Genomic DNA, 48,298 nt, shown 5'->3' with positions numbered 1-48,298 from the left:
GGCCGAGGCTTCAAGCGCAACGAGAACGTGATCTATGCGGACAAAGCCATCCCGAACATCATCGTGACGGCGTTCAACGCCGAGCTGGGTCAGGGCAAGTGAGCAACGAGCCCGACTTTCGCAAGCGCGCGGACCTTCTGGATACCCAAGAGCCCGAGAAGTGGTTCGAGCTGTGGGTGGGGCTCGCCAAGGAAGCCGAAGCTGCTGGCTGCACCTTCGTGCGGTTCACGGTGGTGAACGACGACTTTCCCGAGGGTGACACCCCGCACGGCGCCTACCTCGAAGGCTGGCTGACGCAGCCGGGCGAGCAGCCGAAGTTCGCTTGGCCGGCGGACGCCTGATGTTGAGTGAGGCAGCACAGCGGGACGGCGCGATGCTGGGCCAGGTGGTCTACGAGCGGCGTGAGGGTGACTTCTACCCCACGCCGCCCGAGAACGTGGACTGCCTCGCTCACTTCGTCGACCTGTCCGGCCGCGTGATCTGGGAGCCTGCCTGTGGCGAGGGCCATATCAGCAAGCGGCTTCTCCAGCTCACCGGCACGGACGCGGTCACCGGCGCCCAGGTCTACAGCACCGACCTTCACCATCGTGGCTATGGCCGTGGCGGCATCGACTTCCTCCGCGCGACGGTCACTCCGCGACGGGTGAATACCATCATCACCAACCCGCCCTTCGACGATCTAGCGGAGGCTTTTATCCGCCGGGCGCTGGCGCTGATGGAGCCGGTGGATGGCTTAGTCGCGATGTTCCTGCGGAATGAATACGACTGCGCCTCCACGAAGCGAGACGATCTGTTCGAGGGTCACCCCGCCTACGCGACCAAGATCGTGGTGACAAAGCGTCCCCGCTGGATCGAGGGCTCCAAGGGCTCGCCCCGGCACAACTACAGCTGGTTCGTCTGGGACTTCGCCGACCGCGGCGCACCGGCGACCATCCGATACATTCATCCTCGCGACGCGGCCCCGATCTGCCCCGCGACCATCAACTAGGAACGACATGAACGAAAATCCAGCCGCCAGCGCTGCGGCAAGCTGCGCCTCTGCGCTGGCTACCAGCGCCCAGAGCGCCAGCGCCAGCGCAGTCCACTCCTCGCGGGGAGGCTCCTCGATGCGGACCTCCGCATCAGCGCCTGCTCAAAACTGCCTCCAGACACGCACCGCCGGCCTGAACGATGTCGAAGCGGGCTTCTATGCCGAGGTCGAGCAGATGCGCGAGGACTTCGCCGACCTGTTCCGCCGCCTCGAATACAAGCGCGCACCTGACGAGCGCGCCCCGTTCATCATCGACGGTCGGTGGGCGGCGATCGCCAAGACGCAGCTCCAGCAGGGCATGATGGCCCTGGACCGCGCAATCCTCCGCACGAAGGAGTTCTGAGATGTTCGACAACTTCGAGCGTGCCTTCAAGGCGCTGATGATCGTCTCCGTCGCGGGCGCCATCACGATGATCGGCTTGGTCGTCTACGTCGGCGTCGCGATCGCCCGCTACCTGGGGAGCCACTGATATGAGCGAGCTGATTCTGCCCGCTTGCGGTCTGACCACGGCGTCGAGCGCATACAAGCCGATGCGCTACCCCCAGGCCTACAATTTCTGGAAGCGCCAGCAACAGCTGCACTGGTTGCAGTCCGAGGTTCGGATGGACCCTGACGTGCGCGATTGGAAGTCGCTCGATCCCCGCATGCGCGGCGTCTGTGGCGGCATCTTCAAGAACTTCACCCAGGCCGACATTGACGTCCAGCACAACTACCACGCGGTCTACCAGAAGATCTTCGCGCCCACCGAGGTCAACATGATGCTGACCGCCTTCTCCAATATGGAGACGGTTCACATCGACGCCTATTCGAGCCTGCTCGAAACGCTCGGCCTCCCCGACGACGAATACATGTCGTTCCTCGAATATGAGGAGATGAAGGCCAAGCACGACTTCCTGCACAGCTTCAACCCGACCAACCCCGAGGAAGTCGCGATGAGCCTGGCCGGCGTGTCGAGCTGCGGCGAGGGCCTGATGCTGTTCGCGTCGTTCGCCATGCTGCTGAACCTGCCGCGCAACAACCTGATGAAGGGCATGGGCCAGATCGTCTCCTGGTCGGTGCGCGACGAGAGCCTGCATTGCGAGGGCATCGCCTGGCTCTACCACCAGTGGATGCGTGAGAACGCAGCGCACATCGACCGCGAGAAGCACAACCGTGGCGTGAACACGATGGTGCAGGAGGCGGTCGGCATGGAGGACGCCTTCATCGACCTCGTCCACAAGGACGGCGACATGCCCGGCGCGACCCGCGAGGAGTTCAAGGCCTACGTGCGCTACATCGCCGACATCCGCATGGGCCAGCTCGGCCTGCCCGGCATCTACGGCATCCGGCGCAACCCGATCCCGTGGGTTGATGGACTCCAGGCTGGCGTGGAGCACGCCAACTTCTTCGAGCAGCAGGCGACCGAATACAGCCGCGCCGCGACGAAGGGCGATTGGGGAGACGCTTTCTAGCGCATTCTGTGATTTTGTGTCGGTTGAGCAACACCTTGCGTGTGTCACCCGACACAAAACCGCTTGCGCGCAAGATCGCGAGTCGGTAACAAACTGCATGCGCACCGACACACACAGCGAGTCGCGCTAAACCGCTCAAAAGAGGTTAAGTTCCCACATGCCCATCCCGATGGAGAAGATCATCTTCGAGCCCACGGTCTCGAAGTTCGCCGGCACCGTTTTCGACTTTTCCGGCCTGGAAGACGCAGTTATCCAGCTCGACCTGGAAGACGCAGCCTCCGATCCCAAGACGCCGATCGGCGGCATCCTCGCCCGCACCTTCGAGTCCGGTGACACACACTTCGGCGGCAACGGTGACGACATCGCGGAGTTCGCGGGGCGCCAGTGCTATAACAGCTTCACCAAGGGGCGCGACCCCATCGCGTATCACCTGAACATCAAGGAGAGCCAGCACGGCTCGATCTACGAGCACGTCAACGTGTGCTTCCTTGTCTCCGGCGTGTCGCGCTCGCTGACCCACGAGCTGATCCGCCATCGGGTCGGCACCGCCTACAGTCAGGAGAGCCAGCGCTACGTCGACGCGAAGGACATTCGCTTCGTGCTGCCGCCGCTGCTCGCCAACCACGTCGCCGGCATGTCGGCCGAGGAGCTCGAAGCCGACGCCGAGCTGACCATCTTTCGCCGCTCGTGCCATCAGTCGTGGCGCGAATACCAGAACCTCCAGAGCCAGTTCGTCGAACGGCTCAAGGCGATGGCAGCTGCCGGCGCCAGCGAGGACGCGATCGTGTCGGTCAAGAAGCGCGCCAATGAGGCCGCGCGCTCGCTGCTCCCCAACGCCGCCGAGACCCGCCTGGTCTTCACGACCAATCTGCGCTCACTGCGCCACCTGCTGACTCTGCGCGGTGCCGAGCCGGCCGACCTAGAGATCCGTCGCTTGATGCCAGGCCTTCTCGCGAAATCGCGCAGCCATGCCCCGCAGTTCTTTTCGGACTTCGTCTCGTCGCTCGGCAATGACGGCCTGGCGATCCTCGAAGCAGAGTTCGGGCGCTTCTAATGTCCAAGACTGCACACATCGTCGCCATCTGCGGCAGCTCGATCGGAGAGCTCGGGTTCGGCATCACCAACCGCCTTGCTACTATCACGCGCGTCCTGGAGGAGGGCGTGGTTTGGATCGGCCCGCGACCGCTACTGGAGGAGAACCTCGGCTTCGTCCAACCCATCCCCTACATCGTCATTCGCGATGGCGATAAGGTGCTCGCCTATGAGCGCGGCAAGGGCGGCGGCGACGCTCGCCTCCACGCCAAGGTCTCGATCGGCTTCGGCGGGCACGTCGATCTGGCTGACGCTGTCACCGACGAAGCTGGCGTCATCGACCTTCGCCGCACAATGGTGAAGGCATGCGTCCGCGAGCTGGAGGAGGAGCTGGGCATCGACCTGTCGGCGCTCATGCCCGAGCAACGTGACGCGCTGTGCAGCTGGACGCACGTCATCAGCTCCGACGCGTCGCCCGTGGACGAGGTGCATATCGGGCTGGTCGCCACGATCGACATCAGCGACCTTCCGGGGATCGACCCCGCCAAGTTCGAGGACGTGATCGAGAACGCTCGGTGGCGCTACGCTTCCGATCTCGTTGCCGATCAGAAGGACGGCATCGTCACGCTGGAGTCGTGGACCTCGCTTGTCCTCTCGCTTCCTTTTCAGGTCAGCGCATAGTCACTGACACACACTCAAAGGAGAACGTCATGCGTATCGGTTTCTGCGGCGCACACCGCACCGGCAAGACCACCCTCGCCCGCGCGATTGCCCGCATCTACCACCTCCCGCTGCTTTCGAGCAGCGCGAGTGCGGTAGCCGCTCGGCACTCGTTCGACATGGCGCACCACAACCGCCTCGACACCGGCATCCCCATGCAGGTCGAGCAGCTGGACACCATGATCGAGGGTTTCGAGGAACGCACGGAGGGCTTCGTGTCCGACCGCACGCCCCTCGACGCCGCGGCCTATCTGCTGGCCGACGCTACCGCGAGCGCCGGCACCCCGCTGTCGCGCGAGACCACCGTCACCTACGTCGAGAAGGCAATGGCGCTCACCGCCAAGCACTTCGACATCGTCATCCTCGTCCCGCCAGCGATCACTTTCGAGCCGATGGATGGCAAGCCGCCCATGAACGAGGCCTACCAGGAGCATCACCACATGCTCGTGCGCGGCATGCTGTTCGATGACGAGGTCTCGATCCGCAGCGGCCAGATCCAGCGCACCAATACGTCGCGGCTCGATCGCATCAGTGCGGTGCTGGAGTTCTGTGACCCTATCGCTCGCGAGAAGGGCATGGCTGTGCCCTGCGACGCAGAACAGTCGGTGGCGGCATGATGGGCGACGTTCTGCTCCGCGTGCGACCCAGCTTGTTGCTGCTTTCGCTCGCGGTCGGTCACGGCTGCGGCTGGCTGGCGAAATGGGTGCTCACATGAGCGGCCAGATCCACAAGATGACGATCAGCCGCGAGGCGCTGCTCAAGGCGGTCGCCCAGATCGTCACGGACCAGTCGGTCGGCATGGCGAACATGGACTGCGTCGCGATGAACGCGGTGCTGGTCGGCCAGCGTGCCGGCGGTGTGACCGAGACCTTCCCGCTCGACACTATTGAGGTGGAGCTGGTCAAGTCCGCGCCGGCGGCTCCCGCTCGCAAGGTTGGCAAGCTGTCGCTGGCTGCCGTGGACGGGGTGCTTGTCGCATGAGCTGGATGGAAGCCCGGCGCGCGCGCAAGCTCGCTCGCGTCCACCGCACGCTCGCGGCAATCCGGGCGGCGTGGAACCTTCTGGTGAAGGTCAACCTCGCCCGCCGCCCCATGCGGACGCCCTCGTGACCCGCCAGCTCATCAACTTCACCGACATCGAGTCCACGGGTCTGAACGAGCCGGATCAGCGGCTGATCGAGGTCTGCTGCCGCCTCTATGACAGCGACACCGAGCAGCTGGTGAAGGGCTACGTCTGGCGCAGCAACCCGCTGCGGAAGATCGAGGCGTCTGCCCAGAAGGTTCACGGCATCCGCCTGGACGATCTGGCGAACGAACCGACCTGGGACGTCATCGCTCCGCAGATCCGTGGCACGATCGAGCACCCGGAAGTCATCGCCCTGGTCGCCCACAACGGTGACCACTTCGACTTCCCGTTCCTCGACCGCGAGCTCCGGCGCGTCGGTCAGCCGACCCGCTTCCCCGCCACGTTCGACACCATGACGAAGGCCCGCTGGGCGACGGCCAACGGCAAGAACCCTCGCCTCGGTGAGCTCGCCAAGTGTCTGGACATCGAATACGACCCGAGCAAAGCGCACCAAGCTGAATACGACACGGACATCATGGCGCGCGCCTTCTTTGAAGGTCGCAGGCTTGGGTGGTTTTCGCTGTGATCGCGGCGACCGACGTCTCGATCGGTATGGCTGCCGGCTGGTTCACGATCACCGCGGGGCCGTTCAGCAAGAACGGCCTCCGGTGGGCCGCCCAATGCACCTGCGGGACAGAGGTGGAGCTGACGATCACGACCATCAACGCCAAGATCGAGAAGAACGGCTCGTGCCAGGCGTGTCGTTACCAGCGCGGCAGCAAGCACGGGCATGGCAGCACATACAATCCAACATGGTCGGTTTGGCAGGCGATGAAGCAGCGCTGCGCAAATCCTCGCAACAAGATGTTCGACCGTTACGGCGGTCGAGGGATCGCGGTCTGCGAGCGGTGGCGCAACAGCTTCGAGGCGTTCCTATCGGACATGGGCGAACGTCCATCCCGCAGCCACTCGATCGAGCGCGAGAACAACGACGGCAACTATGAGCCTGGCAACTGCCGATGGGCTACCCGTCAGGAGCAGAACCTCAATACGTCCCGAACCGTCAAGCTGACCTACGGCGGCGAAACCTTCATCGGCTTCGCAGCTCTCGCCAAGCGCCTCGGCGTCAAACCCGCAACGCTTGCTGGTCGAGATCAGCGCGGGACGCTTGGTAATTACGACATCACCCGCCTCAACTGAAAGGAAGACCCATGAAGATCCGCATCCCCGCGGGCGCTGCCGCATTGCACGCCTGCTCCACGCTGACCGGCCAGACCGTTCTGACCCGTGAAGGCGCCCTTCTCTGCTTCACCTCCGACGAGGGGCTCGACCTGGAGGGTACGCTCGTTGCGCTCAAGGCGGCGGACGACAGCATCGGAGAGGCTATTCTCGCCACCGACAACGAGGCCCTTATCGCGGGTATGACGGACCTGCGGCGGCTCACGCTCGGTATGGAGCGCGACGTGCGCTACTACTTCGAGCTTCGCGCTGCCATCTCTGGCACGAAGCCCACGGTGACCGACACCGGAAGCCAGCCGACTTCGACCGGAGACGCAGCTATCTCGACCTCACAGACGCAATCGAGCGTCGACAACGAGGAGATCGAGCATGAGCCGCCGCAACCGTCAGAGCCGCAGCAACAGCCCCGCCGCAAGCGCGGGTAAGTCCGAAATGACCGTCGTCGACGGCAACGCGGTCGGGGTCGCCCCGTCCGGTTCCGTCGACACCACCAGCGATGACGCGGTCGATGCCGCCCTCGCTGCGATCGACGCCGAGATCAGCGAGAAGGCCGACGTGGTCGCCCTCGCGGAGGTCGAGGAAGTCGAGATCGAGCAGTCCGACCCCCTGGTCGCCACCGACGTCGACACCGATGCGGACGAGATTGAGGCGATCCTCGCGGAAGCCGCCGATGCCGAGGTCGCGGGCTCGGATATGCCCGACGACGCCACCGCTATGCTCGCGGAGGAAGCGCCGCTCGCCGACGCTGACACCCCGCCGGCCGAGACGGTCGAGGACGTGGTCGAGAACCTGGAGGCGGTGTCCGAGGACGACGTGAAGGAGGTGATCGAGAAGGACGCCGACGCTCTGCTCGCCGCCCTCGACGCCGACGACAACACCGACCCGCAGGCGGTCGCCAGCGCGGCCAGCGCCACCACCAAGACGCCGCGCAAGAAGAAGGACGCCGCCCCGGCCGCGCCCGCCACCCCGAAGCGCGACTTCCACTCGGTCGCGTCGATCGACCCCGCCACCTTCAAGACCAACCTCGACGGCTGCAACGCCAAGAAGGTGCAGGAGAAGGCGCAGAACCTGATCCAGGCGATCGAGACGGGCAAGCGCCTGTCCCGCTACACCTCGGTCGCGGTGCGCCGTCTGGTCGACGACGGCAAGGTCACCGGCAAGAGCCTGGTCGAGGCCCTCCAGGGCGAGGGCCTGTCGCTCGGCACCGCACGCGCCCAGGCCCAGCAGATGACGGCGCTGTTCCGCATCGCCGGTATCGCCCAGCCGGACGCGACCGCGCCGAAGGAACTGGTGATCGCCGACAAGGCTCTCGCCGCCGAGCTGGTCAAGCTGGCCGCCTGATCCGGGTTGTGTGTCAGTTGCCACTTGCATCTTACGACGTGCATGGTAACTGACACACACGCGACGACAACCACACGAGGACGACATGAGCGACACCCCGATGAAGAAGGTCCGGTTGAAGGAGGGCTACGGCCTCCCGTTCTTCGCTGACGGCACGATCCGCAACACGATCGAGACGGTCGACGGCGAGCCCGTCATTCACATCGCGGTGACCGCGGTGGGCAAGACGCAGGAGGAGCAGAACAAGCACTTCCACGCCGAGCGGCTGCGCTTCGCGCGCCTCTGTGACCTCATCAACCGCGGCATCGACGCCGAAGCGGAAGGCTGATCCGATGCGCACGCTTTCAAAAGATGGCCGGGTCGCGATTGTACGCGACGTTCTGGCCCACGCTTTCGCTGACCGTGTCGATGCCTTCCTCACGCTGGAGAAGGCGCTGGTCAAGGATCTGGTCGAGCGCGTCTACCCGCAGCACATCCGCGACAAGATGATGGAGCTCCGCGGGTTCGCCAAGACGCTCGACGAGGCGGTGTTCTCCGTCCGCACGCGCCTGATGGTCAACGTGGCGGGCATGAAGATCCCGGTGGGCTACATGAAGCCGCAGCGCGACCGCTTGGGCACCGAGATCTACGTCGAAGATGTGATCGGATGGTGTCTTGCAAAGACCAGCCACGAGAAGCGCAGCATCGACGTCCTCTCGCTCTCGAACTACGCCCACGACGATCGCGTCTTCGTCGCGATCGAGGCCGGCGATGAGCTGGGCGACCGCGTCTCGGCCTATTATTCCGAGCGGGAAGCGATCTACGAGGAGGTGAACAGCCAGCGCGGCTCGATCATGGGAGTCCTCGCCCACATCAAGAACGAGAAGCAGCTGATGGAACGCTGGCCCGAGATCATGCCGATCGCGGAGAAGCACCTCACCAAGCCGATCGTGCGCCAGCTGCCGGCGATCCCCACGCCGGACCTCAACGCGATGTTGAAGCTTCCGCCGATGCAGGAGGCAGCGTGATCGCCATGCGCACCTCTCGCCTCCCCGCCTTCGTGCATCCCCACCCGATCGCAGGCTTCTTCTCTGCCGCCAGCAAGCAGGACATGCAGCGCCTGGCGACCACCCTCCGCTTGCTCACCGACTACCAGAAGGCGGTGATCGCGACGTGCATGGTCAACGCGCGCGTCATGTTCCCGCCGCTCATCTATCGCATCCCGGCATGGATCTGGGTGAAGCGCGGTCGCGATGAGCTGATGTTCTGGGCGCAGGTGTTCCACCATCCGAAGTTCGGCACCAAATTGGCGCGCGGCATCGTTGACGACGCGGCCCGCTGGGCGGTGTCCGGTCAGGACCGCGAGCAGAGCAACAGCGCCGGCGGTTTCAGCCAGCGCGAGGTCAACTTCATCGTCAACAGCATCGCTGTGATCCGCGGCGAGATGACCGCGAAGGAGGCGGTATGACGGATGTCGCCTTCTACTGGCTGGGTGTCGGCGTCGCAACGACGGTGGCGGTGCTCGCGGTCGCAGCGTTGCTGCTGTTCCTCTACGTGAAGCTGCTCCACGAGCGCTTCAACCTAATCTTCTTCCGCAAGTGCGAGCGCCGGCTTTCGATCGCATCCTGGTATAACGCCAAGCTGATGAACGACGAGCACTTCCATGCCGACGACTTCGTGATCGGTGAGCGCCCGTTCTATCTCTCCTACGAGTTCTCTTCCGGCCGCCGCGCGTTCGTGATGCTCGGCACGGTCGGTTCGAGCCGCCGCATGGCGATCCAGGGCAAGCACCCAGAGGACGAACAGTCGTGACCCTACCCGCGCACATCAAGGCGCTGGTCGATCGCGGCGCGCTGTTCGTCATCAACGACAGCGGCGGCAAGGACAGCCAGGCGATGAAGGTGATGCTCAAGCGGCTGATCCCTCACGCCCAGATGCTGATCGTCCATGCGGTGCTGCCCGAGGTCGAGTGGGACGGCTCGATCGAACACATCCAGCGCTACAGCGCGGGCATCCCGATCATCGAAGCCCACGCCTGCAAGACGTTCTGGCAGATGGTCGACCACCGCGGCATGTTTCCCTCGCCCGCGAACCGTCAATGCACGTCGGACCTCAAGACCGGCCCGATCACGCGCGAGATCCGTCGCTACCTAGCCGCCCACCCCGAGTTCGGTGGCCTGGTGGTCAACTGCATGGGCATGCGCGCGGCCGAGAGTCCCAAGCGGAGCAAGCTGGTCGACATCAAGCGCAACGAGCGCAATTCCGTGGCCGGTCGCGAGTGGTATGATTGGCTGCCGATCCATCACTTCTCGACCGAGCACGTCTTCCAGCTGATCGCCGCCGCCGGTGAGAGGCCCTTCTGGACCTACGACGCCGGCATGAGCCGCAAGAGCTGCATCATCTGCATCATGTCGTCCAAGGATGACCTGACGCGCGCCGCCGAGCTCCAGCCGCAGGTTTATGCCCGCTACTGCCACAAGGAGGTCGAGCTGGGCTTCACCGTCAGCATGTCGGGCAAGCGCCTCCCCGAGATCACCGGGATCGAGCCGCTCCCGCTGGCAGCATGATCTGCCCCGTTTGCAAAGGCTCGGGCAACATCGTCACGTTCGCCCGTGGGCTCGAATACTGGCCGTGCGTCTGCGGTGGCGCGGGCGTTCTCATTCAACACCAGCCCGCAGTCATTCAGACCAGCGGGCGCAAGCGTAACAAGGGCGGTCGATTTTAAGCGTCACAGAGACGCGCGACCGCTCTAGCTAGGTCGCACTAGCTAAGACGCGAGAATCGCGCTCACAGCGCACCACAGCGCGAAATTGAGCGCACCGCGCACCATCACTGAAAAGCACCGCGCAAACCGATCGCTGAAAATACCCACTTGCGCGAATCTTTGTGAGTGCTAACTGACACACACAAGCGGTGAAGCGGTTCACCATTAGGAGGTTCACATGGGCATCGCTGAACAGGGCCTGGAGACAGTCAAGGACGTGGTCGCTGCGCGCGGTGCGCCTTACGCTACCTCGCTGTCTGACGACACACACATCTTCCACTTCGATCGCAGCGGCTTCTACGAAGACAGCCCGATCCTGTTCGTCAATCGGAACGGGCACCACTTCCGCCTGATCCAGCAGCCCGCCGGCGATTGGCTGTTCGCGAGCACCTGGAACGGCATCTTCGACACTCAGGGTTGGCAGACCAAGGCCCAGCTGCGCCGAGCAGAAGCGGCCAAGCTGATCCAGCTGTGCGGCATCGGCCCGCAGGGCACGCGCGGCCCGCAGTTCGAGAGCCTGTGCCTCCTGCCCCGCGACACGACCAGCGGCCGGCGCAAGGCATCCTGGCGCCACAAGCTGATAGACGTGGCGTTCGATCGCGGCACCGACACCTTCCACCTGATCGTGCCCAGCGCGAACGGTCAGACGGAACTGCGGCAGACCTTCAACGGCAAGCTGTGGGAGAGCCGCGAGGCCGTGAAGTTCTGCGCCGAGCAGTTCGCCTACGAGAAGCCAACGATCGCGGCGAAGGCGACCAAGGGTCCGCTGAGCGTCGAGCAGGCGGCGGTCCTCGAAGACAACCCGCTGTGGGGCATGTTCTGATGGGTATCTGTCAGATCGGCGGCACTTTCTGTGAGGCATGCTCGCTACCTCCCTGGGAGTTGACGCAGGTGCCCGGCTGCGGCGCCCCAATCACTCGCGAGACCGTGCGCGTCTCCGCCGAGCGGGCGATGCAAGCGGCGGATCGGGCCAGCAAACCGGTGCTCACAGACGAGGAGCGTGAGGAGGCCGCACGCTGGGGCGAGAAAATCGTCGCCGCGGCGGTGCGCTTCCCCGTAGGCGAGCCGTTTTGCGAGGGCATGTGGATGGGCAAGCGCACCTATCCCGACTTCCTCACGGTGAGCGCACCGCCGCCAGCTCGACACGGAACGCTCCTGCACCCCTTGTCAGCTCGCGGCATCCGCGTGGCCGCGCACGACCAGGGCTTTCTCACAAGCCGTGGTCGGTTCGTCAGTCGCGAGGAGGCGCTCAAGATCGCAGTGGCCGGTCGCCAACCTCTGATCGAACATGGTTCGCGTCACCCGACGCAACTGTTCTCGGAGGATCTCTGGTGAACCGACGTGAGCAGGAGAAGCGATGGCAGGCAGAGGAGCGCATCGAGGTTGATGCCGCTCTCCGCGCTGCTGGTTCGCACCGGGCCGACTGCCTGTGCTTGGCCGTAACTGACGATTGGCGAGAGGGCGACCCAGCATGTTGGCAGATGGACGTCCGCTAAGGCCCGCGCTGCACTTCGTCGGCTTCCGAGGCGATGAATACATGCGAGCGGTGCGCATCTGGGGCGAGCCCAGCTTCATCCACCGGGTCAACGATCCGCGGATGCGCCGCGAGCTCCACTCGGCCGACACCATCATCTTCGCCAACGGGCACGAGGCGAAGCCGGCCGACCGCAACGGCCAAGACTTGAACGAGGATCTCCCGAAGTGAAAACGTCCAGCACCTACAAGCTCCAGCGCCTCTCCGCGGCGATCAAGGTTGGCGAGAAACCGCAGGTCATCATCCGCGGCGAGGCCACTTCGCACCGCATCCAGCGACTGCGCAACAAGCAGCACTCCGTCGAGCTGGCGCTGGAGAAGAACGGCGGATTTCTGATCGTCGACCCTGACGACATCCTTGCCATCCTCGTGCGCTCGCAGCCCAACACCGACGACGCATAACCCACCCGACTGACACCAGGACTAGAGATACCAGCGATGCAACAGCAACAGCAGGCAATGACGATGCACACCATGACGAACGAAGGCTTTGGCGGCCACATCAGCGGTGAAGGTCTCGGCGGCGTTTCCGCACGCGAGGGCTGGGGCGGCGACATCACCGCTGCGCCCCGCAAGCTGCGTCGCCTCCTCCACCGCGATCGCTTCTTCGAGACGCTCGACGATGGCTGATCCGACCCTTGGCTTCGCGCCAGCGCTGGGTGTATGTGCCAACCCTCACACGAGGGATACATACATGGACCAGCAGAACAGCCGCGGGCGCCTTCATCGCCTGATGTATGGCCGCGGCGGGCCGGCGCCGGAGCGCAAGGAAATGACCCGCGGACAGCAGACCGCGTGGATCTTGGCAGCGATCGCCGTCGTGGCGTTCCTGGCCTTCAACTACATGGAAACGCGCGACGACCCCTGCGCATCCGTGTTCGCCGACAGGGGCTGTGCCGCCGAGCAGGCAGCCGAGCGCTTGAAGGCTTTGCAATAATCCAGGTCGGAGTGGTCACTCGCCACCCGACTTGCGCGTGCGGTGCATCTACACTGACACGCACAACAAGGAGGTGAGCGATGCTCTACTATCTGCACGGGCTGATCTTCGGCCTGCTTACCCGAGACTACGGTAACGGCTTCAAGGTTCAGACCTTCGTCGGCGAGGCCGCGCTCAACTGCTTGATGGTGACCGGCGTTCTGCCGACCGCAGTCAACGACAACGCGGCGGCGGCGGCATGAGCGAACAACCCGAGACGAGCGCGGTGGAGGTGATTGCCGCTGATCGAGAGGCGGAGTTGCTGGCGTTCGTGCTGGACTGCTCTGCTGGAAACCCGGCCGCGATTGGGTCCGCCGTAAATCAGGCGGCATTGCTGCTGGAGCGTTATGGCATCGAGCCTCGTGAAAGCGGCGTTTTCTATCACACGCGGGAAGCCGATGTGGCGGACGCTCGCCACCGCCTCGCCACCCAGCCCGCAGCGGCGGAGGGAGCGGGAGACGAGGCTTACGCCCAAGCGCAAGCGGATCATTGGTTGGACGATATGCAAACTCCGTCGCTGGATGCGAAGCATGTGTCCCTCAAAGCTATGGCGCTCAACTGCATCCGGCACGGGCGCTCGCTCGCCGCCGCACCCACGCAGGGCGCGGGAGAACTTGAGCGGCTGCGGGAGGAAAATCGCCGACTTCGTAACGCACGCGACGATCATTTCCGCAATGCCAAGCGCCTCGCGGGGATGCTCAGCGGGGCGTACTGGAACGGTATAGCCGACGAGCATGCCCTCGTCGGCCCACAGGCCTCGGCAGGCGGGGAGATGTGCGCGGAGTGCGGCAAGGGTGTTGGGCACTTCACCCATGCGCCGTTCGATGACAGCCACCACGAGTTCACCCGGCAGCGCGCCGACGCGGAGGACGTGGAGCGGGTGGTGCTCGCAGCCAAAGCGGTGCTTGAAGGCGCCGATCGGCGGGGCAGTCGCGTAGAATACGCCATCGGCGATGGCGGCGAGATATGGCACGATTACCAAGAAGTTCCGCAAGCGGTGCTGGATGAATTGACCGCCGCCCTCGCCGCGATGCCGCGCGCCTCGCAACAGGGGGAGGACCGCTGATGCCCATGTTCGACATCAACGTGCCCATGGTGCTCCGCTGTCGCATTGAAGCGGAAACACCGGAGAGGGCAGCCATTGATGCGATCGCTTGGGCCAACTGGTGCGATCCTACCGCCGACCAGCTCGAGGATTACCGATCCGACCATAACACCGGCGTGCAAGACTTCGGGATGGGCGGCGTCCTTGGTGTCACCGGAGAACCCACGATCACGCCTGCGGGCGGCAAAGCACCGGGATTTACACGATGAAGCTCTATCGCTCACTCGGCCGCATCTGGTCAGGAACCCAGGCCGACGCAAAGACCGCCCAGGGCGGCGCGGACTACGAGGCGATCGAAGTCCCCACCGACAAGCCGAGCCTCATCGAATGGCTGAACAAGTTCGACGTGCGGCCGGGCGAGGCGTCCAAGGATCAGATGTTGGTCGGTCACCCCGACGAGCCCGAGACCGCGGAAGCGCCGGCTCCTGCACCGCCCGAGCCTCCGATGCGCGAGACCCAGATGGCCCGTTTCGAGGCGCTCGCTCGCAAGCTGGGATGGACGCCTCCCGGCGGGGCTGTGGCTGTACCCGAGGCATCGACGCGCGACCTGTCGGCCGAGATCCTCGAGCTGGACCCGAAGAAGCTGGCCCCCGTGCTCTCCGCGGCGATCGGTCGCCTGGGCGAGGTGGCCGACAATCACGGCTGGGCCGTCTTCGGCAAGAACGTCTACAGCTGGACCGCCGGCTCCAAATCCGTCGAGCAGGGCCTGGGCATGCTGTTCCTCGCTGCGCTCGACCAGATCGGCGATAAATCCCAACGGTCGGACCAGTCCACCGCTTGACGCGCTGACACACACAGACCTAGCCCATGCAACATGGGCACCGAAGTCTCCCGCTTAATCGAGCAGCGCGCAGTCATGCGCGCTGCCATCGCTTGCTTGGCCGAGCCGCTCCATGGCGAAGCCAAGGACCGCTTCATCACGGACGCGGAAGCGAAGTTAAACCGCACCTTGCCGGCGCCGGGACGTCAGCACATGCGCATGTATCTGCGGGCAGTCGCCGACGACTAGCCGCGACCGGCTTGCCCATTTGCTCCCCACGTCTGCATGTTTGATGACACACACGCACGCACGAAAGCGCGCGTTTGAAGGAGACACCATGAGCGATCAGATCCTTGTGATAGTGGTCGACCCGGAGGCGAAGACCATCCAGGCGGACACGATCGACGACAACCTCACGTCCATGCAGCAGATGGTCGGCGGCAACATCGAGCGGGTGATGGCGCCCCTCGGTGATGAGGCTGAGATCCTCTGGATCGACGAGGAGGGGAAGTTGAAGGAGAACTTCCACTTCAACGTGAAGGGCTTCCCCGACATCATCGCCGGCAAGGCGTTCATCTGCCGCGAGGTCGATGGGCCGAACGGCCTCGTCAACGGCGACACCGATCTGGACGTCGCCGCGGTGCAGAGTCTCGTGACCTGGCTCCCGCACCTCGACAACCAGGCGCTGCTGTAAGGAGACCCAGGTGAAACGCCACTTCGTCCACATCTATCACACCGTCCGCTCGAAGTTCGCGGTCGACGCCGAGAACCACGCCGACGCCATCGCCAAGGCTGATGCGCTGTTCCCGGACAGCTCCATCGTTCGCTTCGGCGTGGCCGGGCTGGTCAACCCTGTGATGGCGCTCTCGGTCCACCAACAGGTCGGCACCGGCTATCTCTGCTCCGAGGACGCCGAGGAGCGGCGGGGCTATGTAGTGGACGAAGTTGGCGACACCGAATACGCCAATACGCGGAACTACGATGCGGAGGGCAAGCCGCAGGAAAGCGGGCTCGGACCCGTCTCGATTGTCGGACCTGAACGTGATACCTTGCTGGCCGCGCTCCGACTCTGGCAGCGTCTGGGTGGCGCGAGCAGCGAGGAGTGGGACATCGCGACCAACGGGGGTTCGCACGAGGGGCTGGACAACGAAGCGGTAGATGCGCTCCGCGAGCGTCTCAACTGATGGTTTCCCAATGTGACATGGGTCTCCTCTTGTCGAACAACATGTTGATGCGCCATGAGCCCACTTCCGGGTTGGTCGCGGACCCCCAGGTTATCGCAATTTTGGGGGATGGCTTGCGCCGTTTGTTCGTCATCTGGAACCGAGGCTACAAGACGATAACCGTCCTGGCCGTGGATCAACACGAGGCTCTGCACATCGCGGTGGAGTGCAAGCATATCAAGAGGGCTGAGCAATACCGCCGCTTCCTCGACGTTACCGATCGTGCGCTCGCGGGCGAGGAGATCGAAGGCATCGGCGTGATCGACAACTGCGAGCAGCTTGTCGAACTGTCGAAGTCTGGCGTCTTGGCTCGCGCGGACCACAGCTGGACGGTGGGCGGTTGCGAGATCGAGAAGATCATCCAGCGCACCTAACCCGGTTTGCATCCTACCGTGTTGCTCACATATCACACTCACCGCGAGATAGTAGCGTCGCTGGGAGTTGTGCATTGAGGGGTTTGGTAGCGTCCATCGCGACGTGCGTTTTCATGTTGGCGACGTTCGGTCTGATGCTGCACGTTGCCACCCTGATCTTGTCCGGCGGTTCGGTCGCCTGGCTGGTGGCCTGGCTGCCGTTCATTGGCGCGCCCGCGATCGCAATGGCGTTCACCAACGCGCCGACGCCGCTCTGGGAGAAGAATGATGGGTAAGCCGATCGACGCCGCAGCCAACGCCGTGGGAGACCTGGTGGTGCCGTTCGTCGAGGCTGCCGATCGCCTCGTGAACTTGCTGACGCGCGAGCGCTACGACGAGGCCGAGAAGGATGCGGCCATGAACGCCTACGACATCGCTCGCCGCAACCTCACCGGAGAGGACGTGAGCAGCGCATAACCCACTTGTGCGAATCGTGATGCGTGTCTACTGACACACACAGACGGTCAGCGGTGACCGACAGGAGGTGACGGTGACGGCAGGTATGAACGATCGCTACATGGTGTGGGCAGAGGATCGTCCGCACCAAGCGCGCGGCACGAGCAGCTGGCTTCGGGCTCAATGGTGGTCGGTGTTCAGCATGGGACTGCCCGCCTTCTTTCGCGGCAAGCGCATGTGCATGGTGCGGCTCCGATAATCCAGGCGAACGCCATTTGCACGCCTTCCGTGCATGGTCGATGACACACACGCGAAAGGAGGTAGGCAGCATGATCGACTATACTAAGCCCGTTCAGACAGCAGGCTCCAAGCGTCGCCTGTTCGTGACCGGCTATGGTCCGCGTGGGAGCGTCTGGCTCGACACGATGAATAATCACGCCGGCACCGGCTTCCTCTACCTGTCGTCTGGCGAGCCGGTAGACGGCTGTCCCTGGGGCCAGGTCGAGAACGTGCCGGAGGACAGCGTCTTCCTATCGACCGAGTGGGTCGACCCGAAGGACGCGATCAACACCCATCTGCGCGAAAAGCGCGCGGCCGAGTTCGCTGTCGCCGCCGAGCGCGACCATTCCAGCAATCCACTGTGGGGAATGTTCTGATGGCCGAGGTCATCTGTCTCACCGGCAAGGGCAACGAGAACGGTGTCCTGGTCACGCGACCCGAGTGGGAGGCGCGCATCACCGCCGCCGGCCACCGCGTCACCGACAAGGCGCAGAACTGCACGGTGCTGGTCGCATCGCGCCACGACACCAGCAAGGCGGTCAACGCCCGCGCACGCGGCGCCCGCGTCGAGACCTATGAGTGGCTGTCCCAGCTGCTGATTGCCGGCGGCGCTCGCGACACGACGTTCGACGAGCCCTTCATTCCGGCCAAGCCCATCGACACCACTGAAATGGAAGGGAGCGAGCTGTGGGGACTGTTCTGAACTGGCGCTTCCCGATCGAGTGGGATGATGGCACCGCATGTCACCTGGACCCGACCGAGTTCCGCCGGGTGTGCGAGGGCGAGGAGCTGTCCGCATACATGGTGGTCGGACACCATGAACCGCGCGGCTGGAACCGCAGCACGATGCCGAAGCTGGGTGGGACCAAGCCCGTCATGGTCAACCCGGACGGCACGCTCGATTGCGCCCGCGGTCCCGGCGCTCCGCGGATCGTCAACACCCAGATGCCGCTGTTGCGCTTCGCGGACGGCACCGCGCCAGTAGCCGGCCGCATCGACAACGACGGCACGCGGCTGGTCCTGACGCACGAGAACGGCAAGCGGTTCGGCTGGTCGTGGCCGCGCCTGCAACCCGCTGACCCTCGCCAGATCAAGCTGGTCGAGATCACCCCCGCGATGATCGAGGCCGAAGCGAAAGCCGAAGCCGAGAAAGCGGAGATGGAAGAATCCCCCTTCTTCGGAATGTTCTGATGAGCGCCCCGCAACCCATCATGCCGGCACCGGCTCTATATCCATACCAGCGCGCCATGATGGCGAGCCTGGGCTCGCACCGCTGGGGCAAAACGCACGCCATGAACCAGGCGCTGCGTCAGCTGGGCCAGGCCGCGCAGGGAGCATCGCGCGCGCTCGCCGGGCTCCGTGCCGTGCTCATCGTCCACGACGACCTCTGCCGCGCCAAGATGCCGGCCTTCGAGCTGACTGAGCCGCGTGACCGTAGCCACTTCGAGCGCGGTGGCCGCTACCGCAAGCCACCCGAGACGAAGCTGGCCGTCGCCAAGGAGCCGGGCATGGTGCAGATGCGCGACCGCCGCGGTGAACTCGTCTGGCGCAAGCTGGGCGCTGGCATGGCCGCAAGCACCGACGCCACGCGCATGCGCGAGCAACCCCTGTGGGGCGCGTTCTGATGGTCGATTGGACCCGCCCGCTCAAGATGGTGCCGCGGCCTGATGTCGACGGCGGCTCGTATGGGCCGGACGTCTACCTGCGCGCCATGCTCAGCGACACCGGCACCTACATCCCGCTGTCCAGCCAGCGCATCGACCGCGACACCCGGCGACACTTCGCGGATCAGTTTCGCCAGGGCGTCCGCTTCATGGTCACCGCCGATCGGGAGAACTCCAAGCCGATCTACTACAAGGCGGACGGCACGCCATGGCTCACACACCACGCGGCGCTGATGAACCGCGCCGGCGCATCCGTCTCGCTCACCGAGCAGCAAGATCGCGCGGTGCGGGAACTGGAGCGGATCGAACGGACGCGAGCGCAGGCCAGGGACGCCGCCGACATGCGCCGGCAGCAGGCGATCAACGACGCCAAGTATGCCGAGGCCGAGCAAGCGCGCGAGCAGGAAGCGATCGAAAGCCACCCGCTGTGGGGCATGTTCTGACCGAAGCCAGCCGCATCCACCAATCACCGGACACATAACGACGATGCAGCGCAGCGGTGCGCTGATCGAAAGGACGAGACAATGAACCACCGGACGTTCCGCAGCGTGATCGACGACATCGAGCGCAACCTCGACACCGGCGAGGGCTACACGCTCCACATCCGCACTAGGACGGGCGACGTCATCCGTGACCGCGCATGGGAGGGCCTCAAGGGGTCGTCGTCATTCACCCACGAGTTCGAGGTCATCGTGCTCTCGCAGCCCGATCGCCCGCCCCTCTACTTGCCGCTGGCGCAGATCGAAAGCCTGGAGCTGGCGTCGTGAGCGAGCAGCACGCCGACGTGACCCTTCACGTCTCGATCGACGACCCGCAGGCCCTGTGGGATCGCGCCGTCCAGCAGCTTCGCGCGGATGGCGTTCTCGCCAGCGGTGAGCTGGGCGACGACGAGATCGGGATGATCGGCACGCGGGAGGAGCCCGACCTGTCCGGTTGCCTGCGCATGATCCTCGACCCCGGCACCAGCCCCGATGGCATGACCATCAACGACAGCTCCGTGGAGATCTACTGATGATCGTCTGGCAGAACGGCGCCTACACGCCTGAGTATCTCGCCCAGGAAGCGCGCCGCAAGGCGTTCCTCGAAGCGCGCGGCCCCACCAAGGCGTTCGAGGTCGGCAAGGCTTACCAGACCCACGAGGGCAAGACGGTGACGTGCGTGGAGCTTGGCGGCTTCAAGGGGTACGAGTGCGCCCGCTTTGATGACGGCGAGACAGTCCCCGCGCCGATCGGTGAAGGCACCGTGACGACGGGCTGGCGCTACAACCGCGACAGCGATCGCGGGCGCTGCACCGGCACGGCGTTCGACCACAGCGATCCGCAGTGCGTCATCCCGGAGAGCGCGTCGTGATCGTCCGCGTCCACGGCAAACCCGTCACGCTTACGATCGAGACGATCGCCGCGACGCGCGCCTGGTTCATCGAGAACGAGAAGGCGTGCATCGCCGAGGCTCGCGAATACGTCGCGACCGGCGGTAAGAGCGGCACGCGGGTGAACAACCTCGATCGCTACGTCGCCTGGTGCGAGGATAGCATCGCTCGCATTGAGAGCGGCGAAGGCGACCGCAGCGTCACGTTCATCCAACGCGCGGTCGCCCTCCAGACAGGCGAGTGCGTTCCCCTTCTCGCCCCTCCGACAACCCAAGCGCACGCCTAGAGTGCGTGTGCAATGACACTCACATGCGCAGCGGTGCGCGGTGAGAAAGGACGAGACGATGTGGGCGATCTACTGCGAGGCTGACTTGGATCTCGCCTGGAGCAACGAACATGGCTGGGTCGATACTCCGACCTTCGACCTGTTCACCGCCGACGAGAAGGGGCGCATGTCGCTGCCGATGGGCGGTATCTGGCGCAAGGTGGCGCCATGACCACCCGCACCATCACCCTGGTGGCAGTCGAGGACGAATACGACAGCGAGCCCGGCCTGGCGCCGAAGGGCATGGACACCAAGTTCGAGGGGTTCATGGCTGCGCGCTCGGGCTTCCTGGTCGCGCATGACGTGCTGGAGCATCTGAACGGATGCGAGGCGATCGGCGGTGTGCCCGACGAGCTGGAGGCGCTCGGAGCGCTCTGGCAGGTGCGCGGCCGGCACGGCGACATGCTCAACAAGGATCGCTTCGTCGGCAGCGCATACACGGCCGAGGAGCACGTCGCGTTCGACATCTCCCGCATGGCGACCGAGCTGACGGGCGAGGCATATTGGCCCGGCTCCACGCACATCGAGCCCGAGCCCGAGCATCTGTTCGATGACGAGTTCCGCTCAATCCTCACCTACGCTCGCCGCAACATCGAGCGCGAGGGTGACGCGACCGAGATCCCCGAGGACTTTGACGTCGACATCTACCTGGAGGACGCGCTGCACCTGATGCGCCGCGGCTTTCGTAAGGCCGAATCCCTCTACGGCGAAGGGTTCGGCGGGCACGACCTGTTCATCGCCGTGCGTAACGCCGTCGATCGCGAGCTGGCGCGCACCAGCCTCTACGACGGCCAGGAGTTCACGCTGACCATCGGTGAGGACTTCGCCAGCTTCGACGAGGTGTTCCCCGAGCCCGAGGATCTCGACGATGACGAAGAATGAGCGCCGCCGTGCGCTGGCCGCCGTCACCCGGTTCGAGCGCGCCGTCGACGATCTGGCGTTCAAGGGCTGCGCGCACCCCGACGATCACCCGGCAATCGAGCGGCGCTATGCGCTGGCGAAGACCAATCTGCTGCGCGTCATGGGCTTCGAGGTGGAAGTCTGATGCCCCGCCTATCCGAGTTCGAGTCCACGGAGGCTCTGCTGATCCGCTTCAACATGGCCGGAACGACAGCCCATAGCCGATACGACGAGTTCACCGAGCGGCCTCCCGTGGATTGGTCGAAGCCCGTCCAGTTCAACGACGGCACGCCCTGCACCGCCGAGCGGGTGTCTGGCTTCATCCTCGTGACGTTCGATCCCGACGCGCGGCCCGCCGGCATGCCCGATCCCAGGCCCGTGGCGTTTCGCAACAGCCTGGTCTGCTACGAGGACGACGGCTCGATCTATGGGTGCGAAGACGCGCCATGCTGGGTCGAGAATGTCGGTCGCAAGGTGCATCCCATCGCGTCGATCTTTGCGACGTTCTGACATGCGACCGCACCACACCGAAAACCGCGCACAGACGCGCGCACAGCGCGAAAACGTAGCGCGACCACCACAGACACCGCTCGCGCGCCCGAAGCGCTCACAGACGCTTAAAATCGACCGCCCGAACTCACACGCCGAGCACTTCTTCCCAGGGCATCACGCGATGAACGGCGCGATACTGGCGCGGCTCCAGGCGGAATGTGGCCGGCGGGTTGAACTGCTGGAGCTCGATGAAGCTGGCACTCCGCTTGACCAGGCGCTTGATGAGGACGCCCGCGGCGAACTCATCATCCCGATCGCGCAGGTAGACCACGACATAGCTGCCGATCGTCGGCGGGCGCTTCGGGTCCACCGGGATTGGGCTGCCCTCCTCAAATGCCGGAGCCATAGACGAGCCGGCGGTGTAAAGCATGTAGACGTCCCGACGATCGCGCAGGGCGGGCGGTCGGCGAAAATAGTCGATCACCTCGCCTGTGTTCAGATCGGTCTGTTCGACGGCCACGTCGCCATCGTGCTCGCTCCAATACGTGACTTCCGCGCCCAAGGCGGTGCCGAAGACGGGAATGTCTCGCTCCATTTCATCGGGCTTGGGGATCGTGGGCGCAGCCGGCTGGCTCTGGTCGACGGCGCCGGGGCGAGCCGGGTTGTCCGTCAGGCCCTCCAGATAATCGACGCTTGTCTCCAGCGCACGAGCCAGCGCCGATAGCTCCGAGCGGTTCTTGCCGCGGCGAATGTCTCGTATGAGATCGGGCTTGTTGATCGCTCGCAACGACGCTTTGCGATCGCTGATCCCAAGGGCCTGCAACCGCGCGTCGATCCGGTCGACCAAGATGGCGTTCTTGTCCGTCATGATATGGGACATAGACCGTACGGTGCGGGCTGCCAACCGCAATTTGTGCGGTCATCCGTTGACACATGCGGTCTGTGGACCGCACAGAGCGGCTCAACATGGAGACGAGTCGGATGGCAGGAACGAGACCATTGGTGGATCAGGTGCGGCTTGCCGCCCGCATCGAGTGGCATGAGGACGCTCTTGCGCACCTCTGGACAGCGTATGACCGCGCCGCTGCCGCCGAGGAGATCGCGGCGATGTTATCCCTCTCCGACGCCATCACGAGAACCGTGCGAAGCCGAGCGGCACTTTCAGAGCATTGAGCGTCGCTCGGAAGCCACCCGCACCCATCGTTCTGATCGAGCACAACTGAGTCACCGAGCAGCGGTGCTCGGCGAGAGAGGTGACACGATGATTACGGAACAGATGCTTGCGGACTTTCACGCACGCGGCGGGACCATCACCAAGCTGGCGATCGGCGCGTCCACCGGCATCACCAAGAACGAATGGGACCGCTTGGTTCGCGGGGAAGGCGAGCCCGTCGAGGTGCCCGCGCTGATCGACGCCTTTGTCGAGAAGCAGGCGAAGAAGCCGCTGCGCCTGCGCGCCGGCTATGGCGAGGTGCGCTGACATGGCGAAGATCGACTGGCATCGCGACGTCGACGGCTACTCGGACGAGGGGGAGCGCGCCAAGCGTGCGTTCCACCGCGAGGCCAAGGCCAGGCTAAAGAAGCTGGCGGCCGATCTGGGGCTGACGCCCGGCACGTTCGACCTTCGCACCAACCTGGCGGGGCCGGCGAGCCGCGGTGAGACCACGCTCCACGGCGAGCGCATCTACGTCCAGGTGGGCGGGCTGATGAACCAGATCATGATCCGCACCTGCAACGGCCGCAAGGATTACACCGGCGGCCACAACAACTTCGCGAACATCGGGCAGCTGGATCACCCCAGCGTCCTTGCGTTCCTGGTTAAGGGGATCATGGGGTGAGCAAGTATTACGTCCTGGGTCGGCCAAAGGGATCAGCTGGCGCCCACATGGTCCTCGATCTCGAGCCTTGCACGCTCGCCGAGGCAAAACGCAAGATCAGCTGGCAGCACCAGCCCGGCGGCCACACGGATTTCGAGTGGCGGATCTGTATCCTTGTGAACGGCGTCTTCATGGACGACGAGGGCATGCCTCAGATGGTTCACCGCTCGCCCTACACTCAGGAGACGTGGGATCGCTTCTGCCGCACCTATGGAGCCGGCAGCTGATGGAGCGCACGCCGGAAGGGTTGCGCGTGGTAGGCGGAATGGTCGAGCTGCCGCGCAACCCCGTGGACTTGAGGGTCGATGACCTGTCGGAGCTCGCCTTCAATCTGCTGCGCGGCTGGCTGATCGGGAACGAGAAGCCCATCGAGCGCTTCTTCGGATGGACCGCCCACCTCCAAGAGCTGCTGGATAGCCGGCTGGTCGAGGCCACCGGCAATGAGCATGGCGGCGGTGACGGCTACAAGCTGACGTTCGATGGATGGAACGCGGCCGAGCGCGTTCGCTGCGGCATCTATGATCGACACCTAGCGATCGAGCGGCAGAGACAGGCTCGGGACGCGGCAATCCTCGCTGACCGGGCGTCCATGGAGACCAACCCGCTCTACGGGCTGTTCTGAGCACCGCAATTCCCGCTTGCGTCCAGCAAGCGTGTGGTTGATAACACACACATAGAGAGCGCGATGCGCAAAAACGCAAACGAAAGGAGGTCACCATGAACTCGCGCACCCGCTGATCTTATTACCGCGACAATCGCACGACTGCGCCCAAACGCCGACCGGAGTGGCGCCCGACAGGCACCGACAAGCGCTACCGACATCCCCGCGGGGAGGCACTGTTCCACCGAGAGCACCCTTCCCCGCTTCAACCAGCCACCAGGGGAGCGGCCAACAAGGAGATCGCCATGCGTGAAGGCTGGCAGGGAACGCGATAGCGACAGGGCTGGCGTCCCGCGACAACCGCCCGGCCCCAAGTGACCGCCGTGAATAGGATCGCCGCCGACCGTAATCGACGCGGGCTTGTGTAGAGCGGCACTCACAACGCAGCGAGGCGAACAAGGAGAACGGCATGCGTTACCCCGATCCAGGCTCGGCCTTCTAGGCAGCCAGGCTGAAACAGCGGCGTCAGGCCAGCCGCATACAGCGACACGCAAAAACCCCCTACGGGGGAACCAAAGCCCAACGGGCACCAAGGGTCGAGTGACAAGGGGTCTCCAAGCGACAGCCCCATCTGCGCTCGATCACATGGGGAGCAAGTAGGCACGAAAGCACGCGAGAAGGGCCAAGGCCGCGGATCGGTGACGAGTAGGCGAAAGCTCCCCTTTTCAACGACTTAGAGACGCCATGGATGACGGTTGTTGGTCCTAAGTTGACGAGAAAAGCCGTCTCTCTGTCAACCTTGCCCACCCGCATCCCAGCAGGCGACGTGCGACTACAATGACGCGGTCAGCGGTGACCGCAGGAGAAAAGGCATGAACGTCACCCCCATCACGCCGGTCCCGACGACCCTGCTGGCAGCGCTCACCATGGCGCATGCGTCGGACCTTGATCGCCAGCTGCATGAGCGCGGCGATGGCGACCTGAACTCGCGCGACCAGTGGGCGCTCGAAGTGCTGGAGTTACTGCGCAAGGCGCCGATGTGGCGCTTCCCGCTCAGCCAGATGAACGATGGCGACATCGAACTCGAACTGGAGAGCCTCGACCACTACTACCAGGCATGCGAGGAGATCGGCCAGGGCATCAGCACCAAGGACGTGGTGCGGCGCCGGGATCTCGAAGCGGAACAGATGCGGAGGCGGAAAGCATGACCACCATCAACCCGAGGCGTCCGCTCGACGATGACGATCCCGATGGCTCCCAGGAGTCGGACAAGGACTTCGTCGCCAACAACCTCGACGCATGCGTGGCCTGGCTCAAGGCACAGACCGGCGAGGACGGTGAACGCGGCAGGGACATGGTGCGCGTGCGGGTGCTGGAAGACGCGGCCGACATTGCGGAGCGCCGACCCCTCACCACCTTCGAGATCAGCGGCATCAGGGAAGCGGCACGCTACCTGCGAACGAGGCACAAGGCATGAGAACCCCAGATCGGATGACGCCCGAGGAGGCAGCGCTCACCAGGCGCACCATCGACGCCGGCAAGGACAATGGCGAGGCGCTCAAGATCGAGGAGCTGACGGACCCGGAGTGGATCACCCTGCGCTCGCTCCTGATCCAGGCCGACCTGATGGTCGAGGAGGGCGGCTACATCCAGCCCACCAACAGCGTCCGCGGGCTGATCGCCGCCGGCTGGCTTCCGAAACCGGAACCGCGCCCCGTGGAGGAGATCGACCTGGAGGCAATGCACCCTGGCCTCTACGACACCCAAGGCGTCATCACCGACGAAATCGACCTGGAGCTGGAGGGCCGGCGCCCATGAACCTGCTGGACCTCATGCGATCCGTCACCGAGATCGAATACTGGCCCGCGGCATACGCCATGCTGTTGCTGGGCATCGGCGCGGACAAGCACCACGGCGACTATTACGGGATGGGCGTCAAGACAGAGGCCGAAAACGCCGAGCTCATCACGGCATGGAAGAATTGGGATCGGTTCGATCGCATGGACCATGTGGCGACCACCATCGCGAACGAGGCGAACTCCTATGCGGAGGTGGAGGCGGCATGACCGTGAAACAGGATTGGTCCGTTAGGCGCCAGCCAGACGGTCGGTGGAGCGTGCTGCTCAACAACAAGACGAGGTTCAGCGGCATGGGAGAAGCCGCGCGTCGTCAAGCTGAACGTGTGCGCCTTCGAGGAGCCCATCATCAGGAGCAATAGCCCACCCGCATCCACCGAACAGGCAGACCATACCTGAATCACCGAGCAGCGGTGCTCGATGGTGAAGGGAACGACCATGGACAAGATCGTCATCAAGGTCTGGACGCAGCACGCGGCAGAGCACGGCATGGAAGCCTATGCGGCCGAGGCGTTCACCGCGGAGATCAGCCTCGACGGCAACACCGATCACGCGCAGCTGATGGCGGCCAACATGGTCGGCTACCTGTCCAAGGCCTACGCCGGCGATCGTATCAGCGTCAGGGTCGACCTCCCGCGCCGCAACGGGGTCGAGCAGTTCGTCTTCCTGGGCAAGGCAGACGGCGCCAACGAATACGAGCAGTTCGAGACCACCCTCGCCCAGATCGCCAACGCGGTGGAGCGCTGACCGATGGCAACGCTCTCGCTCTACATGACGGACAAGGCGAAGCTGGAACTGCGCCTCACCAGCCCGATCGAAGCCGTCCGCCAAGCAGCCCTGACCGAACTCATCGGTGAGACCGATCCGGGCCTCGACAAGCCAGGCCTATGGACGCTGGCCGAATACGTCGCATGGCTCAACCGGCCCGAGCCCGGCATCATCAAGGGCGAACTGATGAGCGCCGAGGAATGGGAGCAAGACCTGGGCTTCACCAGGGCCTCCCACCTCGCCGACTATCTGGACGAGTGCGTCGCCCACGAGAAGCGCAAGGATGGATACTGACCGATGAAGGGTGACCGCCTATGGAACGAGATTGTCCAGGGTCTCGCGCTCGCCAAGGCAAAAGGATGCCCGGTCGAGAGCATCTGGCTGACACCCGACGCCAGAGACGCCCTCGCCGAACTGAACGGACCCGCGGCGATCACGAAGATCCAAGGCCACCACGTCAGCGTCATCCGAAACGCATCCTACCCATGGAGCTTCAACCTGGAGTGCGGATGGACGAATGACAAAGGCCAGGAGTGCTACGTCATCATCCCGAGCGACATCCAAGAGAACGTCTTCCCCAAGGCCACATCGGCGATCGACACGGCACCAATGGAAGCACACCCTCTATGGGCCAGCTTCGGATAGAGAGGAACCCCATGACCAGCAACGACTACACGAACGCACCCCAGCCCAGCGCCCAGGAGCAGTGGGAGGCCGCACGCGATACCAGCTCAATCCCCAAGCCGACTGTCACCGTCCGTGAACTCAAGGCATGCCTCAACAGCTTCCCCGACACGGCGATCGTCCTTCGCGCCAAGGGAGACCTTGAGACAGGCCATGCAGCCTTGTGCCTCGATGTCGCGATGGATCACCTCGAAGCGCGCCAGAAAGACTGAGCCTTGCGTATCCGACGCCTCATCAGAGAGCTTCGCGCCATCGAGGCCGAGCATGGCAACCTCAAGATCATGCTGCGAACCGCGACGCCCGACAGCACGCCGGCAGATCACGCCTCCGCTAGGCTCGACCCCAACAACGACGAGCCCTACATCCTGATAACCGACCGGATCGGATAAGCCTCCGGCGCCCAAAAGCGAGAAAGAGCCAATGAAGGTCGAACAGCTATATCCGCTGCTCAAGCTGCTGAACGAGGACGTAGCCAAGAAGCAGTCGTGCTCCGCGCTGATTGACGGAGCGGGATGGATGGCAGTCGTAGGAGGGCACTATGACCCGGACGATGGCCTGGTGCAGTTCCTGCTCCCTGGCGACGACGACATCATCACGACAGTGCCAGAGAGTGTGCTCGCCATCAGGAGCAGGCCCTCTACGATCTACGCAGGCATATAGAGGAAGTCCCCAGAGGCAGTCGCTTCCATGGACACCCTGATCTCTATGGGAGGATGCTCGTATGGCACCATGGGCATAGTGGATCTCGTGGGAGCGGGGTGCGTCGGATGTATGGCAACGCGGTCGTATGGACCTATGGGGGTTATGGTGATGCTGGAGGGGTGGATTCGCGCGCTCGCTTTGTAACGAAGGCCCCTTGTCATTTGTGCCCTACACGGGCGGGCCTCGCTGCGGCCGGCGTCCCATGGAGAGCCGAGGCCCCGTTTTAGCGTGCCACCACACCAACACACCCAAGGTTGAAGCCGTCAACTAGCCTGTGGTGTCCATGAAACCGCGCGCTACATAGAGTGCAGACGCAGCGACACACGGTAGGAGCGAGGTCAGTAATGGACGCAAGTGACATCAAGCCGACGTTGAGCGACTGGAAGCATCGACTGCAATCCATGCGCTCCGAGATGCAAGAGATGGTCGGCTCCGAGATCCTCGGTGACGCCAAGGATCGCGAGATCGAGGAGATGCAGGAAGGCATCACCGACCTGATCGCGCAGATCGAGGCCTTCGAGGTCGCCGACAGCGTGGACGAGGACGACATGGTCTCCCTGGTGGACGACATTCATCCAGACAACGATTGATCTCGGTCTCACAGCCCACTAGATCCAAGAGACCGCAACGACGCCCGCTGGTCACCTTTCCCGCGGGCCGAGGGAGAAAAGGCGAGTTCTTCGGAGCTCGCCTTTTCTTTGTGCCCCGCGCCCCATGGGATCGCCGAGCTCCACGATCCCGATGAGCACCGGCGGGCATCCCATATACGGGACCGAACCCATACAGGCATATGCCGCGCCGCCCAAGGAGCTCATGTCTTCCATGGGATCAACGCGCCCATAAGCACCCTGGCTCGATCGCTCCCATGGGCATCCATGGATTGATACCCGATAGCACGAAGACGGGCTCGCATGCCCACAGGAACAAGCCACCCGCACGCCTTCGGACCTGCATCTATCTCGAACTCACCGCAGCGGTGCGGTGCAGATAGAGAGGTGCTCAAGTGTCCAAGTTCAAGTCGATGTCCATCGCAGACGCCCTTGCAGACAACGAGGCTCGCGCAGCCTTCGGGCTCGCAGTCGGCATGGACCCGCTGTTCGATGCCGATCGCGATGGCGAGAAGGCCGCGCGTCGTGCCCGCTACGCCCGCCGGCGCTCGCAACGAGACGCACGCTGACATGGACACCATCGGCCCCATCGTCACGGTGATCCTCGCCATCATCGCCATCAAGGATTGCGTGATCCCCGAACTCCTGATCCGCTGAAAGGAGGTGATCTAAATCTCCCAGAGCCCGGTGAGCCAATATGCCTCGCCGGGTTTTGTGGTGGCCGGCGATCCCATGGGCATCCATGGACCGAGATGCCATGGCGGCCAGGGTATTCGAGCCCCAGGCAGTCCATGGGCACCAGGCTCCCAGGCGTCCGGCGGTCGTAGGCATCTGGAGCTCACCGAACTTCCCCACCCGCATGCCAGCAAGCGTCGAGCGACAAGCATCTCACCGAGCAGCGGTGCTCGTGTGATGAAGGAAGCAAGCCATGCAGGTTGAAGTCGCCACCTACGGCCATCCAATCATGAACGAGTGCGTCCACATGGAAGTGGTGCGCCTGCCCATCCCCGCGGCCCATGAGCTGCGCAACCGGATGGGCGCCCCGTATGAGAGCAAGCCGAACCTGGCGCGCTGGGCCGGCGTCATGGCGATCCCCGTGCCCGGCCTCTCGCCGATGCGCGTGCCCTTCGAGCTTGTCGTGTGCCAGCGCGGCGCGTCCATCCGGTGCCATTGGAGCCATGCGGATCTGGTCAAGGACATCATGGGCCGCATGGTGCCCGAGATCATCGTGGAACAGGTATCCCAGGTTATTCGGGTCGGCTGACCCCCAAGAGATCGGCGAGCCCGAGCCCTCCCCCTCCGCGCGGGCTCGCTGCCCCCGCCGGATGATCGGACGCCTTTCAGGCACCCCAGGTCCGATCGTTCGGCGGGGATCTTTCGAGCCCATGACGTCCATGGATGCCCATGGGAAATGGCGCACCGGGCATATGGCTGCATGGAGCTCTCGGGACCATGGGCTCGGGAGATGTATGGGTCGGATGCCGTATGGGGCGGGCGCCATATACGGGTCCATGGGCATACTACGTGTGCGCGCATCACGTCGTGCCTACGCCTACGCCTACGCCTACGCCTACGCCTACGTGCGCGCTCGCACCTGCACGCGCGTCACGCGCTCGCGTGCGATTCGTTTGACCAGCGGTCCACCAGCGAGCGCGATTCGCGCTGACACAACCGAGTCGCAACGAGTCGCGCGTTTTTCGATGCGCACAGCTAGGTGATTCGCGCTCGAAACAGGTCGGCAAACGCGCAGAAAACTGCGGAAAACTGAAAAAGTCGCAATTGTGTTTGACGACACACACAGAACCTCCTCTAACGATGACACCGCAGCGGTGCGGTGCGGTTCAGCGGTGAACCGCTTCACTAGAGAAAGGTTACTTCCATGATCGACTTCAATCTCGTTGACGCGAACGGTTCGGTTTCGGTGCGCGGTTTCAAGAACAAGAGCGCAGCAACGCGCTACGCAAACAAGAACAACCTGCGCATTGCTGACTCGCTCGGTGCGCTCGCTTTGGTCGCTGACGCTGACACCGACGCAACCGACGCGCTCGACACCGACGACGTGGACACGGTTCTTGCATCGCTCGACGGTGCGACCGCGACCGACACCGAAACCGTCACGCTTCGCGACACCGCGCTTGCTTTTGACACCGCGACTGTCACCGCGGCAGTCACCGCGCTGCACGATAGCTTCGCACGTCGCGACACCTTCGAGGCAAGCAACGGTTTGTCGCTGACCGCGGATAGCAGCTACGTCCGCGAGCGTAACCGCATGCTGAAAAGCGAGGTCGCGGTTGCTCGGTTCTTCCTCGCGCTCGGTATCACTGCAAGCGACGTGGTGGAGCGCAAGGTCGCAAGCAACGCGATGTTCAACGCGAAGGCGCTCAAGAAAGTAACCGAGCTTGCGCAGTATGTCGTCGGTTTCGGCCACCGCCTCGAAAAGGTGACGCGCGCTTTCATCGCTTGCGCTATCATCGCAACCGACCGCGGACATACCGACATCACGAACGACGTCAACCGCAAGTTCCTCAACGGTTCTGACTTCTCTGCGATCATCAAGGACCAGGAGCTTGTCGACTATCTGCGCGACCAGCGTCACGTCGCTATGACTAGCGGTGCAGAAACGCAGTCGTCGCAAGCGCGCAACGTGCTCGACGTGCTGGGGCTCGGTTCGATTAAGTCGGTGCAGAAGAACCGCGACGCTATCGCGCTTCACACTGACAACGCTTTCTTTGCGATGTTTCGCGGTGACTTCTTGAAATAACCGAAACTAGGTGCGCGGTTACTTCAACCGCGCACCAACTCTATTCTTGAGGTTCTATTATGCGCGCTCTGTTTCACCTCGCTTTTGTGTTCTTTATCTTTGTCGGTGCGTTCGTCGTTCTAGACGCGACCTGCTACCACGAAGCGCTTGAGCGCGACGCTATCGCGCTTGTGTCGGTTGTGGTAGCGCTGTGCGCGTATGGTGCGAGCGTTGCACATGAACGCATGCGCGCATTGCGCTAGAACGCACCGTCAGACGCTGAAACCGCACCTAGAGCTATCTCGGTGCGGTTTTGCTTTGAAGCGCTCTAGAGACGCTTAAAACGCGAATTAGGTGTATATCTTCAACAACACACCTCGCGCACCTCTGACGACTCGGTCAACGCGACTCGCGACCAGCTCGAAACCGTGTCAAGCAGAAGTCCTAGAAAACGTGTCAAGTGCTCTACCCGGATGCCGCCTATCAGCCGGTGTTCCGGTGGTCCTGCCATCCACAGGGACCATGGGACCATAGGACCGACGAGCTCGCCGTGGACAAGTGGACCGCTGGACCATGGGAAAGAGCAGCCCTGGGCTCGCCGAGGGCAAGGGATCAGGGCTCCATGTGGGCAGCGAGGGCCAGGGCACAAGGAGAAAGGGTGGCAGGGCGGAACGCGCCCCCGGCTAGGCGCCGGGTGCTCGCTCGCTTGTGCCATCCATAGGGGCGTGTCGATCACCCCGGCCGCCTTCGTTCGCGATGACCTGGAGCCATGCAGCCGCAGCAGCCGAGAGACGGTGCAGCCCGTCATAGTGGTGAACGACGTGCGCAGCCGCTTCCGCGAGCTTACCGCCGGCAGCCTTCATGGCTCGATTATCCGCCGAGAGCATCTCGATCATTCCGCCATCCACTTCGCTGGATGTGCCGGACCGATTCGCTGCGTGCTTGTCCTCGTCGACCAGCAGGATCTTGACCCCGGTTCCGGCCACGCACGGCGCGAGGATCTTGTAGACCAAGTCCTCCGCTTCCGCCTTCGAGAGGCGATAGCCGCGCAGCGCATCGAACGCCCTGGCGACGCGCGGACGAGGAACGATCATGCCTTCCGCGTGACGAGCAAGCAGCGCTGTCGCGGCCTGGCTGGCAGGATATTTGCCCAGACCACCGCCACGCACCGGCGTGCCATGATCGCGAAGCGTCTCGAAGACCTCGTGGTGGGTGCCGCCTTCGAGCACCTTCTGCACCGCGGCCTCGTATGCCGGCGCCGGCACCTTCACGCACCATTCCTCGCGCGGGTGTTGGATTATCTTCGTCATCAGAACATCCCCCACATTGGGTGTTGCTCGTTGAGGTAGGCGCCGGCCGCTTCCTTGATCGCGAGGGCCTCTGCCTCCGCTTCTTCCCGATGCCGGCGTTGGGCGCGCTCGCGTTCGAGCGCCTTGTCGATCACCGGGTCAGCGGGGAGCGCCGGGTCGACGCCCTTCGCGAGCGATTCAGCGCGTGCGACCTTGGGGCGGATGCGGTTCACGCCCTCGACCATTGCCTCCCGCTCGCTGTCGACCTCGTGATGGCCGATTGTGACGAAGTGGACGAGCGGGTCTTTCTTGCCCGCCATGAACGTCTCGGCCGTCACCCGATACTGCCGGCTCATCGGCTGGTTCTGGAGCCGGTATTTCGTGTTGCCCTCGTTATAGGAGCTCATATCCCGATCACCTCGCGCAGGGTATCGCGGATGACGACGCGCTGGTGAGCGACGCCCTGGTCGAACGCGACCTGGAAAGGCACCTTGCGCGAGCGCCACCCGCTACCATTCCTGGCGCGGTATGGCGCGACCGCGGCTGCATCCCAGACGATCCAGCCAAGCGAGATCACGGCAGCACCGGCGCCCAGCCGGCGGGAACCACCGTCATATGATCCACGACGCAGTCGGCGCTCACCTCCACGAGGCGACCCGTGGTGCGGCTGTTGAAGTAGATGCCGTCGCTGGTGCTCTCGCTGCTCACCTTGCCGGTTGAAAAGTCGTCGAGAATGACCTCGCCGCCGGAATAGCAGGTGACGCGAGCGGGCGTGCCGATTGCGGTGACCTTGGCCCAGCTGGCGTCCGTGCAGCCGGCGAGCGCCGCGGGCGCGCAGATCAGGATGATCCCGGTGACGATGTGAATGAGCCGGCGCATCAGCGGCGGCCCGACCGGAACGAGCTGCGCGAGCTGCTACCCCATGAGGAGCGCGAGCTGCTGCTCGACCACGACGACGACGGCTTGCGGTAGCCGGCGCTGCTCCAGCTCGACCCCGGCTTGCTGTAGGTGGTCGTCTTGGTCACAGTGCGCGTGCCGCCAAAGATCGACGGCTTTGTCTTGGTGGTCGTGACGACGCGCTTGGTCGGATAGTTGTTGATGACCGTCTTGTGGACGACGCTGTAAGGGCGGTAGCCCGGCCGGCGCACATAGCCGTAGCTGCGATCGTAGCTCGGGATGTGCTGAAAAGTGCCGTGATAATTCGGGTTCGGCTGCATGTAATAGCGCGGACCCGCGGGGGTCATCATCTTGGCGAGCATGTAGCCGCCAAGACCGCCGATCAGGTACTGGCTGACGTCGCCGCCCGCGTCACGCACCTGGGCGCACTCCTGCGGGTTCTGCGCCTGCAAGCACTGGTCGATCTGGTCTGCCCGATCGCCACAGGCGGCAGTCATCAGGCCCGCGGTCAAGGCGACCGCGGTCAGGATCTTCTTCATGTGGTTGGTTACCTCTGTTGCTCTGGTCTGTGTGTGTTATTACGCACAAACGTGGGGCGCAAGCAAAATGTGTGTCGGCTGACACAAAGTTACCTGTCGCCTTTTCGCAGGTTATCGACCGCCCACAGCGGCTGGAGGTTGGTATAGTGGCACGCCGCCAGAAACTGCTCCCTATCGGTGAGATCGAAGCTCGCCAACGGCTTGATGTGGTCAATGTGCCAGCCGTGCCGTGACCAGTTCGCCCATGTCATACCGGGCAGGAACCGCCTCTCCAAGTGCGCCATCAGCTCTGGGATGGTGCAGCCCAGATCATCGACTGCCGATCCCGCCTTCTGTTGGTTCTTTAGGGCCATGCACAATCGAACGCGAAGGTTCTGCGCCACTCGAAATGCTGGATCGCGAGCCATGCGCGAATTGCGGGCGTCGTATCTCGCTTGGCGATATTCGGGATCTTCCGCCCAACGCTGACGCCGGCGATAGTTGCGCTCGTCACGGTTTGCCGCACGCCGTAACTGCTCTTGCGCGAGCATGCGATCGCGGTCTTTCTCATAACGCTTCTTGCCGCGCTCACGTCGTCTTTCGGCGACATTCGGCCTGGCGTCACTCCGAGCCTTTTCGGCTCTGAACTTCTCGGGATCGAGGGCATAGCGCTCGCGCTGCCGCCGGGTAACCTCGTCGCGCTTCTCCTTACGGTAGCGCCTATTCCATTCGTTTTTGGCTTGTCGACGCTCCTCTGGCGTCAGCTCGCTTCGTTTTCCCACGTAACTTTCAGTCCAGCTTCCCTAAACATCTCCAGGGAGATGCGCCAATCATCTGAACGTGCAGTATAGTTCATGTCAGGCTCTGGAGATACAACAATCCCTATCCCGGCTTGTATTATAGCACGCGCGCAAGATGAGCACGGGAAGTACGTCGAATATATTGTGCATCCGCGTGTAGCAATTCCTTCCGATGCTGCATTTGCTATAGCATTTGCTTCCGCATGCTCGACATAGCTGGATTTGAGCGATGGTGAGTATCGCTCGGGAAGGTCCGCGACACCTCGGGGCGCGCCATTCCAGCCGCCCGAAACCTGCACCTGCCGGTCGTTTACGATGACCGCACCAACGCCACGGCGCGGGTCTTTGGACCACCCGGCGTAAACGCGCGCAATCTGCATCCAGCGCTCGACCCAGCTCACGCGAGTTTCCACTTCACGGCTGTCTCCGAGGCGTCGGTGAAGCGGCCGACCAATGTCGGAACGCCAGCTTCGATCAGCTTGGCCGTCATGTCTCGGGTGCCGCGCCCTCCGGGGAACGCGACGCCGATCGTGGGCTTGAAGGCCCGCAGCATCTGCGTGTTGCGCATCATGCCCGCGCGCCCGCCAAACAGCTTCCAGTTGGGCTCGTAGGTAGAGACGGGGATGCCGTTCGACAGCGCCCAGAGCATCGACAGCTCGTCGGCGCCTGTTGCCCCGCCCTGCCCCAGCTCCTCGATCCCGTGCTTGAGCCGGATCGGGTTCAGGGCACGATGCACCTCGTCGACCAAGTTGAAATACCGGCCGCCGGTGATGAGGACGCGCTTCATTCGCTGCCCTCACGCCATTGCGCGAGGCCGATCGAGCCGTCAGGCCAGACGACATAGGCGTCGTTGCTCTTGGGTCGGAAGTCGGTCAGCACGGGGCACGGCCGACGAATGACGCGCCGGATGGTGCTGGTGTCTAGGATCGGGCCAGAGGTGAAGTCGCTGATGCTCTCGCTCTCGACCTCCTGATCCCAGAAGATCTTGACGTCCTCAGCCCGCAGTCCGCGCTCGGCGAGCACCTGGCGTTGGTCAAGGGTGAACTGCTCGTGCGGCGCTCGCGGCACGAAGGTCGCCTCGTATTCCTTGCGGAAGGTGTCAGCGTCGACTTTGCCGCCGTCGTGCGGCTGGGCGCGCGTGTCGAGCGTCGGCGGATAATACCAGTGGGTCGCATTCTGCGGCCCGAGCGGGCAGACGTCGGCCAGCATCGGCTCCGCGAACATGAGGCCTTCCCAGGCGATACCGCCATCTTCGTTCTCGGCGCTGCACCAGACCGCGGCGACATGCTCAGGTGTTTCACCCGGACAGTAGACCATGATGACCTTGCCATTCCGCGGAACCCGCTCGATCGGCTGGAGCATCGGGATCGCCGGCGCCCCGCTGACACTGTCGCCCCACCGCAGGCCGAGCTTGTCGATTTCCGCCGCGCGGAGAGCTTCTCCGTCGCTCCAGCCGAAGTCATCTTTCGTCGGCAACATCAGCCTTCAAGCTCCGCGAGCATCGCCGCAACGCCGAGCTCGTCCAGGCATAGCGCCAGGCTTTCGTCGTTGAGGTCCGCGAACGCTTCACCGATGATCGAGTCATCGGTCGCACCGTCGACGTTGATCGCGACGCGCAGCTGGTGGTCTTGAGATACGCACCACAGCTGCACGACGATGGTTAGCACGTCATCGACGCGCATCAGGTGCGCGAGCGCTTGACGGTCTGCGTAGCGCAGCAGCTTCGCATGCTCTTGCACGCGCGAAACTATGTGTGTGTCAGCAACCATGCACTTACGCCGCGCGACGCCACATCGAGCACGGAGTCTTATGGGACGCAGGGCTCGGCGACAGACCGTAGCCAGCATGCTCGACCAGGCCAGCGCGCTCGGCGTTCTTCATCACCGAACCCCACGCGCGGGTGTCGCTCGGCTCGGGCAGACCGTTCTTGGTCGCCCACTCGCGCACGTCCGTGCCAAAGAAGGTCTCATTCTCGCTCTTGAGGACGACGAAATCGAGCACCCGGTCCAGCGCCAGGTCTTTCCATGGGACAGCGCTCATGCGCAGGCTCCCTTCCAGGCCCGCTCAAAGGCTTCGTTGGCAATCCGGTTGACCTTGCGGGTCGTGCCATTCGGCACCTTCACACCGGCCGTGGTGTTGACGATGTCGCGCAGAGCCATCGCGTAGGTCTCAACGAGCCGACGCTCGCGCTCCGCCCGCTGGGCTGCCTGATGATATGCCGGCGAGAACGACGCCAGCCAGTTGAAGATGCGAGTGAACATTGGCGTTCCTGGAGGTGTCCCGGCGGGTGCAGCCGCCGGGACTAGGGGTCAGATGGTCCGGGCTGCACCGTGGAACTTGGTCGCCACGCCGAAACGGGGCTTGGGGATCGCGCTCGGCGTCCAGCCGAAGAAGCGGATCGTCACGATCTTGTGCTGGTCGCGCTCGGCCAGGAGCTTGGCGTTCGCCGCATAGTCGCCGCGCAGACCGGCCTCGAACGTGTTTGCCGCGCGCGCCTTCGGTTCGGACAGGTCAGCGTCACGGTCAGCGTTGGGGAGCCAGCAAACGACACGCTTCGCAGCGCCCGCCCAATTCCCCTCACCTTCCTCGATACCATCGGGGATGATCTCGAACTCGGCGTCCTCGAAGTCCTTGCGCTTCTGGAGGTTCTTGGAGCGCTTGCCCTGCTCGTATAGGCCATCGCGGTCGCGCCACATCGAGCCCTCGAAGCCAGCGCCGACCCACTCGCCGTGCAGCTGGTCGTAGAGCTCCTGTGTGCCGCAGTTCACCGTCTCGACGACGATGATCGACGGGTGGTTGATCGCGGCGATCAGCGCCTGGAGCTTCTCGCGCCGCACCGACCAGGGAGCGCCGGTCATCGAAGGGATGTCATAGACGTGATACTGGATCGTCGCCTCGATCTCCGCTAGGCGCTCGGCCGGCGGGGTGCCCTTCTTGATGAGGCTCATCAGCTCGTTGAAGTTCTCGCGCAGCTCGTGGTTGTAGAGCTCGCCGTCGAGCATCAGCGTGGGCGCCTTGGCGAAGATCGAAGCCAGCGCGGCGTGGATGTGACCGGCGCCCGGCAGGCCCTCGCCCTCACGCGAGAAGCCGCCCTCGGCCTTCATGATGCAGCGCGCACCGTCGAGCTTGGGTTGGACGTCACCGTGGCGGAAGCCGGCGTACTTGTCGGCCAGCATCGGCTCGGTGTAGCGGCAGCCCAGATGGATGTCGGCGACGTCCTCGTAATAGGCGCCCTTGAGCTGCTTCGTATAGGCTGCCTCGATCTCGAAGGTGGCCTGCGCGATAGGGTCGCGCTCATTGCTGCGACCGACGTTCGTCGCCTTCGCGGTGCGCCAGCCAGAGGCCTTCACGGTGCCGCCGAAGATGCCGTCGTGTGTGCGATACTTCGCACCGTCCTGCTCCATGAACCAGACGCGGGTCTTACCCTTGCTATCCAGCTTGTAGAGCTCGTTGAAAGTCTTCTGCATGTCTGCCCTGCTTCTTGTGTGTGTTGGTTAGCACACACTGGTTAGACGTCAACAGCAAAGTTTGCGGGCGGGATGTTTCTTCCCGCCCGCTCGCTTGCTTATCCCTTCACGTTCACGATCTGGCGAAGCCGGAACATGATCTCAACCAGATCGGCCTGGGCGTCCATGACGGCCCCGATCGGCTTGTAGGCGCGCGGGCTCTCGTCGATGATATCGGCGTCGAGGCGGGCCTCGATCCCCTTCATCGCCGCGGCGTGCTCGTCGAGCGTGATGAGCTTCTTCGCCTGTGTGCGGCTCATGACGCGCCCGGCGCCGTGTGAACACGAACAGAAGCTGTCCTGGTTGCCCAGACCGCGCACGATGAAGCTGCCGGTGCCCATCGAGCCGGGGATGATCCCCATGGTGCCCTCGCGCGCCTGGACGGCGCCCTTGCGGGTCACCAGCACGTTCGCGCCGAAGTGCGCTTCCTTGGTGACGTAGTTGTGGTGGCAGTTCACCGCCTCGTCGGTGACGACGAAGTTCGGCAGCCGGCCCTGGTCGGCGAGCTGGCGCAGCGCCTGCACCGCGGCCCACATCATCGACTTGCGGTTCTCCGTCGCATAGTCCTGCGCGAGCCCGACCGCCTCCATGTAGTCGTCATAGAGCGTGGTGTGCTCGACCAGATAGGCGAGGTCACCATCCGGCAGGCTGTCGTAGATGTGGTAGCGCCGCATCTCCTCCTTCGCCTGCTCGATGAAATATGAGCCGATCTTGTTGCCCAGCCCGCGCGAGCCCGAGTGCAGCATCAGCCACACGTTGTCCTGCTCGTCGAGGCACAGCTCGATGAAGTGGTTGCCGGTGCCCAGCGTACCCATCTGGCGCTCGCCGGCCGCGCCCTGCTGCGCTGCCTTCGGATGCTTGGCGATGATCCGCTCATAGCGACCGCGCAGGCCCGCCCACGCCATCCGGTGATGGTGCGGCGCCGTGCCCCACGATCCGGGATCGCGGCCGGTCTGGATCTGCTGCGGCGTGCCGCGACCATGCGGGACCGCGCGCTCGATCGCCTCGCGAACATGCCCGAGCTTGTGGGGCAGCTGCGCGCCCTTGATCGACAGGCGGACGGCCATCATGCCGCACCCGATGTCGACGCCGACCGCGGCGGGGATCACCGCGCCCTTGGTCGCGATGACGGTGCCGACCGTTGCCCCGATACCCGCGTGGGCATCCGGCATCACGGCGACGTGCTTGTGGATGAACGGCATCCGCGCGACGTTGTCGATCTGATCGACGGCCTGCTGCTCAAACGGGAAGCCTTCCGGCTCCCACATCTTCACAAGGCCCTTACGTCCATGCGGTGCATCGACCTGATGAACCTTCACACATACTCCTGCTATTGCCCTGGTGCGCCGGTCGCCCTCCTACAGGCTCGCGGTGCGTTAAGCGGTGACCGACTCCTACCTCGGTCGCTGCTCGTGTGTGTGTCATCGCGCACAACGGTTTGGGCTGCAAGATTTATTTTCGCCGGACCCGCTGGACGTGCTATTTGCCCGCTGCGCAAACGGTCACCCGGTGCTTTCGAGTTAGGTGGTTCGTCGTGAACAGCATTGAACAACATTGAACTGAGTTAGGTAAAGCGAGAGCCCCGCGCCCGCAGATTTGTGTGTGTTGGTCAATGCACGGCTGAAACACGGGTTCGAGTCCCGTAGGGGTCACCATCCTCGCAAGAAGGCGAGGAATTCGGCGGAATTCGCGAAAATCAATGCTTCAGCAAGCGCCCGGTGCTACAAAAGGGTGCTACAAGTGGGGCGTCGGATGTCGCATTCCGTGAAACGGGCCAAATCCAAGAACGAGCAGTTCCGCATGGCGGTGCCGCCGGACATCCGCCCGCTCGTCGGCAAGGTCGAGTGGACCGCGAGCCTGGGCACGACCGACCCGGTCGCGGCCGCCGCGAAGCGCGGCGAACTCATCGCCTTCTACAAGAACGAGGTGCTGCGGCTTCGCGGACAGCTGGCCCACAAGCCGGTCGAGGACGCGCTGGCCCTTCTCGATCGCGGCTTCGGGCGGCTCGCGATCATCCGCGGCTCGCTGGACAAGGCGATTGCGGAACAGCTCGCCTTGCTCGCCTCGACGGTGATCGACTCCTGGTCTCCCGCCGACCAGCTTGGCGACCCGCAGGATTGGGGCGGCATGACCGTACGGGAGGCACCCGAACATCCTGACCCTATTCCCTCGATCGAAACCGCGCCGGAGCGCGAGATCTTCCGGCTTCGCGCTGCGCTGCTGGAGGGCACCGGCAGGACCGACGGCATCCTGTATCGTCGACTTGCTGCGTTGCTGCTGGAACGCCGCGTGTTCAAGCCGGTCTGGTTCGCCGTCAGCTACATGACGTCGATCGAGCCGAAGCTGAAGCTGGACCGCGACGACGTCTACGAGGCTGTCGCTTCGGCCTATCTTGATCGGCTGGCCGGACATCATTTCACGAGCTGGCCGGCAGGCGCTGAGGCGGCAGTTGAGGCGATCCTGTCGATCCCCTCTCCGAGTGGTGCTGCAGCGGTGCCGGCCGTCGGAGCGACGCCGAACCCGACCACCGGGCTTTGGGCGATGCCGCTCAGCGACGCGCTCGCCTATTGGAAAGAGCAACGTATGCCGAGGCCATCGGCCATCAGCGCCGCGACCAAGTCGGTGCTGAACTTCATCGACATGTTCGGCGACGTCATGGCAGGCCGGATCTCGCGTCCGATGATGATCGAGTATCGCAACCTCGTCTCCGACCTTCCGCCGCAGACCGAGTTGGCGAAAGTCCGCGCTGCGGGGCGCACGCTCCGCCAGATTGCGGAAGCAACCCGAGAGGCGCGACAGCGCTGGGGTGATGGCGATCGGACGACACCGTTGCCGGGTCGCCTCGCGCCGGGATCGATCAAGAAGGACGTCAGCGCGATCGGGTGGATCCTCGGCAAGATCAAGGCCGATGCCCATTGCGGCGTGAACGTCGCGGAGAAGATCGAGATTGCCGGCTACTATAAGACGAAGAAGGGGCAGAAGACACCGCGACTCCCCTTCACCCCGGACATGATGCAGACCCTGTTCGACTCGCCGCTGTTCACCGGCTGCGCCGGTCACGGAGACGCCCAGCGTGCCAAGCCTGGCCCCCATGTCTACCAGGACGAACTCTACTGGAGCTTCCTGTTCGGCGCGGTGGGCGGCCCCCGCCTCGGCGAAATCGGTCAGATCGCGCTTAGCGATGTAAAGGACGTCGACCTCGATCGGACCTTCGGCGGCGACTTGAAGGGACGCTGCACCTTCGTTCACATCACCGGCACGGGCGAAGGTCAGCACGTCAAGACCGAGGTATCCGAGCGCTATGTCGTCATCCATGATCGGCTGATCGAACTGGGCTTCCGCGACTATGTCGAGAAGCGTCGCCGCGCCGGCAAGACGAGGCTGTTCGATCTCGAGCCCGACAGGAACGGCAATTTCGTTAAGCGATTGAGCCGGCGGTCGAACGACTATCTCGATCGGGTCGTCACCAAGGATCCGCGCTACGTGTTCCACTCGACCCGCCATGAATTCACCGACCGCGCGGAGCTCAGCGGCATGCCGGCACGGGTAGCCAATTCGATCAAGGGCCATGCGAACCAGACGGAGGGCGACAAATACGGTCAGGTGACGATCCGGAACCAGTATGTCTTTCTGAAGAACCTGCAGCTGGATTTCATCGACTGGAACCGCCTGAACCTGGCTAAGGCGTCATCGCCAACAGAATAAGTGCGCCGGCTAGGATTTCCGATTGCCACCACGAATGCTCGCCGTTTCTAAATGTCGCTTGTCAAAGTTCCCACAACGTTCCATCTTGATCGGGATGAGCGCGATCCTGAACGTGTTGCGAGAGTTGATTGCCCGGATGACGGGCGAGCTTCTCGTGCTGTTTGAGCCGATCGTGCCGGTCGTCGACGCGGTTCCAACGCGAGCCTATCCGATGCACGAGGCCATTCGCGCCGCGCGTCCGGTCCGCGCCTTTCGCCACCATCCGCCGCAGGCTTGGGCCGCTCCGTGATCCTCGGGTTCGACACGAACCCGTTGCGATCATGGAGACTCAACAATGTCCGATACTCAGTTCGCCCCCGGCACCGCCGGGGTGATCGACCCGCATAAGTCGGTGATCGACGAAGCCCGCGCGCTAGGACGCGCAATGGCGCAGGAGAACAAGCGCCCCTCGCCGCTCGACATCGCTCGCGCCTTCGCGGAGGGCTACGGCTCCGATCCCGTGAACGTGAAGACCTTGCTCGCAGATCCGCGGTTCCAGCCGTACCGCGATCGGCACGGCGTCCGCGAGAAGCACCTGCGCGATGCGTTGCGAGCAATCCGTGATGCAGAGCGTCAGGCCGACCGCGCGAAGAGCGGCATCGCGGTGCCGAAGCGACGGGGCCGCGTGGGGGGCAACGCCCGGTCCATCCAGGGAGCGGCGGTCGCCTAGCCGACGCATTCGGCGGCGTGATCGTCACGACCGATCCGTCGCCAATCCGCCTCGATCATTCAACAGCGGGCGGTGACGCTTCGACGTCACCGCCCGCGAAGAAGCGGCAGAACGGAAAGAACGAAGTGGGTAGCGAGGGCTGACTTGCGAATACCGCGCCCCCTGCGGGGCCCGGGCCACATCGCTCTGGCGCTGACGCTTTGTCGCTGGATGTGGCGTCGCAAGTCGAAAGGTCCCTCGGCAGGGGACGGCTCCCCTGCACCCCACCAGCCGCCTTCGGCCGCGAAGGAGGAAATCATGCCCGGACAGCGCGGCAGCGACCAACGCCAGCGCAACCGCATGTTCACGATGCGGCTCGACGACGCCGAATGGGTGCGTCTCGAGGAGATCGCCCACCATTCGGGCGTGTCCCGCGCGGATGTAATCCGGCGCATGCTCGTGCACGATCACAGCCGCATCGTGCCTTCGCGCGCGCTGACCGAAGCGATCACGCGCATCGGCCAGAACGTGAATCAAATCACAAAGGCGCTCCACCAGATCGGCACGAACGGCAACTCGGGCACGAACACGACGGCGATGCTCGTCGAACAGCATGGGCGCTTGCAGACGGTCGTCAGCGAGCTGGTCCAGATCCGCCGCGAGATGGAGCGCTGGCGGTGATCCCGACCGTCCACGCCGGCAACGACTTCGGAGGCCTGCTAGACTATCTGCAGAAGCCGGGTCACAGCCTGCTCGAGCCGCTCGACCTGCCCGTCGACCAGATGGTCGAGCAGATGAAGATGGTGGCCGAACTCAGCGCGCGATGCACCAGGCCGGTCAAGCACCTCACGTTTTCGGCTGCCCGCGAAGACGGTCAGCTGGATGACGCGACCTGGCTGAAGCTGGTCGACGAAGCCGAACGTGAACTCGGTCTGGAGGGGCATTTACGGATCGTCGTCCGCCACAGCGACAAGGGTTACGATCACATCCATCTGTTCTGGTGCACGGTCAGCGCTGCCACCGGTCACGTCCCGCCGAAGCGCTGGTTTCGCATCGCCGACAGCGAGCATCTGCCCGAGGCCGGCCCCCGCGCGCTGACCGATCCACAGGCGGCCAGCGTGCCGGCGCAGGCACGCAAGCTCAAATCCTATGACGCGCACGCGCTCACGCGGCTCCAGCATCTGTGCCGTGATTTCGAGCGCCGGCACGGGCTGCGCGAACTTGCCTCCCCTGCCCAGGCCAAGGCGGCGCGCGAGTCCGGAACGGGAAAGATACGCGATCGGCAACAAGGGCACCGCGCGCAGCGGGCCGGCGACAGCCTGATGGACAAGGCCGACAGCATCAGGAAGGCGCTCGATGCGCCGACCTACGAGCTGCGCGCCACGTTACTGCACGAGTTGGGCTTCGGCATGCGACCGGCGCTGCGCAAGCTGAAGAGCGGTGAAGAGGACATCCGGGGTATCCTGATCTACCATCTTGGCAACGAAGCGAACGCCGTTGCCGCCTCGAAATTCGATCTTGCGGACCGGAAATATGGTCGGGGCGCGCTCGATAAGCGAACCGCCGAGGGCGCCCAGCGATACGCGGAATGGATCAAGGTTCGGGACCGCGAGGCCTCGCCTGCACGCCCTCATCGCAACGGCACCTTGCAGCGCAAATACGACCAGCGGCGCACGGCACATCGCCAGGCGGAAGATCGGAAACGGCAGGCGAAGCGAGTGGCGAAAGAACGTCATGAAGCCGAACTTCGCGATTTGCGCGCAGCCCTGATGGTCAGACGCGGTGTGGGTGCAAAGACGCTGCCGCCTTCGAAGCGTCGAGCCTTTTACGCCATATTCGACAAACGTGTCCGCGCGCCTGAGATGGCGGTAACGCTTGCCCGACACCGCGATGAACTCATGCAGGTCAAGCGCGGACGCATGCCGACGTTCGCGCAATGGAAACGGCTGATGCTCGCTACGGTCAACGATCTGGTATTCGTGCCGGCCGAGTCCGAACTACGACCCGGCGCCGCGCTACATCGTGTCGGCGCACTCACCGCTGCCCGATCGCTGCACGCAGGACGTGACGGGAAGTCGCGGAAGCGCGAGCGGCCAAAGCGCTTGGCCGAACTGGCGAAGGCTATCGCGACCGGTTCGGCCCCGCTCGCGCGGACGATCGCGAAAGGTAGGGCTCGTTCGGATAAGCCCGCCCCGGCACGTGCCGCGCTCGGACCAATGCCGATCGCGGCTTTCGAGTTCGATACACTGCCGAACGCCAACGCAAAGCGCGCCATCCAGGCGGTCGGGCCATACCGGGCCACCATCCGGCATGATGGCGTCGCTTATGCGCGAGCTGGTCAACCGGTCGCGTTTGTCGATCGCGACAATGCCATCGACGTATTGCTCGATGGCGAGCCGGATCTTCATGCAGCGACAGTACTGGCATTCCACGGAGGGCGTGTGCCGCACTTGCTGCACGCCGATCCAGAAATAGTCGAGCGCATCCGCCGCATCACGGAGACACTGAAAAAGACATCGGCACGATCGCACCGAGTAACGCAGCATGAGAATGACGGCGACCCGGCAGGTATCGCGACGCCACCGCTCCCGCGCCGATCAATCGCCAAAGGGCCGCAAGCGCCGATCGTGCCGGATGGCACCGGCAACGGTCGGAAAAATGGCCAAGGGCGCTGACGCGGAAAGCAGGTGGGTTCAGCGAAGCTGCTGACCCGAAGGAAATGGGCGGCAGCCTGATCCGGACCGCTTCGGTCCGGTGATCCTCCTGCCGAAAGTCAAAAACGATGATGACCCTTCCGGTCGGGCCCATGCTCGACCCGTCCGTGCGCGTGCTCCAGCTCCCGCTCGGTCAGTTCGCTACGCCCGCGGAAATGCTGACCGGCGGTGACGGACTGCCGGCTGGCGCCGTCTTCCTGCCGGCCGCCAATCTTGCGCTGGCGTCGACGCCTTGCGCCATGCCGATGTTCGAGAAGGTCGCGCTCGACGTCTGCGAGCGTCGTCGTTGCGACGTCCTGCTCCAGCGCACCGGTCTGCATCCCGAGACGCTCGATCCCGTGACCGTCGAGGTTGCGCTGATCATGAACGATATGGCGGTTTTCGTGTCAGGCTTAGTCTATATGCGGCACCGCAACGGCTCGCTCTGGCTCGTCCCGCACCAGGCCGGGCCCTACATCGAGGTGAGTGAGAACGGGCTCGCGATCTCGTCGATGCCGCCGTTCGTCACCTGGGACGAGCGCACCGACGGGGTCTGCCGTGCGGCTGCCGAGATCGTCCGCCTCATGCGCCGGCGGGGTCATTGAGATGGCCGCCCGTCCTCGTCGCCGGACGCCCGCCAAGGCCGCGACCGCAGCCGCCAGCAGCAACCCGCAGGATTGGCTGTTCCTCAACCCGGGCGGCGTCAGCGAGAGTGGCATCGTCTTCGGGTGCCTCCGCAAGACCTACAAGGGGCGCACGAACAGCGCTGTGGAGTTCGGGTGGCACAAAGCGCATCCCCTTGCCCCGCCGCATGGTGTCGACACGAGCCGGTGGGCGCCTACCGCCGAGCGGGTTGAGGTCGTCCTGCCGACTGGCGCGGACGACGGTCTGCTCGACCCGGTCGTGCTGCTCGCCCGGATGGACGCTTGCGCCGTCGCTCGCGAGAAGGCGCTGCTCGTCTATCTGACCCTGCCACTCGGCCATGCCGGCAAGGTGCACGAGGCGTGGGAATGCGCCCGCAGCTTCGTGCGTAACCGCTTCGCGCGGGAGCGCGGGCTCGCCACGATGCTGGCGCTGCACTCGCCGGGGCGGGTCGGCTCGCCCAACCCGCTCCACGCCCACGCGCTGATCGTGCCGCGCCGCCTCAGCCTCGGGATCGAGCATGGCGCCTATGACGAGGAACTGATCCGAGATGCCGGTCAGGCGATCGTCGAGGCGGACTGGACCGAGCACCTCGCGGCGTTCCTGTAGTGGACGGCACGAACTGCTCGACCTCGCCGCGCGGATCATGCTGACCCACGGGCTCGCCCCGAACACCTGCAACGGGTGATCGGGGGCAGCCTCGCCGCGGCGCGGACGTTAGTCGAGCGGAGGATCGACCCGCCACCCGCCCGACAAGGAGGTGATCAAGCGGCTGACGCTGTTCGTCAATGTGCTGCTCCGGCTCGAGGCGCGGCTGCGCTGGCGACAGCCCCCCGATCCGGTTCGCACCCTCGGCGGCCAGGGCGGACTGGTGCCCGCCTGAAGGGGCTTGGTGCGATGGAGTGTCCCCGATGGTGGGGACGAAATCGGGAAGAACCAGATGACCAACACCGCCGCCGCCCGCGCTCACCTCGCCGCTGTCTCCACCATGTTGCTCGGGAACCGCACGCTGCGGCCGTCCGCGGCGCTGCTCGCCGGCCACCGCCTCGATCCGCTCGCGCGGTTGCGGCTGGGGCAGATGGCCTGCGATGCGCAGGCCGACCTCGTCCACCTCACCTTCGAGGAGGAGGCGGGCGAGACCATGATGACCGACATCTCGATCTTCGTGCCGCGCGGCGGGATCTGCTGGTCACACCCCGGCTGCCGGCTCTGGCTGTCGAAGACCGGCTCGCGCGCTCTCCTGCTGCCGCAGCCGCATGTCCGCGGCAGCTTTCGGCTGGCACCCGGCGAGATCCTCCACCTCGGCTTCAAGCCCACCGACACTGAGCAAGGCATCGCTCGCGCCGATGCGCGCCTGCGCCGGCTAGTCGAGCGCGGCGTCGATGTCGCGGGCCGCATTGTCATCAACGACTGGCCCATCTGGCAGTGAGGCTGGTTCCCGCGAGCGAGGCAGCCAAAACCCCTCAACGATCTCGGCCCAGCGCGCCCGCTGCCCGGACGTGGTGCCGAGCGCCACCAGCATCAGTGCGAAGGGCGTATGCTGCGACTTGCCGCGAATGTCGTCGAACGGCACCCGCCCTTGCAGGAAGAAGATGTCGGCATCGGCGCGCAACGTGCCGTGAAACCAGCGAGAGTCGGTGCGCGCGGGGACGAGGCACACGACGCTG

94 protein-coding genes (1 of these 94 cut by a window edge) are annotated in these 48,298 nt (G+C 64.2%); 77 read left to right on the top strand and 17 right to left on the bottom strand.

Annotated elements, in window-relative coordinates; translation table 11 throughout:
• The 50 genes from MHZ35_RS11705 to MHZ35_RS11470 form a co-directional block, all read left to right on the top strand.
• On the top strand, positions 1–102 hold the end of the coding sequence (locus MHZ35_RS11705; RefSeq protein ID WP_239435783.1) for a hypothetical protein. The gene continues 186 nt to the left of window position 1, outside the view; 102 of the gene's 288 nt are visible here — the last part of the coding sequence; its start codon lies beyond the left edge, outside the window; the stop codon is at positions 100–102.
• On the top strand, positions 99–341 hold the full coding sequence (locus tag MHZ35_RS11700; protein ID WP_239435781.1) for a hypothetical protein: 243 nt from the start codon (positions 99–101) through the stop codon (positions 339–341). Before MHZ35_RS11705 ends, MHZ35_RS11700 begins: the two co-directional genes overlap by 4 nt.
• Complete coding sequence (locus MHZ35_RS11695) at positions 341–988, top strand: class I SAM-dependent methyltransferase (protein WP_239435780.1); 648 nt, start codon at positions 341–343, stop codon at positions 986–988. The genes MHZ35_RS11700 and MHZ35_RS11695 overlap by 1 nt, the downstream gene beginning before the upstream one ends.
• Positions 989–1,106: 118 nt before the next feature.
• Positions 1,107–1,373: an Acb2/Tad1 domain-containing protein gene (locus MHZ35_RS11690; RefSeq protein ID WP_239435779.1), complete on the top strand. Its 267-nt coding sequence runs from the start codon at positions 1,107–1,109 to the stop codon at positions 1,371–1,373.
• A 1-nt stretch (position 1,374) separates the two neighbouring features.
• A complete protein-coding gene (locus MHZ35_RS18045; protein WP_274615887.1) occupies positions 1,375–1,500 on the top strand; it encodes a hypothetical protein in 126 nt (41 codons plus the stop codon).
• Position 1,501: 1 nt separating this feature from the next.
• Positions 1,502–2,482, top strand: coding sequence for a ribonucleotide-diphosphate reductase subunit beta (locus tag MHZ35_RS11685; protein ID WP_239435778.1), 981 nt, complete (start codon positions 1,502–1,504; stop codon positions 2,480–2,482).
• Positions 2,483–2,639: 157 nt separating this feature from the next.
• A complete protein-coding gene (gene thyX, locus MHZ35_RS11680; protein ID WP_239435777.1) occupies positions 2,640–3,536 on the top strand; it encodes an FAD-dependent thymidylate synthase in 897 nt (298 codons plus the stop codon).
• Complete coding sequence (locus tag MHZ35_RS11675) at positions 3,536–4,195, top strand: NUDIX domain-containing protein (protein WP_239435776.1); 660 nt, start codon at positions 3,536–3,538, stop codon at positions 4,193–4,195. Before thyX ends, MHZ35_RS11675 begins: the two co-directional genes overlap by 1 nt.
• Positions 4,196–4,224: 29 nt before the next feature.
• Complete coding sequence (locus MHZ35_RS11670) at positions 4,225–4,851, top strand: AAA family ATPase (RefSeq protein WP_239435774.1); 627 nt, start codon at positions 4,225–4,227, stop codon at positions 4,849–4,851.
• A 94-nt stretch (positions 4,852–4,945) separates the two neighbouring features.
• On the top strand, positions 4,946–5,215 hold the full coding sequence (locus tag MHZ35_RS11665) for a hypothetical protein (protein ID WP_239435772.1): 270 nt from the start codon (positions 4,946–4,948) through the stop codon (positions 5,213–5,215).
• Positions 5,212–5,343, top strand: a complete 132-nt coding sequence (locus MHZ35_RS18040) for a hypothetical protein (RefSeq protein ID WP_274615886.1) — start codon at positions 5,212–5,214, stop codon at positions 5,341–5,343. The genes MHZ35_RS11665 and MHZ35_RS18040 overlap by 4 nt, the downstream gene beginning before the upstream one ends.
• Positions 5,340–5,885 carry a 3'-5' exonuclease gene (locus tag MHZ35_RS11660; protein WP_239435770.1) on the top strand — a complete coding sequence of 182 codons (546 nt, stop codon included), beginning with the start codon at positions 5,340–5,342 and terminating at the stop codon, positions 5,883–5,885. Before MHZ35_RS18040 ends, MHZ35_RS11660 begins: the two co-directional genes overlap by 4 nt.
• Positions 5,882–6,499 carry a hypothetical protein gene (locus tag MHZ35_RS11655; protein ID WP_239435768.1) on the top strand — a complete coding sequence of 206 codons (618 nt, stop codon included), beginning with the start codon at positions 5,882–5,884 and terminating at the stop codon, positions 6,497–6,499. Before MHZ35_RS11660 ends, MHZ35_RS11655 begins: the two co-directional genes overlap by 4 nt.
• 11 nt (positions 6,500–6,510) lie before the next feature.
• Positions 6,511–6,963, top strand: a complete 453-nt coding sequence (locus MHZ35_RS11650) for a hypothetical protein (protein WP_239435766.1) — start codon at positions 6,511–6,513, stop codon at positions 6,961–6,963.
• Positions 6,908–7,879: a hypothetical protein gene (locus MHZ35_RS11645; protein WP_239435764.1), complete on the top strand. Its 972-nt coding sequence runs from the start codon at positions 6,908–6,910 to the stop codon at positions 7,877–7,879. Before MHZ35_RS11650 ends, MHZ35_RS11645 begins: the two co-directional genes overlap by 56 nt.
• Positions 7,880–7,964: 85 nt before the next feature.
• Positions 7,965–8,207 (top strand): hypothetical protein, encoded by a 243-nt coding sequence (locus MHZ35_RS11640; RefSeq protein WP_239435763.1) that lies wholly within the window; start codon positions 7,965–7,967, stop codon positions 8,205–8,207.
• Positions 8,208–8,211: 4 nt separating this feature from the next.
• Positions 8,212–8,886, top strand: coding sequence for an Nmad5 family putative nucleotide modification protein (locus tag MHZ35_RS11635; RefSeq protein WP_239435761.1), 675 nt, complete (start codon positions 8,212–8,214; stop codon positions 8,884–8,886).
• Between the two features lie 5 nt (positions 8,887–8,891).
• Positions 8,892–9,326 (top strand): hypothetical protein, encoded by a 435-nt coding sequence (locus MHZ35_RS11630; RefSeq protein WP_239435760.1) that lies wholly within the window; start codon positions 8,892–8,894, stop codon positions 9,324–9,326.
• Positions 9,323–9,670, top strand: a complete 348-nt coding sequence (locus tag MHZ35_RS11625) for a hypothetical protein (RefSeq protein ID WP_239435758.1) — start codon at positions 9,323–9,325, stop codon at positions 9,668–9,670. Before MHZ35_RS11630 ends, MHZ35_RS11625 begins: the two co-directional genes overlap by 4 nt.
• Complete coding sequence (locus MHZ35_RS11620) at positions 9,667–10,425, top strand: phosphoadenosine phosphosulfate reductase domain-containing protein (protein WP_239435757.1); 759 nt, start codon at positions 9,667–9,669, stop codon at positions 10,423–10,425. Before MHZ35_RS11625 ends, MHZ35_RS11620 begins: the two co-directional genes overlap by 4 nt.
• Positions 10,426–10,800: 375 nt before the next feature.
• On the top strand, positions 10,801–11,445 hold the full coding sequence (locus MHZ35_RS11615; protein WP_239435756.1) for a hypothetical protein: 645 nt from the start codon (positions 10,801–10,803) through the stop codon (positions 11,443–11,445).
• Between the two features lie 59 nt (positions 11,446–11,504).
• Positions 11,505–11,957 carry a hypothetical protein gene (locus MHZ35_RS11610; protein WP_239435755.1) on the top strand — a complete coding sequence of 151 codons (453 nt, stop codon included), beginning with the start codon at positions 11,505–11,507 and terminating at the stop codon, positions 11,955–11,957.
• 202 nt (positions 11,958–12,159) lie between these two features.
• Entirely contained in the window at positions 12,160–12,327 is a 168-nt protein-coding gene (locus MHZ35_RS11605) for a hypothetical protein (protein ID WP_239435754.1), read from the top strand.
• Positions 12,324–12,557, top strand: coding sequence for a hypothetical protein (locus MHZ35_RS11600; RefSeq protein WP_239435752.1), 234 nt, complete (start codon positions 12,324–12,326; stop codon positions 12,555–12,557). Before MHZ35_RS11605 ends, MHZ35_RS11600 begins: the two co-directional genes overlap by 4 nt.
• Before the next feature lie 57 nt (positions 12,558–12,614).
• Positions 12,615–12,785, top strand: a complete 171-nt coding sequence (locus MHZ35_RS11595; RefSeq protein ID WP_239435751.1) for a hypothetical protein — start codon at positions 12,615–12,617, stop codon at positions 12,783–12,785.
• Between the two features lie 64 nt (positions 12,786–12,849).
• Positions 12,850–13,092, top strand: a complete 243-nt coding sequence (locus MHZ35_RS11590) for a hypothetical protein (protein WP_239435749.1) — start codon at positions 12,850–12,852, stop codon at positions 13,090–13,092.
• A gap of 80 nt (positions 13,093–13,172) precedes the next feature.
• A complete protein-coding gene (locus tag MHZ35_RS11585) occupies positions 13,173–13,334 on the top strand; it encodes a hypothetical protein (protein WP_239435748.1) in 162 nt (53 codons plus the stop codon).
• Positions 13,331–14,197 (top strand): hypothetical protein, encoded by an 867-nt coding sequence (locus MHZ35_RS11580; RefSeq protein WP_239435746.1) that lies wholly within the window; start codon positions 13,331–13,333, stop codon positions 14,195–14,197. Before MHZ35_RS11585 ends, MHZ35_RS11580 begins: the two co-directional genes overlap by 4 nt.
• 5 nt (positions 14,198–14,202) lie before the next feature.
• Positions 14,203–14,445, top strand: a complete 243-nt coding sequence (locus MHZ35_RS11575; protein ID WP_239435744.1) for a hypothetical protein — start codon at positions 14,203–14,205, stop codon at positions 14,443–14,445.
• Positions 14,442–15,017 carry a hypothetical protein gene (locus tag MHZ35_RS11570; RefSeq protein WP_239435743.1) on the top strand — a complete coding sequence of 192 codons (576 nt, stop codon included), beginning with the start codon at positions 14,442–14,444 and terminating at the stop codon, positions 15,015–15,017. The genes MHZ35_RS11575 and MHZ35_RS11570 overlap by 4 nt, the downstream gene beginning before the upstream one ends.
• Before the next feature lie 33 nt (positions 15,018–15,050).
• Positions 15,051–15,245 (top strand): hypothetical protein, encoded by a 195-nt coding sequence (locus tag MHZ35_RS11565; RefSeq protein ID WP_239435742.1) that lies wholly within the window; start codon positions 15,051–15,053, stop codon positions 15,243–15,245.
• An 88-nt stretch (positions 15,246–15,333) separates the two neighbouring features.
• Positions 15,334–15,690, top strand: a complete 357-nt coding sequence (locus MHZ35_RS11560) for a DUF3846 domain-containing protein (protein WP_239435741.1) — start codon at positions 15,334–15,336, stop codon at positions 15,688–15,690.
• A gap of 10 nt (positions 15,691–15,700) precedes the next feature.
• Positions 15,701–16,180, top strand: coding sequence for a hypothetical protein (locus MHZ35_RS11555; protein WP_239435740.1), 480 nt, complete (start codon positions 15,701–15,703; stop codon positions 16,178–16,180).
• A 41-nt stretch (positions 16,181–16,221) separates the two neighbouring features.
• Complete coding sequence (locus MHZ35_RS11550) at positions 16,222–16,593, top strand: hypothetical protein (protein ID WP_239435738.1); 372 nt, start codon at positions 16,222–16,224, stop codon at positions 16,591–16,593.
• A gap of 134 nt (positions 16,594–16,727) precedes the next feature.
• The gene (locus MHZ35_RS11545; RefSeq protein WP_239435736.1) at positions 16,728–16,868 is read left to right on the top strand and encodes a hypothetical protein; all 141 of its coding nucleotides are present in this window, start codon (positions 16,728–16,730) and stop codon (positions 16,866–16,868) included.
• Entirely contained in the window at positions 16,861–17,049 is a 189-nt protein-coding gene (locus MHZ35_RS11540; RefSeq protein ID WP_239435735.1) for a hypothetical protein, read from the top strand. Before MHZ35_RS11545 ends, MHZ35_RS11540 begins: the two co-directional genes overlap by 8 nt.
• Positions 17,050–17,122: 73 nt before the next feature.
• Complete coding sequence (locus tag MHZ35_RS11535; protein ID WP_239435733.1) at positions 17,123–17,287, top strand: hypothetical protein; 165 nt, start codon at positions 17,123–17,125, stop codon at positions 17,285–17,287.
• Between the two features lie 70 nt (positions 17,288–17,357).
• Positions 17,358–17,684, top strand: coding sequence for a hypothetical protein (locus MHZ35_RS11530; protein WP_239435732.1), 327 nt, complete (start codon positions 17,358–17,360; stop codon positions 17,682–17,684).
• Entirely contained in the window at positions 17,684–18,010 is a 327-nt protein-coding gene (locus MHZ35_RS11525) for a hypothetical protein (protein WP_239435730.1), read from the top strand. The genes MHZ35_RS11530 and MHZ35_RS11525 overlap by 1 nt, the downstream gene beginning before the upstream one ends.
• Complete coding sequence (locus MHZ35_RS11520; RefSeq protein WP_239435728.1) at positions 17,995–18,498, top strand: hypothetical protein; 504 nt, start codon at positions 17,995–17,997, stop codon at positions 18,496–18,498. The genes MHZ35_RS11525 and MHZ35_RS11520 overlap by 16 nt, the downstream gene beginning before the upstream one ends.
• 56 nt (positions 18,499–18,554) lie before the next feature.
• Complete coding sequence (locus tag MHZ35_RS11515; RefSeq protein WP_239435727.1) at positions 18,555–18,932, top strand: hypothetical protein; 378 nt, start codon at positions 18,555–18,557, stop codon at positions 18,930–18,932.
• Positions 18,932–19,414 (top strand): hypothetical protein, encoded by a 483-nt coding sequence (locus MHZ35_RS11510; protein ID WP_239435726.1) that lies wholly within the window; start codon positions 18,932–18,934, stop codon positions 19,412–19,414. Before MHZ35_RS11515 ends, MHZ35_RS11510 begins: the two co-directional genes overlap by 1 nt.
• An 81-nt stretch (positions 19,415–19,495) precedes the next feature.
• Positions 19,496–19,738 carry a hypothetical protein gene (locus MHZ35_RS11505; protein WP_239435725.1) on the top strand — a complete coding sequence of 81 codons (243 nt, stop codon included), beginning with the start codon at positions 19,496–19,498 and terminating at the stop codon, positions 19,736–19,738.
• Positions 19,735–19,983, top strand: a complete 249-nt coding sequence (locus MHZ35_RS11500; protein ID WP_239435723.1) for a hypothetical protein — start codon at positions 19,735–19,737, stop codon at positions 19,981–19,983. Before MHZ35_RS11505 ends, MHZ35_RS11500 begins: the two co-directional genes overlap by 4 nt.
• Complete coding sequence (locus tag MHZ35_RS11495; protein WP_239435722.1) at positions 19,983–20,321, top strand: hypothetical protein; 339 nt, start codon at positions 19,983–19,985, stop codon at positions 20,319–20,321. Before MHZ35_RS11500 ends, MHZ35_RS11495 begins: the two co-directional genes overlap by 1 nt.
• Positions 20,318–20,626, top strand: coding sequence for a hypothetical protein (locus MHZ35_RS11490; RefSeq protein WP_239435720.1), 309 nt, complete (start codon positions 20,318–20,320; stop codon positions 20,624–20,626). Before MHZ35_RS11495 ends, MHZ35_RS11490 begins: the two co-directional genes overlap by 4 nt.
• Positions 20,627–20,684: 58 nt before the next feature.
• Positions 20,685–20,837 carry a hypothetical protein gene (locus MHZ35_RS11485; protein WP_239435718.1) on the top strand — a complete coding sequence of 51 codons (153 nt, stop codon included), beginning with the start codon at positions 20,685–20,687 and terminating at the stop codon, positions 20,835–20,837.
• The gene (locus MHZ35_RS11480) at positions 20,834–21,547 is read left to right on the top strand and encodes a hypothetical protein (protein ID WP_239435717.1); all 714 of its coding nucleotides are present in this window, start codon (positions 20,834–20,836) and stop codon (positions 21,545–21,547) included. Before MHZ35_RS11485 ends, MHZ35_RS11480 begins: the two co-directional genes overlap by 4 nt.
• Positions 21,534–21,710, top strand: coding sequence for a hypothetical protein (locus MHZ35_RS11475; protein ID WP_239435716.1), 177 nt, complete (start codon positions 21,534–21,536; stop codon positions 21,708–21,710). Before MHZ35_RS11480 ends, MHZ35_RS11475 begins: the two co-directional genes overlap by 14 nt.
• Complete coding sequence (locus MHZ35_RS11470) at positions 21,710–22,075, top strand: hypothetical protein (protein WP_239435715.1); 366 nt, start codon at positions 21,710–21,712, stop codon at positions 22,073–22,075. Before MHZ35_RS11475 ends, MHZ35_RS11470 begins: the two co-directional genes overlap by 1 nt.
• A 127-nt stretch (positions 22,076–22,202) precedes the next feature.
• On the opposite strand, the gene MHZ35_RS11465 is transcribed toward MHZ35_RS11470, so the two are convergent.
• Positions 22,203–22,904, bottom strand: a complete 702-nt coding sequence (locus tag MHZ35_RS11465) for a S24 family peptidase (RefSeq protein ID WP_239435714.1) — start codon at positions 22,902–22,904, stop codon at positions 22,203–22,205.
• A gap of 414 nt (positions 22,905–23,318) precedes the next feature.
• On the opposite strand from MHZ35_RS11465, the gene MHZ35_RS11460 reads away from it, so the two are divergent.
• The 8 genes from MHZ35_RS11460 to MHZ35_RS11425 all read left to right on the top strand — a co-directional run bounded on the left by MHZ35_RS11460 (position 23,319) and on the right by MHZ35_RS11425 (position 26,601).
• Positions 23,319–23,537, top strand: a complete 219-nt coding sequence (locus tag MHZ35_RS11460; protein WP_239435713.1) for a hypothetical protein — start codon at positions 23,319–23,321, stop codon at positions 23,535–23,537.
• Position 23,538: 1 nt separating this feature from the next.
• Entirely contained in the window at positions 23,539–23,895 is a 357-nt protein-coding gene (locus tag MHZ35_RS11455) for a hypothetical protein (protein ID WP_239435712.1), read from the top strand.
• A 47-nt stretch (positions 23,896–23,942) separates the two neighbouring features.
• The gene (locus tag MHZ35_RS11450) at positions 23,943–24,161 is read left to right on the top strand and encodes a hypothetical protein (RefSeq protein ID WP_239435711.1); all 219 of its coding nucleotides are present in this window, start codon (positions 23,943–23,945) and stop codon (positions 24,159–24,161) included.
• Positions 24,161–24,556 carry a hypothetical protein gene (locus MHZ35_RS11445; RefSeq protein ID WP_239435710.1) on the top strand — a complete coding sequence of 132 codons (396 nt, stop codon included), beginning with the start codon at positions 24,161–24,163 and terminating at the stop codon, positions 24,554–24,556. Before MHZ35_RS11450 ends, MHZ35_RS11445 begins: the two co-directional genes overlap by 1 nt.
• Before the next feature lie 851 nt (positions 24,557–25,407).
• Positions 25,408–25,743: a hypothetical protein gene (locus MHZ35_RS11440; protein WP_239435709.1), complete on the top strand. Its 336-nt coding sequence runs from the start codon at positions 25,408–25,410 to the stop codon at positions 25,741–25,743.
• Positions 25,740–26,012, top strand: a complete 273-nt coding sequence (locus MHZ35_RS11435; RefSeq protein WP_239435708.1) for a hypothetical protein — start codon at positions 25,740–25,742, stop codon at positions 26,010–26,012. The genes MHZ35_RS11440 and MHZ35_RS11435 overlap by 4 nt, the downstream gene beginning before the upstream one ends.
• Positions 26,009–26,353: a hypothetical protein gene (locus MHZ35_RS11430; RefSeq protein ID WP_239435707.1), complete on the top strand. Its 345-nt coding sequence runs from the start codon at positions 26,009–26,011 to the stop codon at positions 26,351–26,353. Before MHZ35_RS11435 ends, MHZ35_RS11430 begins: the two co-directional genes overlap by 4 nt.
• Positions 26,350–26,601 carry a hypothetical protein gene (locus MHZ35_RS11425; protein WP_239435706.1) on the top strand — a complete coding sequence of 84 codons (252 nt, stop codon included), beginning with the start codon at positions 26,350–26,352 and terminating at the stop codon, positions 26,599–26,601. Before MHZ35_RS11430 ends, MHZ35_RS11425 begins: the two co-directional genes overlap by 4 nt.
• Here MHZ35_RS11425 and MHZ35_RS11420 read toward each other — a convergent pair.
• Positions 26,577–26,846: a hypothetical protein gene (locus MHZ35_RS11420; RefSeq protein ID WP_239435705.1), complete on the bottom strand. Its 270-nt coding sequence runs from the start codon at positions 26,844–26,846 to the stop codon at positions 26,577–26,579. The two genes, MHZ35_RS11425 and MHZ35_RS11420, sit on opposite strands and share 25 nt — an antisense overlap.
• Here MHZ35_RS11420 and MHZ35_RS11415 point away from each other — a divergent pair.
• The 10 genes from MHZ35_RS11415 (at position 26,830) to MHZ35_RS11370 (ending at position 31,914) form a co-directional block, all read left to right on the top strand.
• A complete protein-coding gene (locus tag MHZ35_RS11415) occupies positions 26,830–27,138 on the top strand; it encodes a hypothetical protein (RefSeq protein ID WP_239435704.1) in 309 nt (102 codons plus the stop codon). The two genes, MHZ35_RS11420 and MHZ35_RS11415, sit on opposite strands and share 17 nt — an antisense overlap.
• A gap of 3 nt (positions 27,139–27,141) precedes the next feature.
• Positions 27,142–27,453, top strand: coding sequence for a hypothetical protein (locus MHZ35_RS11410; protein WP_239435703.1), 312 nt, complete (start codon positions 27,142–27,144; stop codon positions 27,451–27,453).
• Positions 27,454–27,456: 3 nt separating this feature from the next.
• Positions 27,457–27,804, top strand: coding sequence for a hypothetical protein (locus MHZ35_RS11405; RefSeq protein WP_239435702.1), 348 nt, complete (start codon positions 27,457–27,459; stop codon positions 27,802–27,804).
• Positions 27,805–27,815: 11 nt separating this feature from the next.
• Positions 27,816–28,055 carry a hypothetical protein gene (locus MHZ35_RS11400; RefSeq protein WP_239435701.1) on the top strand — a complete coding sequence of 80 codons (240 nt, stop codon included), beginning with the start codon at positions 27,816–27,818 and terminating at the stop codon, positions 28,053–28,055.
• A gap of 3 nt (positions 28,056–28,058) precedes the next feature.
• Positions 28,059–28,232 carry a hypothetical protein gene (locus tag MHZ35_RS11395; protein ID WP_239435700.1) on the top strand — a complete coding sequence of 58 codons (174 nt, stop codon included), beginning with the start codon at positions 28,059–28,061 and terminating at the stop codon, positions 28,230–28,232.
• A gap of 31 nt (positions 28,233–28,263) precedes the next feature.
• A complete protein-coding gene (locus tag MHZ35_RS11390) occupies positions 28,264–28,503 on the top strand; it encodes a hypothetical protein (protein WP_239435699.1) in 240 nt (79 codons plus the stop codon).
• A 386-nt stretch (positions 28,504–28,889) separates the two neighbouring features.
• Positions 28,890–29,135 carry a hypothetical protein gene (locus MHZ35_RS11385; protein ID WP_239435698.1) on the top strand — a complete coding sequence of 82 codons (246 nt, stop codon included), beginning with the start codon at positions 28,890–28,892 and terminating at the stop codon, positions 29,133–29,135.
• A 510-nt stretch (positions 29,136–29,645) separates the two neighbouring features.
• Positions 29,646–29,810, top strand: coding sequence for a hypothetical protein (locus tag MHZ35_RS11380; protein WP_239435697.1), 165 nt, complete (start codon positions 29,646–29,648; stop codon positions 29,808–29,810).
• 271 nt (positions 29,811–30,081) lie between these two features.
• Entirely contained in the window at positions 30,082–30,417 is a 336-nt protein-coding gene (locus tag MHZ35_RS11375) for a hypothetical protein (RefSeq protein WP_239435696.1), read from the top strand.
• A gap of 615 nt (positions 30,418–31,032) precedes the next feature.
• Positions 31,033–31,914, top strand: coding sequence for a hypothetical protein (locus MHZ35_RS11370; protein ID WP_239435695.1), 882 nt, complete (start codon positions 31,033–31,035; stop codon positions 31,912–31,914).
• Positions 31,915–32,576: 662 nt separating this feature from the next.
• On the opposite strand, the gene MHZ35_RS11365 is transcribed toward MHZ35_RS11370, so the two are convergent.
• From MHZ35_RS11365 to MHZ35_RS11305, 14 genes are all read right to left on the bottom strand, one after another.
• On the bottom strand, positions 32,577–33,164 hold the full coding sequence (locus MHZ35_RS11365) for a hypothetical protein (protein ID WP_239435694.1): 588 nt from the start codon (positions 33,162–33,164) through the stop codon (positions 32,577–32,579).
• A 38-nt stretch (positions 33,165–33,202) separates the two neighbouring features.
• A complete protein-coding gene (locus MHZ35_RS11360; RefSeq protein WP_239435693.1) occupies positions 33,203–33,589 on the bottom strand; it encodes a hypothetical protein in 387 nt (128 codons plus the stop codon).
• Positions 33,586–33,759 carry a hypothetical protein gene (locus MHZ35_RS11355; RefSeq protein WP_239435692.1) on the bottom strand — a complete coding sequence of 58 codons (174 nt, stop codon included), beginning with the start codon at positions 33,757–33,759 and terminating at the stop codon, positions 33,586–33,588. The genes MHZ35_RS11360 and MHZ35_RS11355 overlap by 4 nt, the downstream gene beginning before the upstream one ends.
• Positions 33,756–34,061: a hypothetical protein gene (locus tag MHZ35_RS11350; protein WP_239435691.1), complete on the bottom strand. Its 306-nt coding sequence runs from the start codon at positions 34,059–34,061 to the stop codon at positions 33,756–33,758. The genes MHZ35_RS11355 and MHZ35_RS11350 overlap by 4 nt, the downstream gene beginning before the upstream one ends.
• Positions 34,061–34,618, bottom strand: coding sequence for a hypothetical protein (locus MHZ35_RS11345; RefSeq protein ID WP_239435690.1), 558 nt, complete (start codon positions 34,616–34,618; stop codon positions 34,061–34,063). Before MHZ35_RS11345 ends, MHZ35_RS11350 begins: the two co-directional genes overlap by 1 nt.
• Before the next feature lie 89 nt (positions 34,619–34,707).
• Entirely contained in the window at positions 34,708–35,379 is a 672-nt protein-coding gene (locus MHZ35_RS11340; protein ID WP_239435689.1) for a hypothetical protein, read from the bottom strand.
• Positions 35,358–35,798, bottom strand: a complete 441-nt coding sequence (locus tag MHZ35_RS18195; protein ID WP_446741045.1) for a deoxycytidylate deaminase — start codon at positions 35,796–35,798, stop codon at positions 35,358–35,360. The genes MHZ35_RS11340 and MHZ35_RS18195 overlap by 22 nt, the downstream gene beginning before the upstream one ends.
• Entirely contained in the window at positions 35,795–36,184 is a 390-nt protein-coding gene (locus tag MHZ35_RS11335) for a DUF2493 domain-containing protein (RefSeq protein ID WP_239435688.1), read from the bottom strand. The genes MHZ35_RS18195 and MHZ35_RS11335 overlap by 4 nt, the downstream gene beginning before the upstream one ends.
• Positions 36,181–36,876, bottom strand: coding sequence for a hypothetical protein (locus MHZ35_RS11330; protein WP_239435687.1), 696 nt, complete (start codon positions 36,874–36,876; stop codon positions 36,181–36,183). The genes MHZ35_RS11335 and MHZ35_RS11330 overlap by 4 nt, the downstream gene beginning before the upstream one ends.
• Positions 36,876–37,136, bottom strand: coding sequence for a hypothetical protein (locus tag MHZ35_RS11325; RefSeq protein WP_239435686.1), 261 nt, complete (start codon positions 37,134–37,136; stop codon positions 36,876–36,878). The genes MHZ35_RS11330 and MHZ35_RS11325 overlap by 1 nt, the downstream gene beginning before the upstream one ends.
• Before the next feature lie 34 nt (positions 37,137–37,170).
• Positions 37,171–37,437, bottom strand: a complete 267-nt coding sequence (locus MHZ35_RS11320; RefSeq protein WP_239435685.1) for a hypothetical protein — start codon at positions 37,435–37,437, stop codon at positions 37,171–37,173.
• Positions 37,434–37,658 (bottom strand): hypothetical protein, encoded by a 225-nt coding sequence (locus MHZ35_RS11315; RefSeq protein WP_239435684.1) that lies wholly within the window; start codon positions 37,656–37,658, stop codon positions 37,434–37,436. The genes MHZ35_RS11320 and MHZ35_RS11315 overlap by 4 nt, the downstream gene beginning before the upstream one ends.
• A gap of 48 nt (positions 37,659–37,706) precedes the next feature.
• On the bottom strand, positions 37,707–38,864 hold the full coding sequence (locus MHZ35_RS11310) for an ATP-dependent DNA ligase (protein WP_239435683.1): 1,158 nt from the start codon (positions 38,862–38,864) through the stop codon (positions 37,707–37,709).
• Positions 38,865–38,962: 98 nt separating this feature from the next.
• Positions 38,963–40,222, bottom strand: a complete 1,260-nt coding sequence (locus tag MHZ35_RS11305; protein ID WP_239435682.1) for an RtcB family protein — start codon at positions 40,220–40,222, stop codon at positions 38,963–38,965.
• A 445-nt stretch (positions 40,223–40,667) separates the two neighbouring features.
• Between MHZ35_RS11305 and MHZ35_RS11300 the strand changes: the two genes are divergently transcribed.
• The 9 genes from MHZ35_RS11300 (at position 40,668) to MHZ35_RS11265 (ending at position 48,060) form a co-directional block, all read left to right on the top strand.
• On the top strand, positions 40,668–42,608 hold the full coding sequence (locus MHZ35_RS11300; protein WP_239435681.1) for a DUF6538 domain-containing protein: 1,941 nt from the start codon (positions 40,668–40,670) through the stop codon (positions 42,606–42,608).
• 94 nt (positions 42,609–42,702) lie between these two features.
• The gene (locus MHZ35_RS11295) at positions 42,703–42,897 is read left to right on the top strand and encodes a hypothetical protein (RefSeq protein WP_239435680.1); all 195 of its coding nucleotides are present in this window, start codon (positions 42,703–42,705) and stop codon (positions 42,895–42,897) included.
• Positions 42,898–42,942: 45 nt separating this feature from the next.
• Positions 42,943–43,317 carry a hypothetical protein gene (locus MHZ35_RS11290; RefSeq protein ID WP_239435679.1) on the top strand — a complete coding sequence of 125 codons (375 nt, stop codon included), beginning with the start codon at positions 42,943–42,945 and terminating at the stop codon, positions 43,315–43,317.
• 297 nt (positions 43,318–43,614) lie between these two features.
• On the top strand, positions 43,615–43,977 hold the full coding sequence (locus tag MHZ35_RS11285; protein ID WP_239435678.1) for a ribbon-helix-helix domain-containing protein: 363 nt from the start codon (positions 43,615–43,617) through the stop codon (positions 43,975–43,977).
• A complete protein-coding gene (locus MHZ35_RS11280; RefSeq protein ID WP_239435677.1) occupies positions 43,974–45,971 on the top strand; it encodes a relaxase/mobilization nuclease domain-containing protein in 1,998 nt (665 codons plus the stop codon). Before MHZ35_RS11285 ends, MHZ35_RS11280 begins: the two co-directional genes overlap by 4 nt.
• A gap of 107 nt (positions 45,972–46,078) precedes the next feature.
• Positions 46,079–46,594 (top strand): hypothetical protein, encoded by a 516-nt coding sequence (locus tag MHZ35_RS11275; RefSeq protein ID WP_239435676.1) that lies wholly within the window; start codon positions 46,079–46,081, stop codon positions 46,592–46,594.
• A 1-nt stretch (position 46,595) separates the two neighbouring features.
• Positions 46,596–47,240 (top strand): hypothetical protein, encoded by a 645-nt coding sequence (locus tag MHZ35_RS11270; protein ID WP_239435675.1) that lies wholly within the window; start codon positions 46,596–46,598, stop codon positions 47,238–47,240.
• 151 nt (positions 47,241–47,391) lie between these two features.
• Positions 47,392–47,514 carry a hypothetical protein gene (locus MHZ35_RS18035; RefSeq protein ID WP_274615885.1) on the top strand — a complete coding sequence of 41 codons (123 nt, stop codon included), beginning with the start codon at positions 47,392–47,394 and terminating at the stop codon, positions 47,512–47,514.
• Between the two features lie 57 nt (positions 47,515–47,571).
• Positions 47,572–48,060 (top strand): hypothetical protein, encoded by a 489-nt coding sequence (locus MHZ35_RS11265; RefSeq protein ID WP_239435674.1) that lies wholly within the window; start codon positions 47,572–47,574, stop codon positions 48,058–48,060.
• Here the strand turns inward: MHZ35_RS11265 and MHZ35_RS11260 are convergent.
• On the bottom strand, positions 47,995–48,298 hold a 304-nt coding region (locus MHZ35_RS11260; protein ID WP_239435673.1), incomplete at its 5' end, for a hypothetical protein. The genes MHZ35_RS11265 and MHZ35_RS11260 overlap by 66 nt on opposite strands.

This window comes from Sphingomonas sp. ACRSK, from assembly GCF_022346685.1.
Classification (GTDB): Bacteria; Pseudomonadota; Alphaproteobacteria; order Sphingomonadales; family Sphingomonadaceae; genus Sphingomonas; species Sphingomonas molluscorum.
The sequence above is the reverse complement of the archived record's forward strand: the minus strand, read 5'-3'. Positions and strand labels throughout refer to the sequence as shown.

Excerpts from the sequence above, each read along its gene's own strand:
- MHZ35_RS11695 (WP_239435780.1), top strand. The coding sequence starts at position 341 with ATGTTGAGTGAGGCAGCACAGCGGGACGGCGCGATGCTGGGCCAGGTG.
- MHZ35_RS11690 (WP_239435779.1), top strand. The coding sequence starts at position 1,107 with ATGCGGACCTCCGCATCAGCGCCTGCTCAAAACTGCCTCCAGACACGC.
- MHZ35_RS18045 (WP_274615887.1), top strand. The coding sequence starts at position 1,375 with ATGTTCGACAACTTCGAGCGTGCCTTCAAGGCGCTGATGATCGTCTCC.
- MHZ35_RS11685 (WP_239435778.1), top strand. The coding sequence starts at position 1,502 with ATGAGCGAGCTGATTCTGCCCGCTTGCGGTCTGACCACGGCGTCGAGC.
- thyX (WP_239435777.1), top strand. The coding sequence starts at position 2,640 with ATGCCCATCCCGATGGAGAAGATCATCTTCGAGCCCACGGTCTCGAAG.
- MHZ35_RS11675 (WP_239435776.1), top strand. The coding sequence starts at position 3,536 with ATGTCCAAGACTGCACACATCGTCGCCATCTGCGGCAGCTCGATCGGA.
- MHZ35_RS11670 (WP_239435774.1), top strand. The coding sequence starts at position 4,225 with ATGCGTATCGGTTTCTGCGGCGCACACCGCACCGGCAAGACCACCCTC.
- MHZ35_RS11665 (WP_239435772.1), top strand. The coding sequence starts at position 4,946 with ATGAGCGGCCAGATCCACAAGATGACGATCAGCCGCGAGGCGCTGCTC.
- MHZ35_RS18040 (WP_274615886.1), top strand. The coding sequence starts at position 5,212 with ATGAGCTGGATGGAAGCCCGGCGCGCGCGCAAGCTCGCTCGCGTCCAC.
- MHZ35_RS11650 (WP_239435766.1), top strand. The coding sequence starts at position 6,511 with ATGAAGATCCGCATCCCCGCGGGCGCTGCCGCATTGCACGCCTGCTCC.
- MHZ35_RS11645 (WP_239435764.1), top strand. The coding sequence starts at position 6,908 with ATGAGCCGCCGCAACCGTCAGAGCCGCAGCAACAGCCCCGCCGCAAGC.
- MHZ35_RS11640 (WP_239435763.1), top strand. The coding sequence starts at position 7,965 with ATGAGCGACACCCCGATGAAGAAGGTCCGGTTGAAGGAGGGCTACGGC.
- MHZ35_RS11635 (WP_239435761.1), top strand. The coding sequence starts at position 8,212 with ATGCGCACGCTTTCAAAAGATGGCCGGGTCGCGATTGTACGCGACGTT.
- MHZ35_RS11630 (WP_239435760.1), top strand. The coding sequence starts at position 8,892 with ATGCGCACCTCTCGCCTCCCCGCCTTCGTGCATCCCCACCCGATCGCA.
- MHZ35_RS11625 (WP_239435758.1), top strand. The coding sequence starts at position 9,323 with ATGACGGATGTCGCCTTCTACTGGCTGGGTGTCGGCGTCGCAACGACG.
- MHZ35_RS11615 (WP_239435756.1), top strand. The coding sequence starts at position 10,801 with ATGGGCATCGCTGAACAGGGCCTGGAGACAGTCAAGGACGTGGTCGCT.
- MHZ35_RS11605 (WP_239435754.1), top strand. The coding sequence starts at position 12,160 with ATGCGAGCGGTGCGCATCTGGGGCGAGCCCAGCTTCATCCACCGGGTC.
- MHZ35_RS11595 (WP_239435751.1), top strand. The coding sequence starts at position 12,615 with ATGACGATGCACACCATGACGAACGAAGGCTTTGGCGGCCACATCAGC.
- MHZ35_RS11590 (WP_239435749.1), top strand. The coding sequence starts at position 12,850 with ATGGACCAGCAGAACAGCCGCGGGCGCCTTCATCGCCTGATGTATGGC.
- MHZ35_RS11585 (WP_239435748.1), top strand. The coding sequence starts at position 13,173 with ATGCTCTACTATCTGCACGGGCTGATCTTCGGCCTGCTTACCCGAGAC.
- MHZ35_RS11580 (WP_239435746.1), top strand. The coding sequence starts at position 13,331 with ATGAGCGAACAACCCGAGACGAGCGCGGTGGAGGTGATTGCCGCTGAT.
- MHZ35_RS11575 (WP_239435744.1), top strand. The coding sequence starts at position 14,203 with ATGTTCGACATCAACGTGCCCATGGTGCTCCGCTGTCGCATTGAAGCG.
- MHZ35_RS11570 (WP_239435743.1), top strand. The coding sequence starts at position 14,442 with ATGAAGCTCTATCGCTCACTCGGCCGCATCTGGTCAGGAACCCAGGCC.
- MHZ35_RS11565 (WP_239435742.1), top strand. The coding sequence starts at position 15,051 with ATGGGCACCGAAGTCTCCCGCTTAATCGAGCAGCGCGCAGTCATGCGC.
- MHZ35_RS11560 (WP_239435741.1), top strand. The coding sequence starts at position 15,334 with ATGAGCGATCAGATCCTTGTGATAGTGGTCGACCCGGAGGCGAAGACC.
- MHZ35_RS11550 (WP_239435738.1), top strand. The coding sequence starts at position 16,222 with ATGTTGATGCGCCATGAGCCCACTTCCGGGTTGGTCGCGGACCCCCAG.
- MHZ35_RS11545 (WP_239435736.1), top strand. The coding sequence starts at position 16,728 with ATGCTGCACGTTGCCACCCTGATCTTGTCCGGCGGTTCGGTCGCCTGG.
- MHZ35_RS11540 (WP_239435735.1), top strand. The coding sequence starts at position 16,861 with ATGGGTAAGCCGATCGACGCCGCAGCCAACGCCGTGGGAGACCTGGTG.
- MHZ35_RS11530 (WP_239435732.1), top strand. The coding sequence starts at position 17,358 with ATGATCGACTATACTAAGCCCGTTCAGACAGCAGGCTCCAAGCGTCGC.
- MHZ35_RS11525 (WP_239435730.1), top strand. The coding sequence starts at position 17,684 with ATGGCCGAGGTCATCTGTCTCACCGGCAAGGGCAACGAGAACGGTGTC.
- MHZ35_RS11515 (WP_239435727.1), top strand. The coding sequence starts at position 18,555 with ATGATGGCGAGCCTGGGCTCGCACCGCTGGGGCAAAACGCACGCCATG.
- MHZ35_RS11510 (WP_239435726.1), top strand. The coding sequence starts at position 18,932 with ATGGTCGATTGGACCCGCCCGCTCAAGATGGTGCCGCGGCCTGATGTC.
- MHZ35_RS11505 (WP_239435725.1), top strand. The coding sequence starts at position 19,496 with ATGAACCACCGGACGTTCCGCAGCGTGATCGACGACATCGAGCGCAAC.
- MHZ35_RS11495 (WP_239435722.1), top strand. The coding sequence starts at position 19,983 with ATGATCGTCTGGCAGAACGGCGCCTACACGCCTGAGTATCTCGCCCAG.
- MHZ35_RS11485 (WP_239435718.1), top strand. The coding sequence starts at position 20,685 with ATGTGGGCGATCTACTGCGAGGCTGACTTGGATCTCGCCTGGAGCAAC.
- MHZ35_RS11480 (WP_239435717.1), top strand. The coding sequence starts at position 20,834 with ATGACCACCCGCACCATCACCCTGGTGGCAGTCGAGGACGAATACGAC.
- MHZ35_RS11475 (WP_239435716.1), top strand. The coding sequence starts at position 21,534 with ATGACGAAGAATGAGCGCCGCCGTGCGCTGGCCGCCGTCACCCGGTTC.
- MHZ35_RS11470 (WP_239435715.1), top strand. The coding sequence starts at position 21,710 with ATGCCCCGCCTATCCGAGTTCGAGTCCACGGAGGCTCTGCTGATCCGC.
- MHZ35_RS11460 (WP_239435713.1), top strand. The coding sequence starts at position 23,319 with ATGATTACGGAACAGATGCTTGCGGACTTTCACGCACGCGGCGGGACC.
- MHZ35_RS11455 (WP_239435712.1), top strand. The coding sequence starts at position 23,539 with ATGGCGAAGATCGACTGGCATCGCGACGTCGACGGCTACTCGGACGAG.
- MHZ35_RS11450 (WP_239435711.1), top strand. The coding sequence starts at position 23,943 with ATGGTCCTCGATCTCGAGCCTTGCACGCTCGCCGAGGCAAAACGCAAG.
- MHZ35_RS11445 (WP_239435710.1), top strand. The coding sequence starts at position 24,161 with ATGGAGCGCACGCCGGAAGGGTTGCGCGTGGTAGGCGGAATGGTCGAG.
- MHZ35_RS11440 (WP_239435709.1), top strand. The coding sequence starts at position 25,408 with ATGAACGTCACCCCCATCACGCCGGTCCCGACGACCCTGCTGGCAGCG.
- MHZ35_RS11435 (WP_239435708.1), top strand. The coding sequence starts at position 25,740 with ATGACCACCATCAACCCGAGGCGTCCGCTCGACGATGACGATCCCGAT.
- MHZ35_RS11430 (WP_239435707.1), top strand. The coding sequence starts at position 26,009 with ATGAGAACCCCAGATCGGATGACGCCCGAGGAGGCAGCGCTCACCAGG.
- MHZ35_RS11425 (WP_239435706.1), top strand. The coding sequence starts at position 26,350 with ATGAACCTGCTGGACCTCATGCGATCCGTCACCGAGATCGAATACTGG.
- MHZ35_RS11415 (WP_239435704.1), top strand. The coding sequence starts at position 26,830 with ATGGACAAGATCGTCATCAAGGTCTGGACGCAGCACGCGGCAGAGCAC.
- MHZ35_RS11420 (WP_239435705.1), bottom strand. The coding sequence starts at position 26,846 with ATGACGATCTTGTCCATGGTCGTTCCCTTCACCATCGAGCACCGCTGC.
- MHZ35_RS11410 (WP_239435703.1), top strand. The coding sequence starts at position 27,142 with ATGGCAACGCTCTCGCTCTACATGACGGACAAGGCGAAGCTGGAACTG.
- MHZ35_RS11405 (WP_239435702.1), top strand. The coding sequence starts at position 27,457 with ATGAAGGGTGACCGCCTATGGAACGAGATTGTCCAGGGTCTCGCGCTC.
- MHZ35_RS11400 (WP_239435701.1), top strand. The coding sequence starts at position 27,816 with ATGACCAGCAACGACTACACGAACGCACCCCAGCCCAGCGCCCAGGAG.
- MHZ35_RS11390 (WP_239435699.1), top strand. The coding sequence starts at position 28,264 with ATGAAGGTCGAACAGCTATATCCGCTGCTCAAGCTGCTGAACGAGGAC.
- MHZ35_RS11385 (WP_239435698.1), top strand. The coding sequence starts at position 28,890 with ATGGACGCAAGTGACATCAAGCCGACGTTGAGCGACTGGAAGCATCGA.
- MHZ35_RS11380 (WP_239435697.1), top strand. The coding sequence starts at position 29,646 with ATGCCGATCGCGATGGCGAGAAGGCCGCGCGTCGTGCCCGCTACGCCC.
- MHZ35_RS11375 (WP_239435696.1), top strand. The coding sequence starts at position 30,082 with ATGCAGGTTGAAGTCGCCACCTACGGCCATCCAATCATGAACGAGTGC.
- MHZ35_RS11370 (WP_239435695.1), top strand. The coding sequence starts at position 31,033 with ATGATCGACTTCAATCTCGTTGACGCGAACGGTTCGGTTTCGGTGCGC.
- MHZ35_RS11360 (WP_239435693.1), bottom strand. The coding sequence starts at position 33,589 with ATGAGCTCCTATAACGAGGGCAACACGAAATACCGGCTCCAGAACCAG.
- MHZ35_RS11350 (WP_239435691.1), bottom strand. The coding sequence starts at position 34,061 with ATGCGCCGGCTCATTCACATCGTCACCGGGATCATCCTGATCTGCGCG.
- MHZ35_RS11345 (WP_239435690.1), bottom strand. The coding sequence starts at position 34,618 with ATGAAGAAGATCCTGACCGCGGTCGCCTTGACCGCGGGCCTGATGACT.
- MHZ35_RS11335 (WP_239435688.1), bottom strand. The coding sequence starts at position 36,184 with ATGAAGCGCGTCCTCATCACCGGCGGCCGGTATTTCAACTTGGTCGAC.
- MHZ35_RS11330 (WP_239435687.1), bottom strand. The coding sequence starts at position 36,876 with ATGTTGCCGACGAAAGATGACTTCGGCTGGAGCGACGGAGAAGCTCTC.
- MHZ35_RS11320 (WP_239435685.1), bottom strand. The coding sequence starts at position 37,437 with ATGAGCGCTGTCCCATGGAAAGACCTGGCGCTGGACCGGGTGCTCGAT.
- MHZ35_RS11315 (WP_239435684.1), bottom strand. The coding sequence starts at position 37,658 with ATGTTCACTCGCATCTTCAACTGGCTGGCGTCGTTCTCGCCGGCATAT.
- MHZ35_RS11310 (WP_239435683.1), bottom strand. The coding sequence starts at position 38,864 with ATGCAGAAGACTTTCAACGAGCTCTACAAGCTGGATAGCAAGGGTAAG.
- MHZ35_RS11295 (WP_239435680.1), top strand. The coding sequence starts at position 42,703 with ATGAGCGCGATCCTGAACGTGTTGCGAGAGTTGATTGCCCGGATGACG.
- MHZ35_RS11290 (WP_239435679.1), top strand. The coding sequence starts at position 42,943 with ATGTCCGATACTCAGTTCGCCCCCGGCACCGCCGGGGTGATCGACCCG.
- MHZ35_RS11285 (WP_239435678.1), top strand. The coding sequence starts at position 43,615 with ATGCCCGGACAGCGCGGCAGCGACCAACGCCAGCGCAACCGCATGTTC.
- MHZ35_RS11275 (WP_239435676.1), top strand. The coding sequence starts at position 46,079 with ATGATGACCCTTCCGGTCGGGCCCATGCTCGACCCGTCCGTGCGCGTG.
- MHZ35_RS11270 (WP_239435675.1), top strand. The coding sequence starts at position 46,596 with ATGGCCGCCCGTCCTCGTCGCCGGACGCCCGCCAAGGCCGCGACCGCA.
- MHZ35_RS11265 (WP_239435674.1), top strand. The coding sequence starts at position 47,572 with ATGACCAACACCGCCGCCGCCCGCGCTCACCTCGCCGCTGTCTCCACC.